This window comes from Actinoplanes rectilineatus (assembly GCF_000962825.1).
Lineage (GTDB): Bacteria > Actinomycetota > Actinomycetes > Mycobacteriales > Micromonosporaceae > Actinoplanes > Actinoplanes rectilineatus.
The window spans coordinates 1-57,671 of record NZ_JZKF01000007.1 but is presented as its reverse complement, the minus strand read 5'-3'; the positions used below and the strand labels follow the sequence as shown (position 1 = coordinate 57,671).

48 protein-coding genes (1 of these 48 running past the window's edge) are annotated in these 57,671 nt (G+C 71.7%); 29 read left to right on the top strand and 19 right to left on the bottom strand.

Annotated elements, in window-relative coordinates:
• Window positions 1-2,517, top strand: partial view of a toll/interleukin-1 receptor domain-containing protein gene (locus WH85_RS07755; protein WP_045741034.1) — the 3' portion only. It extends 516 nt beyond the left edge of the window; 2,517 of the gene's 3,033 nt are visible here — the last part of the coding sequence; its start codon lies beyond the left edge, outside the window; its stop codon occupies window positions 2,515-2,517.
• Between the two features lie 13 nt (window positions 2,518-2,530).
• Here WH85_RS07755 and WH85_RS07750 read toward each other — a convergent pair whose 3' ends face one another.
• The 5 genes from WH85_RS07750 to WH85_RS07730 are packed head-to-tail and all read right to left on the bottom strand — an operon-like array spanning window position 2,531 to window position 6,969.
• Complete coding sequence (locus WH85_RS07750; protein ID WP_045741033.1) at window positions 2,531-3,103, bottom strand: MSMEG_1061 family FMN-dependent PPOX-type flavoprotein; 573 nt, start codon at window positions 3,101-3,103, stop codon at window positions 2,531-2,533.
• On the bottom strand, window positions 3,100-3,909 hold the full coding sequence (locus WH85_RS07745) for an ABC transporter ATP-binding protein (protein WP_157410880.1): 810 nt from the start codon (window positions 3,907-3,909) through the stop codon (window positions 3,100-3,102). The genes WH85_RS07750 and WH85_RS07745 overlap by 4 nt, the downstream gene beginning before the upstream one ends.
• Entirely contained in the window at window positions 3,906-4,928 is a 1,023-nt protein-coding gene (locus tag WH85_RS07740) for a FecCD family ABC transporter permease (RefSeq protein WP_045741031.1), read from the bottom strand. Before WH85_RS07740 ends, WH85_RS07745 begins: the two co-directional genes overlap by 4 nt.
• A 44-nt stretch (window positions 4,929-4,972) precedes the next feature.
• Window positions 4,973-5,944: a FecCD family ABC transporter permease gene (locus tag WH85_RS07735; protein ID WP_245673850.1), complete on the bottom strand. Its 972-nt coding sequence runs from the start codon at window positions 5,942-5,944 to the stop codon at window positions 4,973-4,975.
• 29 nt (window positions 5,945-5,973) lie between these two features.
• The gene (locus tag WH85_RS07730) at window positions 5,974-6,969 is read right to left on the bottom strand and encodes an ABC transporter substrate-binding protein (protein ID WP_045741029.1); all 996 of its coding nucleotides are present in this window, start codon (window positions 6,967-6,969) and stop codon (window positions 5,974-5,976) included.
• A 300-nt stretch (window positions 6,970-7,269) separates the two neighbouring features.
• Here WH85_RS07730 and WH85_RS07725 point away from each other — a divergent pair, with 300 nt between their 5' ends.
• The 3 genes from WH85_RS07725 (at window position 7,270) to WH85_RS07715 (ending at window position 12,982) form a co-directional block, all read left to right on the top strand.
• A complete protein-coding gene (locus WH85_RS07725; RefSeq protein WP_052720237.1) occupies window positions 7,270-9,048 on the top strand; it encodes a serine/threonine protein kinase in 1,779 nt (592 codons plus the stop codon).
• 305 nt (window positions 9,049-9,353) lie between these two features.
• Window positions 9,354-11,957, top strand: a complete 2,604-nt coding sequence (locus WH85_RS53685) for a COR domain-containing protein (protein WP_169792421.1) — start codon at window positions 9,354-9,356, stop codon at window positions 11,955-11,957.
• A 44-nt stretch (window positions 11,958-12,001) separates the two neighbouring features.
• On the top strand, window positions 12,002-12,982 hold the full coding sequence (locus WH85_RS07715; protein WP_157410879.1) for a hypothetical protein: 981 nt from the start codon (window positions 12,002-12,004) through the stop codon (window positions 12,980-12,982).
• A gap of 16 nt (window positions 12,983-12,998) precedes the next feature.
• Here WH85_RS07715 and WH85_RS07710 read toward each other — a convergent pair whose 3' ends face one another.
• Both WH85_RS07710 and WH85_RS07705 read right to left on the bottom strand, forming a co-directional pair.
• Window positions 12,999-13,712 carry a hypothetical protein gene (locus WH85_RS07710; protein WP_045741026.1) on the bottom strand — a complete coding sequence of 238 codons (714 nt, stop codon included), beginning with the start codon at window positions 13,710-13,712 and terminating at the stop codon, window positions 12,999-13,001.
• Between the two features lie 11 nt (window positions 13,713-13,723).
• Complete coding sequence (locus tag WH85_RS07705) at window positions 13,724-14,494, bottom strand: hypothetical protein (protein ID WP_157410878.1); 771 nt, start codon at window positions 14,492-14,494, stop codon at window positions 13,724-13,726.
• Window positions 14,495-14,783: 289 nt separating this feature from the next.
• Here WH85_RS07705 and WH85_RS07700 point away from each other — a divergent pair, with 289 nt between their 5' ends.
• From WH85_RS07700 to WH85_RS07675, 6 genes are all read left to right on the top strand, one after another.
• Window positions 14,784-15,977, top strand: coding sequence for a hypothetical protein (locus tag WH85_RS07700; RefSeq protein ID WP_157410877.1), 1,194 nt, complete (start codon window positions 14,784-14,786; stop codon window positions 15,975-15,977).
• Between the two features lies 1 nt (window position 15,978).
• Window positions 15,979-16,596 carry a hypothetical protein gene (locus WH85_RS07695; RefSeq protein ID WP_045741023.1) on the top strand — a complete coding sequence of 206 codons (618 nt, stop codon included), beginning with the start codon at window positions 15,979-15,981 and terminating at the stop codon, window positions 16,594-16,596.
• Window positions 16,597-16,887: 291 nt separating this feature from the next.
• Window positions 16,888-17,457 carry a helix-turn-helix domain-containing protein gene (locus WH85_RS07690; RefSeq protein ID WP_045741022.1) on the top strand — a complete coding sequence of 190 codons (570 nt, stop codon included), beginning with the start codon at window positions 16,888-16,890 and terminating at the stop codon, window positions 17,455-17,457.
• Entirely contained in the window at window positions 17,454-18,656 is a 1,203-nt protein-coding gene (locus WH85_RS07685) for an MFS transporter (protein ID WP_045741021.1), read from the top strand. Before WH85_RS07690 ends, WH85_RS07685 begins: the two co-directional genes overlap by 4 nt.
• A gap of 465 nt (window positions 18,657-19,121) precedes the next feature.
• Window positions 19,122-19,841, top strand: a complete 720-nt coding sequence (locus WH85_RS07680; RefSeq protein WP_245673849.1) for an HAD family hydrolase — start codon at window positions 19,122-19,124, stop codon at window positions 19,839-19,841.
• Between the two features lie 168 nt (window positions 19,842-20,009).
• The gene (locus tag WH85_RS07675) at window positions 20,010-20,360 is read left to right on the top strand and encodes a hypothetical protein (protein ID WP_045741020.1); all 351 of its coding nucleotides are present in this window, start codon (window positions 20,010-20,012) and stop codon (window positions 20,358-20,360) included.
• Here the strand turns inward: WH85_RS07675 and WH85_RS07670 are convergent.
• The 3 genes from WH85_RS07670 to WH85_RS07660 are packed head-to-tail and all read right to left on the bottom strand — an operon-like array spanning window position 20,348 to window position 24,230.
• Window positions 20,348-21,259 (bottom strand): phosphotransferase, encoded by a 912-nt coding sequence (locus WH85_RS07670; RefSeq protein WP_052720236.1) that lies wholly within the window; start codon window positions 21,257-21,259, stop codon window positions 20,348-20,350. The genes WH85_RS07675 and WH85_RS07670 overlap by 13 nt on opposite strands.
• Window positions 21,256-22,341 carry a substrate-binding domain-containing protein gene (locus tag WH85_RS07665; RefSeq protein ID WP_052720235.1) on the bottom strand — a complete coding sequence of 362 codons (1,086 nt, stop codon included), beginning with the start codon at window positions 22,339-22,341 and terminating at the stop codon, window positions 21,256-21,258. The genes WH85_RS07670 and WH85_RS07665 overlap by 4 nt, the downstream gene beginning before the upstream one ends.
• Window positions 22,338-24,230, bottom strand: a complete 1,893-nt coding sequence (locus WH85_RS07660) for a heparinase II/III domain-containing protein (protein ID WP_052720234.1) — start codon at window positions 24,228-24,230, stop codon at window positions 22,338-22,340. Before WH85_RS07660 ends, WH85_RS07665 begins: the two co-directional genes overlap by 4 nt.
• 232 nt (window positions 24,231-24,462) lie before the next feature.
• Here WH85_RS07660 and WH85_RS07655 point away from each other — a divergent pair, with 232 nt between their 5' ends.
• The 11 genes from WH85_RS07655 (at window position 24,463) to WH85_RS07605 (ending at window position 37,909) form a co-directional block, all read left to right on the top strand.
• Entirely contained in the window at window positions 24,463-26,475 is a 2,013-nt protein-coding gene (locus WH85_RS07655) for a DUF2264 domain-containing protein (protein WP_045741019.1), read from the top strand.
• Window positions 26,475-27,776 carry an ABC transporter substrate-binding protein gene (locus WH85_RS07650; protein ID WP_045741018.1) on the top strand — a complete coding sequence of 434 codons (1,302 nt, stop codon included), beginning with the start codon at window positions 26,475-26,477 and terminating at the stop codon, window positions 27,774-27,776. The genes WH85_RS07655 and WH85_RS07650 overlap by 1 nt, the downstream gene beginning before the upstream one ends.
• Before the next feature lie 58 nt (window positions 27,777-27,834).
• Window positions 27,835-28,740, top strand: a complete 906-nt coding sequence (locus tag WH85_RS07645; protein ID WP_045741017.1) for a carbohydrate ABC transporter permease — start codon at window positions 27,835-27,837, stop codon at window positions 28,738-28,740.
• Window positions 28,740-29,585 (top strand): carbohydrate ABC transporter permease, encoded by an 846-nt coding sequence (locus tag WH85_RS07640; RefSeq protein WP_045741165.1) that lies wholly within the window; start codon window positions 28,740-28,742, stop codon window positions 29,583-29,585. The genes WH85_RS07645 and WH85_RS07640 overlap by 1 nt, the downstream gene beginning before the upstream one ends.
• A gap of 4 nt (window positions 29,586-29,589) precedes the next feature.
• Window positions 29,590-30,258 (top strand): hypothetical protein, encoded by a 669-nt coding sequence (locus WH85_RS07635; protein ID WP_045741016.1) that lies wholly within the window; start codon window positions 29,590-29,592, stop codon window positions 30,256-30,258.
• On the top strand, window positions 30,255-31,415 hold the full coding sequence (locus WH85_RS07630) for a glycoside hydrolase family 88 protein (protein ID WP_045741015.1): 1,161 nt from the start codon (window positions 30,255-30,257) through the stop codon (window positions 31,413-31,415). The genes WH85_RS07635 and WH85_RS07630 overlap by 4 nt, the downstream gene beginning before the upstream one ends.
• Complete coding sequence (gene kduD, locus WH85_RS07625) at window positions 31,412-32,176, top strand: 2-dehydro-3-deoxy-D-gluconate 5-dehydrogenase KduD (protein WP_211275305.1); 765 nt, start codon at window positions 31,412-31,414, stop codon at window positions 32,174-32,176. Before WH85_RS07630 ends, kduD begins: the two co-directional genes overlap by 4 nt.
• A gap of 100 nt (window positions 32,177-32,276) precedes the next feature.
• The gene (locus WH85_RS46780) at window positions 32,277-32,738 is read left to right on the top strand and encodes a DUF4937 domain-containing protein (protein ID WP_052720232.1); all 462 of its coding nucleotides are present in this window, start codon (window positions 32,277-32,279) and stop codon (window positions 32,736-32,738) included.
• A gap of 52 nt (window positions 32,739-32,790) precedes the next feature.
• Window positions 32,791-34,071, top strand: coding sequence for a hypothetical protein (locus WH85_RS07615; protein ID WP_157410874.1), 1,281 nt, complete (start codon window positions 32,791-32,793; stop codon window positions 34,069-34,071).
• 170 nt (window positions 34,072-34,241) lie between these two features.
• A complete protein-coding gene (locus tag WH85_RS07610) occupies window positions 34,242-37,271 on the top strand; it encodes a S8 family peptidase (protein WP_157410873.1) in 3,030 nt (1,009 codons plus the stop codon).
• Between the two features lie 95 nt (window positions 37,272-37,366).
• Window positions 37,367-37,909 carry an Atu4866 domain-containing protein gene (locus WH85_RS07605; RefSeq protein ID WP_052720230.1) on the top strand — a complete coding sequence of 181 codons (543 nt, stop codon included), beginning with the start codon at window positions 37,367-37,369 and terminating at the stop codon, window positions 37,907-37,909.
• On the opposite strand, the gene WH85_RS07600 is transcribed toward WH85_RS07605, so the two are convergent.
• From WH85_RS07600 to WH85_RS07590, 3 genes are all read right to left on the bottom strand, one after another.
• Window positions 37,888-38,202 (bottom strand): hypothetical protein, encoded by a 315-nt coding sequence (locus tag WH85_RS07600; protein ID WP_045741012.1) that lies wholly within the window; start codon window positions 38,200-38,202, stop codon window positions 37,888-37,890. The genes WH85_RS07605 and WH85_RS07600 overlap by 22 nt on opposite strands.
• Before the next feature lie 496 nt (window positions 38,203-38,698).
• The gene (locus WH85_RS07595) at window positions 38,699-39,352 is read right to left on the bottom strand and encodes an SDR family oxidoreductase (RefSeq protein ID WP_045741011.1); all 654 of its coding nucleotides are present in this window, start codon (window positions 39,350-39,352) and stop codon (window positions 38,699-38,701) included.
• Between the two features lie 24 nt (window positions 39,353-39,376).
• Window positions 39,377-40,135, bottom strand: a complete 759-nt coding sequence (locus tag WH85_RS07590) for a TetR/AcrR family transcriptional regulator (protein WP_045741010.1) — start codon at window positions 40,133-40,135, stop codon at window positions 39,377-39,379.
• 78 nt (window positions 40,136-40,213) lie between these two features.
• Here WH85_RS07590 and WH85_RS07585 point away from each other — a divergent pair, with 78 nt between their 5' ends.
• The 3 genes from WH85_RS07585 (at window position 40,214) to WH85_RS07575 (ending at window position 43,452) form a co-directional block, all read left to right on the top strand.
• Window positions 40,214-41,122 (top strand): ATP-binding cassette domain-containing protein, encoded by a 909-nt coding sequence (locus WH85_RS07585; RefSeq protein ID WP_281179046.1) that lies wholly within the window; start codon window positions 40,214-40,216, stop codon window positions 41,120-41,122.
• Window positions 41,119-41,898 carry an ABC transporter permease gene (locus WH85_RS07580; RefSeq protein ID WP_045741008.1) on the top strand — a complete coding sequence of 260 codons (780 nt, stop codon included), beginning with the start codon at window positions 41,119-41,121 and terminating at the stop codon, window positions 41,896-41,898. The genes WH85_RS07585 and WH85_RS07580 overlap by 4 nt, the downstream gene beginning before the upstream one ends.
• Window positions 41,899-42,318: 420 nt before the next feature.
• Complete coding sequence (locus WH85_RS07575) at window positions 42,319-43,452, top strand: alpha/beta hydrolase (protein WP_045741007.1); 1,134 nt, start codon at window positions 42,319-42,321, stop codon at window positions 43,450-43,452.
• Here the strand turns inward: WH85_RS07575 and WH85_RS07570 are convergent.
• From WH85_RS07570 to WH85_RS07555, 4 genes are all read right to left on the bottom strand, one after another.
• A complete protein-coding gene (locus WH85_RS07570) occupies window positions 43,406-44,587 on the bottom strand; it encodes a hypothetical protein (RefSeq protein WP_157410872.1) in 1,182 nt (393 codons plus the stop codon). The two genes, WH85_RS07575 and WH85_RS07570, sit on opposite strands and share 47 nt — an antisense overlap.
• 11 nt (window positions 44,588-44,598) lie before the next feature.
• On the bottom strand, window positions 44,599-45,003 hold the full coding sequence (locus tag WH85_RS07565) for an SgcJ/EcaC family oxidoreductase (RefSeq protein ID WP_045741161.1): 405 nt from the start codon (window positions 45,001-45,003) through the stop codon (window positions 44,599-44,601).
• A gap of 110 nt (window positions 45,004-45,113) precedes the next feature.
• Window positions 45,114-46,004 carry a helix-turn-helix domain-containing protein gene (locus WH85_RS07560; protein WP_045741005.1) on the bottom strand — a complete coding sequence of 297 codons (891 nt, stop codon included), beginning with the start codon at window positions 46,002-46,004 and terminating at the stop codon, window positions 45,114-45,116.
• Between the two features lie 9 nt (window positions 46,005-46,013).
• Window positions 46,014-47,426, bottom strand: coding sequence for an NAD(P)/FAD-dependent oxidoreductase (locus WH85_RS07555; RefSeq protein ID WP_045741004.1), 1,413 nt, complete (start codon window positions 47,424-47,426; stop codon window positions 46,014-46,016).
• A gap of 79 nt (window positions 47,427-47,505) precedes the next feature.
• On the opposite strand from WH85_RS07555, the gene WH85_RS07550 reads away from it, so the two are divergent.
• From WH85_RS07550 to WH85_RS07525, 5 genes are all read left to right on the top strand, one after another.
• The gene (locus tag WH85_RS07550; RefSeq protein ID WP_045741003.1) at window positions 47,506-48,213 is read left to right on the top strand and encodes a TetR/AcrR family transcriptional regulator; all 708 of its coding nucleotides are present in this window, start codon (window positions 47,506-47,508) and stop codon (window positions 48,211-48,213) included.
• Complete coding sequence (locus WH85_RS07545) at window positions 48,191-48,490, top strand: DUF1905 domain-containing protein (RefSeq protein WP_045741002.1); 300 nt, start codon at window positions 48,191-48,193, stop codon at window positions 48,488-48,490. The genes WH85_RS07550 and WH85_RS07545 overlap by 23 nt, the downstream gene beginning before the upstream one ends.
• Before the next feature lie 70 nt (window positions 48,491-48,560).
• A complete protein-coding gene (locus WH85_RS46775; protein ID WP_052720228.1) occupies window positions 48,561-51,503 on the top strand; it encodes a PAS domain S-box protein in 2,943 nt (980 codons plus the stop codon).
• Window positions 51,504-51,632: 129 nt separating this feature from the next.
• Entirely contained in the window at window positions 51,633-53,276 is a 1,644-nt protein-coding gene (locus tag WH85_RS07530) for a PP2C family protein-serine/threonine phosphatase (protein ID WP_157410871.1), read from the top strand.
• On the top strand, window positions 53,273-53,713 hold the full coding sequence (locus tag WH85_RS07525) for a response regulator (RefSeq protein WP_045741001.1): 441 nt from the start codon (window positions 53,273-53,275) through the stop codon (window positions 53,711-53,713). The genes WH85_RS07530 and WH85_RS07525 overlap by 4 nt, the downstream gene beginning before the upstream one ends.
• On the opposite strand, the gene WH85_RS07520 is transcribed toward WH85_RS07525, so the two are convergent.
• Together WH85_RS07520 and WH85_RS07515 are read right to left on the bottom strand one after the other, a co-directional pair.
• On the bottom strand, window positions 53,650-55,836 hold the full coding sequence (locus WH85_RS07520) for an ATP-binding protein (RefSeq protein WP_045741000.1): 2,187 nt from the start codon (window positions 55,834-55,836) through the stop codon (window positions 53,650-53,652). The genes WH85_RS07525 and WH85_RS07520 overlap by 64 nt on opposite strands.
• Window positions 55,837-55,844: 8 nt before the next feature.
• On the bottom strand, window positions 55,845-57,152 hold the full coding sequence (locus WH85_RS07515; protein WP_063775471.1) for an MFS transporter: 1,308 nt from the start codon (window positions 57,150-57,152) through the stop codon (window positions 55,845-55,847).
• Window positions 57,153-57,671: the final 519 nt, after the last annotated feature.

The window sequence follows — 57,671 nt, the reverse complement described above, 5'->3', positions numbered from 1 at the left end:
GACGTGGTCGCCGAGTTCGCCGCGCCGATCCAGGGGCGCAGCAAGGACAGCCTGATCGGCGAGCACCTGCGGCGGCGCGCCCGGGCACGCCGGACGGTCGTGGCGGTCGGCGCGGTGCTGTCGGTGCTGACGCTGCTGGCCGGCACGGCGGCGGTGGTCGCGGTCCGGCAGCGCGACGAGGCGATCGCCCAGTCCCGGGTCGCGGGGTCCCGGGCGCTCGCGGCGTTCGCCGGCACCTACCGGACGGCCCAGCCGGACCGGTCGCTGCTGCTGGCCGCGCACAGTCACCGGCTCGAGCCGACCCGGCAGTCCCGGGAGGCGCTACGCGATTCGCTGGTGGGGCGCGACGACCTGGTGGGCTATCTGCACCCCGGCGCGGTGCCGGTACGGGCGGCGGCGATCAGCCCCGACGGGCGGACGGCGGTGACCGTCACCGGGGACGACGACCTGCCCTTGGGCGATCCTGCTGTCGACGCCCGTTCCGCCGGCGGCGGACCGGCAAGTGCGCAGACCGTCCAGCGGTGGCGGGTGCCCGGCGGCGCCCCGGCCGGAGCGCCACTGGCCGGGGCCGGCCGGGACGTCACCGAGGTCGCGTTCAGCCCGGACGGCCGGATGCTCGCGCTGGGCGGCGAGGGTCTCGCCCTGACCCGGTCCGTCGCCACGACGGCACGACCGTTGGACACCGGCGGCCGGTCTGTCACGGCGCTGCGGTTCAGCGACGACAGCACGCTGCTCGCCGCCGCGCTCTGCCTCGTCTCGGAGGACGTGACGGAGACGACGGTCTGCGACACGGTCGGGATCTGGGACACCGCCACCGGTGAGCGGACCGGGCAGCTCCGGATCCGCAACGACGAGGTCATCAGCAGCGTCGCGATCGGTCCGGACCGGACGACCGTCGCGGTGGGCAGCCACTTCGGCGAGGTCTTCGTCCTGGGTGTCAGGGACGGATCGGTCCGGCGGGTCACCACGGACCGGACGCGGCACCCGGACGAGGTGGAGGACCTGACCTTCACGGCGGACGGCCGGACCCTGCGCACGGCCAGCGGCACCAGCACGCCCTATCCGGACGAGCCGACACCGGCGGCGTCGCCGGCCGTCCGCACCTGGCGGACCGGGACGTGGACACCGGCGGGGGCGCCCCGGGTGGTGCCGAACCAGAGCGACGGCGGCAACCTGCCGACTTCGGCCGTCCTGACACCGGGCGGCGGCACACTCGTCACGGTCGGCGACGACCGGGCGCTGCGGGCCTGGGGCGTGGCCGACGGCCGGGAGAGCCGGGTGTTCACCGGCCACCGGGCCGACATCACCGCCGTGTCGGTCGCCGCGGACGGCCGGACGATGCTCACCGCCGACGCCGACGGAAACGCCCTGGTGTGGCGGCTGCCGGGCGTGGCGACCGCGCTGCCGGAGACGCTGATCCGGCGGCCGGTGGGACGGGCGGCGGAGGCGATCGCGGTGGCGTACCGGCCGGACGGCGCGCGCCTGGCCGTCGGTGAGGTCGGTGCCGCCTCGGTGTGGGACCCGGACACCGGCGCCCGGGTCGCCGACTATCCGATGGATCTCGCCCGGGGCGTCTCGACGGTCGCCTACAGCCCGGACGGGCGGCTGCTGGCGGCCGGCGGCGTCGACGGGGAGAGCCTCACGACCGGCGCGCTGTCCAGCATCTGGGGAGTGTTGTCCCTGATCGACGTCGAAGCCGGTGGCCGGGTTCGCGCCACACTCCGGTACGGCACCTGGCTGCACGGCGCGGTGTTCACCCCGGACGGCCTGCTGGTCGTGGTCTTCTCCGAAGGGGAGGACGACGCCGGGGCCGGGGTCGGTGTCGTCGACCCGGTGACCGGCCGGGAGGTTCGGCGGTTCCCGGTCGGTCCGGAGACCAGCAGCATGGCGGTCAGCCGGGACGGCCGGGTGCTGGCCGTCGGCCAGATCGGCGCGGTCGAGCTCTGGAACCTCGCCGACGGCACCCGGCACGGCCCGGACATCACTCTGCCGCAGCAGGCCCGGGTGACGGCGCTCGCCTTCGGCCCCGGCGACCTGCTGGTGGCCGGGACCGACCGTTCGGACTGGGGCGAGGGCGGCACGGAGATCGTCGACGCGATCCACCTGCTCGACGCGGCGCGCGGGCGGGTGGCCGGCGAGCCGCTGCCCGGACCGTCCGGACGGGGCGTCACCTCGCTCGCCTTCGACGCGGACGGCACGACGCTGGTCTCCGGCAGCACGTGGGCCGACGGGGAGACCGGCGCCGACGTACAACTCTGGGACCTGACGACCCGGACCCTGACGATGGGACCGCTGCCTGGCCCGCGCTGGCAGGCGAACAGCCTCGCGACCCGGCCCGGAGCGCCCGGATTCCAGCTCGCGGTGGGACATCTCGACGGCGTCGCTCAGTGGCAGCTGGACGACGGCGCCTGGGTCGGGGCCGCCTGCCGGATCGCAGGGCGCGACCTCACCCCGGCCGAGTGGGCCGAGGCGGTCGGTGACGCGCTGCCCCTGCGCCGCATCTGTCCCCCGACATAGCAAGACATCGCTGTCAGGCCTCGGCGTGGGACGGGCGGAGGCGGCGCTGACCGGCGATCAGGTCGGCCGGGCTGGGGACGATCGCGGCCTCCGGCCATCCGGCCGGGTCCCAGAGCGACGAGCGCCGCAACGCCTGGCCGCAGTGGACGAACATCTCCTGCACCGCGACCGTGACGCCGATCGCGGTGCCCCGGACGCCGGCCGGGGCGAACGACGGGTCGCGCAACAGGGTCGCGACGCCGTTGAGCCGGACGCACTCGCGCATGCCGGGGACGATGAACAGCATGCCCACCCGCGGGTGCTGCAGGATGTTGCGGAAGCTGTCCAGGCGGCGGTTGCCGGGCCGGTCCACGAAGGCCACGGTTCGGTCGTCGAGGACCTGGACGCCGCCGGGGGTCTCGCCGCGCGGGGAGACGTCCATCGAGCCGTCGGCGCCGGTCGTCGCCAGGACGAAGAACGTGGACGCGGCCAGGAACCGTGCCGTCTCCTCGTCGATCACGGTGAGCGCCTTGTCGCGGATGTGCGGGTGCGGCGGTTCGACGAGTTCCCGCAGCTGCTCCTCGGTGGTGATCCGGATGTCCGTCACGTGTCCTCCCGGCCGGTGGCGTTGTGGTGGCGGCCGATCGGGACCACCATCGGTGTCGCGGAGACCGGATCCGCGACGATCCGGCACGGCATGCCGAACACCTCGGCGACCACCTCCTCGGTGAGGATCTCGGTGGGCACTCCGGCGGTGACGACGTGACCGGATTTCATCACGACGAGGTGGTCGGCGTACCGGCAGGCCAGGTTCAGGTCGTGCAGCACCGCGACGATCGTGGTGGCGTCCCGCCGGTTCAGGTCGGTGAGCAGGTCGAGGACCTCCACCTGGTGGCTCACGTCCAGGTAGGTCGTCGGTTCGTCGAGCAGGAGCACGCCGGTGCGCTGGGCGAGCGCCATGGCGATCCACACCCGCTGCCGCTGGCCGCCGGAGAGCTCGTCGACCGCCCGTGCGGTCAGGTCGAGTGTCCCGGTCGCGGTGAGGGCCTGGGTGACCGCCTCGTCGTCGGTGGCGTTCCAGCGGCGGAACAGGCCCTGGTGCGGGTGCCGTCCCCGGCCGACCAGGTCACCCACCGTGATGCCGTCCGGTGCGATCGGCCCCTGCGGGAGGATGCCGAGTTTCACGGCGATCTCCCGGCTCGGCGTGTCGTGCAGGGCACGGCCGTCCAGCAGCACCGACCCGGCCTGCGGCGACAGCAGCCGCGCCAGTCCACGCAGGAACGTCGACTTCCCGCAGGCGTTCGGCCCGACGATCATCGTGATCTCTCCGGTGGGCACGTCGAGGCTGAGGTCGTCCACGACCCGTCGCTCGCCGTAGCCGAGGCTGAGTTTCTCGGACCGTAACGTGGTCACTGGTGTCCCCTTCTGTTGGCGGTGGCGAGCAGCCACAGCAGATAGGGCGCCCCGACGACGCCGGTGATCACCCCGGCCGGGAACTGCACGTCGCCGAGCAGATGCGCCCCGATGAAGTCGGCGACCAGCAGCACGAGGGCGCCGACCAGTGCGGAGGCCGGCAGTGCGGGCCGTCCGCCGCCGACCAGCCGGGCCGCGATCGGTCCGGACACGAACGCCACGAACGCCACCGGCCCGGCCGCCGCGGTGGCCGCCCCGGCGAGCAGCACCCCGCCCAGCAGCAGGCCCAGTCGCGTCGCCTCGACGCGCCAGCCGAGTGCCCGCGCCAGGTCGTCGCCGAGTTGCAGGCCGTTCAGGGCACGACCCAGAACCAGGCACAGGGGTACGAGCACGAGCAGCTCCACCGCGAGCGGCTGGACGTGTCCCCACGTTCGTCCCGTGACGCTTCCGGTCAGCCAGAACAGGGCCTCCTGCGCCACCCGGACGTCCGCGCGGGTCATCAGGAACGACGTGACGCTGGACAGTCCGGCGCCGATCCCGATGCCGACCAGCACCAGCCGGTAACCGCCCACACCGGACCGCCACGAGAGCAGATAGATGACGGTCGCCGTGAGGATCGCCCCGGTGAGCGCGGCGACGCTGACGAGCAGGCCGCCCGCGCCGAACACGATCATCGCGGTGACCGCGGCGGTGCTCGCCCCGGCGCTGACCCCGATCACATCCGGACTGGCCAGTGGGTTGCGCACCAGCCGCTGGAAGATCGCCCCGGACAGTCCGAACGCCAACCCGACGAGCAGGGCGGTGAGCGCCCGGGGCAGCCGGACGGTGTGCACGATGTAGTCGACGGCCGGCAGCCCGGTCCCGGTCAGGGACTTGACGACGTCGGGGAGCGACACCTGGAACTCGCCGTAGGAGAGGGTCAGCAGGAACACGGCCAGCACGGCCGTACCCGTGGCAAGGGTCGCCGTGGTGGCCCGTCGCTGTTCCGCGCGGCGGTGTGCCGCGACCACGCCGGTCACCGCGGGGCTCCGTCGTGGGCGGGGGTGCGCCGCGTCCCCGCCGGTCACAATTCCGCCAGTCGTCGGCGGCGGGCCAGGGCGACGAACACCGGTGCGCCGATCACCGCGGTGACGATGCCGACCTGGACCTCGCCGGGGCGGGCGACGATCCGGCCGGCGACGTCGGCGGCCAGCAGCAGGATCGGGGCCAGGACCATGGCGTACGGCAGGAGCCACCGGTGGTCCGGCCCGGTGACGATCCGGGCGATGTGCGGGACGACCAGGCCGACGAAGCCGATCGGCCCGGCCATCGCGGTCGCCGCCCCGCAGAGCAGCACCACGGCGGTGGCGCACAGGATCCGCCCGGCGTGCACGTTCTGTCCCCAGGAGACGGCGACGTCGTCGCCCATTCCGAGCGCGTTGAGCACCCGGGCGCTGGCCATCGCGAGGACCGCCCCGGCGAGCAGGAACGGCAGGCCCTGCGCGGCGATCTCGGGGCCGCGCCCGGCCAGGGAGCCGACCTGCCAGAGCCGGAACTGCTCGAACGTGTCGGTGTCGGTGAGCAGTACGGCGGTCGTCGCCGAGCCGAGCGCCGCGGACAGGGCGGCGCCGGACAGGGCGATCTTCACCGGGGTCGCGCCGCCGGAGCCGAGCGAGCCGATCAGGTACACCAGGACGGCGGCCACGGCGGCGCCGGCGAAGCCGAACCACACGTACCCGATGAGGTCGGTGAGCCCGAAGACACTGATGCCGATCACCACGAACAGGGCGGCCCCGGCGTTGACGCCGAGGATGCCCGGGTCGGCGAGCGGGTTACGGGTGACGCCCTGCACGACGGCGCCGGCGAGGCCGAGGGCCGCACCGGCGAGGAGACCGACGAGGGTACGCGGAACGCGCACCTCGCTGACGATGAGGTGATCACGAAGGGCCGGGTCGTGGTGCGTCAGCGCCGCCCAGACGGTGCCGGGCGGCAGGCCGCGGGAGCCGACGGTGACACTGAGCACCGTGACTCCCGCGAGCACGAGCAGGAGCACCACGAACCCGGCGGTCCGTGTACGGCCGTTCGTCAACTGGCGACGGCGGCGGCGAAGAGCGGGACGGCCTTGTCGATCGCGTGCCGCAGACCGAGGACCGAGGCGCTGGCGAACGCGGTGGAGATGGTCTTGTCCTCGAGGTAGACCACGTGACCGGCCTTGACCGACGGGACGGCCTGGAACAGCTTGTCGTCGAGGAGGTCCTGCTTGGTCGTGCCGATCATGAAGACCACGTCGAGGTCCGCGTCGAGCAGGTCGAGCTGCTCGGCCGAGATCGGCACCGAGAAGTTCTCACCCCGGATCTTGTCGAGCGCCGGCGGGATGACGAAGCCGAGCTTCTGCATGAACTCGAACCGGTTGCTGTTGACGTAGGCGCCGTACGCGGTCTTGGTGCGGCTGACCAGCGCGGTGGTCTTGCCGGCGAACTGCGGGTTGGCCGCCGCGGCGTCGGTGAAGCGCTTGTCCAGATCGGTCTTGAGCGCCGCGGCCTCGGTGGTCCTGCCGAGCGCCTTGCCGACCAGGTCGAGCTGCTCCGACCAGGTGGTCAGGTACGACTCGCGGCCGGCCGGGATGCCGACGACCGGAACGCCGAGACCCTTGAGCAGGTCGTACCGGTCCTGCTTGCCGCTGGAGCGGGTGTCCAGGATCAGGTCGGGCTGCAGGGCGGCGATCTGCTCCATGTCGAGCTCGAGGGTGCCGAGGATCTTCGGTGCGGTCGTGTAGCGGCCCTGTGCCCACACGCCCTGGCCGTCGCCGCCGAAGGCCAGCCAGTCGGACGCGCCGACCGGTTGCACGCCGAGGGCGAGCGCGGTCTCGGCGTCGCTCCAGCCCAGGGCGACGACACGCTGCGGCTGCTTCTCGATGGTGACGTCGCCGAACGCGGTGGTGACCGTGACCGGGAACTGGGCGGCGGCGCTGCTGTCCGGGGCGGCGGTGTCCACCTCGGTGCCGGTGGTGGTGCAGCCGGCGACAGCCAGCAGGGCGGCGCCGAGGGAGACGGCGAGCCAGCGCCGACGGGACAAAGACATGGAAATCTCCAGTAGTTAGGTTAGCTATACCTAACCCCGGGTGTCCGTCGTCGCTCGGATCGGGCCGCGAGGGTGGGAAGCGCGTCACATTGTGAAAGACCGCTGGAGAGAGAACTCACACTGTCCACATCGTGGGTTCCGGCCCGCGCCGGAACCACGGCGGCCCCCGCGGGGGACCGGGATGAGCTGGGCCGTCGCCGCAGGCAGGCGATGATCGACAAGGGATTGACGTCGTGTGGACGTCAACGGGCCGGCGCGCGCCGCGTGTGCCCGGACGATCCGCGCCGATACCGTGCCGCAGTGCACGACAGGAACCCGCATCTGATCGCCGAACGTTACCGCCTGGTAGGCGCCTTGGGCCAGGGCGGCATGGGCCGTGTCTGGTCCGCCCGCGACGAGCTGCTCGGCCGCGACGTGGCGATCAAGGAACTGGCCCCGCAGCCCGGCCTCAGCGAGAACGAGGTCCGTACCCTGCGCGACCGGGTGATCCGGGAGGCCCGCGCCATCGCCCGCCTCGACGCGCCCAACGTGGTCCGGGTCTACGACGTGGTCTTCCACGGCGGCGAACCGTGGATCGTCATGGAGCTGGTGCCGTCCCGCTCGCTGTACGACCTGGTCCGCGCCGAAGGCCCGATGCCCCCGGAGCGGGTGGCCCGGGTCGGGCTCGGGGTGCTCGCCGCGCTGCGGGCCGCGCACCGGGCCGGCCTGCTGCACCGGGACGTGAAACCGGCGAACGTGCTGATCGCCCACGACGGCCGGGTGGTACTGACCGACTTCGGTCTGGCCACCGCGGCCGGCGACTCCAGCATGACCAGCACCGGCGTCGTCCTCGGGTCGCCGTCCTACCTGGCCCCGGAACGCGCCCTGGACCAGGAGACCGGTCCGGCCGCCGACCTGTGGTCGCTCGGGGCGACGCTGTACGCGGCGGTCGAGGGCAAACCGCCGTACGCGAAGTCGTCACCGATGGCCACCCTCGCGGCCCTGGCCACCGAGTTGCCGCCGCCGCCGGCCCGCGCCGGTGCCCTGCGCCCGGCGCTGATCGGGCTGCTGCAGCGCGATCCGCGGCACCGGGCCGACGCGGAGACCGCCGAACGCCTGCTGCAGGCGGCACTGGGGGCGGGCGCCGCCGGATCGCTGCCCGGCTTCCAGGGGCCGACGTTCGCCGAACCCGGCGCCGCAGTGACCCCGGCCCCCGCGCGCCCGATCCCGCTGGGTGAGAGTCCGAAACCGCCCGCCCCCGTCGATCCGCTCTCCGCGCCCTCGATGTCCCTGCCGGTGGCGGGGCGGCCGCCGGCGCCCCGCACCCGTCCGCAGGCCGATCCGGACGCGACCCCGCCCGCGATCACCCCGGAACCGCCGCCCGGCAGACGCCGCAACCTCAGCCGTCGCAGCCTGGTGATCCTGCTCGCCGCAGCCCTGGTCGGCGGCGGCGTGGCCGCTCAGCCCGCGATCACCGAGGCGCTGTCCGGCCCGGACGCGGACGTGCCCGCCGGTGGTGCCACCTGGGTGGTGTCGGCTCCCGGGCCGGCCGGAGCGCCGGTCGCCACCGCCGACCCGACGGGCCGTCCGTCACGTACCGCAGCGGGCGGTGCCAGACCCGGACGGCCGGTCACCGCGCCGCCCCCGTCCGGGACCACACCGAAGGCGTCCGTCACGACCACCGCCAAGGCGTCGGGGAAGCCGGCCGCGGCCACGACGACCACCACGGCGGCGTCCTCCGGGCGGGTGGTCCGCAGCATCGGCACCGGCACCTGCCTGCACGCCCCGGCCGTCACCGGCCGCCTCGAACTCTGGTCCTGCACCGGCTCCACGGCCCAGAGGTTCACCCATCCCGCCGACGGGACCATGCGGGTACGCGGCAAGTGCGCGCAGATCTCCAGTACGTCCGACGGCACCGTCCTGCAACTGGCCACCTGCACCGGCGGGATCAGTCAGCAGTGGGACTACAACAGCTCCGACGACCTGGTGAACCTCTGGGCGATCAAATGTGTGGACGTGCCGGACGCGAGCACGGCGGACGGCGTACCCGCGCAGATCTGGGAGTGCACCGGCGCCGACCACCAGAAGTGGACGTACTGACGCCGGAGCCTCGGCGGCGGCGAGAGCCGGGGTCGGTGGGGCGCCCCGTCGCCGGTGGTGAACACCCCACCGGCGACGCCCGCCCGCGAATGCCGAATACCGGGCGTTCGCCGTATGTCCCCGGAACGGGTGTCCCCGCGATACCGGCGCTCGTTGCCTGTTCTGTCCGGTGAATTCCGTGCGTAGGATGACGCGTCAAAACCCGTGCGGCCATCCGATATTAATTCCGGAGTTCCGACATCGACACCATCATGTACCGACTTCACGAATCATTGCAGACCGCCCGGCGGACCGGGGAATTCGTGATGGAGGGTCAGGCCATCGGCGAATTCCCGCCGGAGATACTCAAGATTCGCCGCCTGCACACGGTGAAAATGGTCAACTGCGGCGTCGGATCCGTCCCGGATTGGATCGTGGAACTCGGCATCGAGACGCTGGACCTGGCCAACAATCCCCTTCCTGGGTTCCCCCGGCTGGTCCTGGAGATGCCGCGACTGCGTCACCTGGGCCTGTCCGGTGTTCCGCTGGGTGTCCTCCCCGACGACATCCGCCGGCTCGCCGTGCTGGAGAGCCTCGTGGTCTCCGACTGCCAGCTGGAGGACCTTCCCTACACGTTGCGTGACCTCGCGAACCTGACCGCGCTCGACGTCGGGTTCAACGCGCTCGGTGCCGCGGCCCGGCTTCATCTGCCGAAGAGTCTGGAGCATCTGGTCGCACCGGGGACCAACCTGAAAGTGGTTCCGCAGTCGGTACGACGGCTGACCGGGCTCCGCACGATCGATGTGAGTCATGCCGGCACCTACAGCGCCGGATTCGATCCGCAGTCCCACCATCGGCGGCCGGATCTCCACCGGCTCACCCGGCTGTCCGGATCGGCGGTCATGCCGGGCCGCGGAGAGATCGGAAGAATCCCGGACTGGCTCTTCGATCTTCCGCTGATCGAATGGATCGACTTCTCCGGGCAGCGGATCGCCGATCTTCCCGAGGGTGTCGGAAAGCTGACCGGACTCCGTGGATTGTTGATCTCCGGGAATCGGTTGACGAGACTGCCGCGAAGTGTTTTCGAGATTCCGTCGCTGGTGTCGCTGAACGCGGCGGGAAATCGGATCGACAGCATCGCGGTCGATCCGGGCAGGCTTGCCGGGATGTCCTATCTGGGGCTGGCCGGCAACCGGCTGACGATTCCGCCGGAGATCCTGTCCCGGCCGGCCAGCCCGGACCACATCGGCGAATACCTCGCCCGGACCCGGCAGGACCAGCGCCCGCTGAACGAGGCCAAGCTGCTCGTGGTCGGGGAGGGCTCGGTCGGCAAGAGCTCACTGATCCGGCGGCTGACCCGCGGCGACTACGACCCGGACGAGCGCAAGACCGAGGGCATCGACGTGACCCGCTGGGACCTCCAAGCCGAGCCGTCCGCGATCGCGGTGAACCTGTGGGACTTCGGCGGCCAGGAGATCATGCACGCCACCCACCAGTTCTTCCTCACCCGGCGCAGTGTCTACCTGCTGGTGGTGGACGCGCGGCAGAGCGAGGAGCAGAACCGGATCGAGTACTGGCTGAAGCTCATCCAGGGCCTGTCGGAACGGTCGCCGGTGATCCTGGTCGGCAACAAGTGCGAGAAGTTCGGGCTGGACGTCGACAAGCCCGGTCTGCGGCGCAAGTACCCCAACATCGTGGACATCGTGGAGACGTCGTGTGCCGCCGGCGTCGGCATCGACGAGCTGGGGGCGTCGCTGAGCCGGGCGATCGGCGACCTGAAACACGTGCGGGACCTGCTGCCCGCCTCCTTCTTCGACGTCAAACAGCACCTGGAGAAGCTCGACGACGACTACCTGCCGTTCAGTGAGTACCAGGAGCTGTGCCGGCGGCACGGGGTGAACACGGCGGAGTCGCAGGAGGTGCTCGTCGAGTTCCTGCACGACCTCGGCACGGTCCTCTGCTTCCGCAACGACAACCGGCTCCGGGACACCAACATCCTCAATCCGAGCTGGGTCACCGGCGGGGTCTACCACCTGCTCAACTCGCACCGGGCCGCCCAGGCGCGCGGGCTGCTCTCCTGGGCGGACATCGACGCCGTCCTCGGCGAGGGGGACTACTGGCCGGACAAGCGGCCGTTCATCATCGCGATGATGAAGAAGTTCGAGCTCTGCTACGAGTCGGACGAGGTTTTCCTGATCCCGGACCTGCTGACCAAGGAGGAGCCGGACACCGGTTCCTGGGCGGGCTCCCTGCACTTCACCGTCCGGTACGGGATCCTGCCGACCAGTGTGATCGGCCGGCTGATCGTCCGGCTGCACCACCTGATCAGCAGGTCGACGGTCTGGCGTACCGGCGTGGTGCTCGCGATGGACAACAACCGGGCGCTGATCCGGGTCGACCACGAGGACGCGGTGCTCACCATCAAGGTGTCCGGCCCGGAGAACGGCCGCCGGGGCCTGCTCACCGCGATCCGGGCCGAGCTGCGCAAGATCGAGCAGACGTTGCCGGGGCTGGCCGGGGACGAGCAGGTGCCGGTGCCGGAGCATCCCGGCGTGTGGGTGCCGTACCACCACCTGCTGAACCTGGAGGCGGCCGGACGGGAGGCGGTGATCCCGCAGGGACTGATCGTCGAGTTCCCGATCGGGCGCCTGCTCGACGGCGTGGAACGTAAGGCGGACCGGGACCTGGTGCACTCCGGGGCGGACGTCCGGACGCTCGAACTACGGCTGGGCGACGACGACGGCAGCGGGGACGCGGGCCGGTTCGGCCTCTTCCGGCATCCGACGTTCAACGGGGCGGTCGCCCTGATCTCGGTGCTCCTCACCGTCGTCGGCCTGGTGTTCGGATATCTCTCCTACCGCGGTGACGAGCAGGAGCGCCATCGGCCGGACAGCGTGCCCGCCACGTCACGGGGCACCGGCCGGGGCTGAGGGGACCGCCGGAACTGTCGTACCCCTTTGGAATGATCTTCGACATGGACACGGCACAGGTGGCGGCGGCGCTCGCCGAACGGGATTTCGGGAAGTGGACGCGGGCGGATCTCGAGCGGGTCGTGACCGAGTCCGGGTGGCGGATCACCGGCGAGAAGGGGCAGTGGCCCGGTCTCCTCGTCGACACGGCAGGCCCGGCCACCGTCCACATCGAGCTGGCCGGCGAGCACGAGCGGTGGTATGGCTACCAGGACGGCAAGAGCGCCCGGGTGACGCAGACCGTGCCGGACGCCGAGATCGAGGCGCTGCACCGGTCGGTGATGGACGCGCTGATCGCCGTCGTCGGTGAGCCCTCGCTGGTCGGCGGCCCAGGTGCCTGGGCGTCGTGGCGGCTCCCGGAGGTGCGGATCAAGGTGTCCCGTGAGCGGTGGGGCCGCCGGGAGCGTGGCGAGAGCCGCGTGCTGGTCGACGTGCTGCCCCGCGACGCGTCGGAGACCGAGGAATACAAGAGGTTCGAGTACGACGAGTGGTACGAGCCGGACGACCTGTGGAACCTCGACCCGGACACCACGTCGCCGCAGTCCCGCACCCTGCTCGGCACGATGGTGTACGACCTGAAGGAGGTCCACACCTGGGAGGACTTCGACAAGGCGCTGCGGGAGCTGTTCGCCTCGTTCGGCGCCGACGTGCCCACCCACTCCCGCTACATCCCGTCGCTGATCTGGGCGGTGTCCCCGCCGGGCGAGAGTGAGAATTTCGTGCAGGGCCGGTTCGCCGCGGACGAGGTCCACCTGGAGGTCTGGGGCGAGTCCACGATCACCACCACGGCCGGAAACGGCATCCCCGGCATCACCCTGCCGCCCGGCTCTGCCGGCGGGCACCAGGTCGCCGATCTGGCGCTGGCCGCGATCCGCGGCTGGGGCCTGAGGTCGCCCGGTCAGCTCACCCACCGGGCCTGGGTGACCACGAAGAACAGCCGGTTGACCGCGCACGGTTTCCGGATTCCGGGGCGCCGAGCCGGCTGACCGGAGGGAGACGGTCTTACCGGTCGGCCGGGACGCATGTCGCGGGGACGGCCTCCGCGTAGGGCAGATTCACCATGATCTGGACCGACGGCACCCGGATGCTCTCCTGGTCGGCGACGTCGTAGAACACCGTGATGCCGCCGGACTGTCCCAGATAGAGCAGGCACCCGCTCATCTCCGGCAGGCCGGGACGCGACGGCGCGGTCCAGGTGACCGTTGCCGGGCTGGCCTGGACGGCCAGCACCGGGATCCGGACGAACCGCAGCAGGTAGATGTTGCGGACCGCGGAGCCGTGCCGGGCCTCGGTGCCGAACAGCCAGGCGAGCACGGGAAGCAGGGCCAGCACGACGATCAGTGCGGCGAGGGCGCAGCGTCGCGCCAGGCGGGTGAGGGCCGCCCGGCTCGGCGCGGCGAGGGCCGCCCGCCAGCGGCCTCCGGCGGTGTGGCGCAGGGCGGTGGCGCCGAGGGCGGTCGCCATCAGGACCGTGGTGAGCAGCAGCACCAGCTCCACGGTGCCGGCCAACTGGCTGGACAGAACTTCCAGGTAGCCGTACCCGACCTCCTCCGGGGTGGCCCGCAGCGGCTGGTAGAAGAAGACGTAGGCGAGGCGCAGCGTCCCGAACAGGACGGCGCCGACGACGCCGAGCAGCGGCACCGCGTACTTGATCAGCCCGTCGAGGAGCGTGACCCGCGGCTCCGGCGAGGGCGCCTCGGGAGAGGGCCGCGGCACCGTCCGGCGGCTCAATAGTCGCCCCCGATCCCGGCGCAGAGGTCTTGGAAACACTCGTTCGGATTGTTCGGGTCGATCGGCTCGAGCAGCAGCATGTAGCCCTCGGGGGCCGGGGAGAACGGCACGCTCCAGCGGACGATGCCCTCGCCGAAACGATCGGCGATCACCGGCGGCAGATCCTCGATCAGGCGCAGCCGCTCACCCTGGCGGTTGCTGTAGACGCTCGCCAGGATGGGGGCGCCGGGGCGGTACCCGACCGCCGTAGCGGTCACCGTGCTGCCGAACAGCAGGTTCTCGGTGAAGATCGCATGGGGACGGGAGGCGGGCCGCACCACGATGCGACCGGTGCCGGTGGGGGAATGCGGGGCCGTCACCCGGAACCGGTAGGTGCCGGGCCGGGGCAGGACGGTGGCGACGTCCTCGGTCTCCCAGGACCAGGTCCAGACGTTCCCGTGGCGCCGGCCCGGCCACTCGGTGCTGCCGCCGTCGGGGGTGGGCAGGTGCAACCGGGGTTCGTCGCCCGGCGCGAACCCGGTGAAGCAGAACTGGAGCGACGCGAGACGTTCCACCCGGATCGTCGGAGCGGCCTTGCCGACCGGCACCGGGTCGTCGCAGGTGCTGGAGGGCAGGGCGACACCGAACCACCGCCACAGCCAGCTGGGGCGGTGCCGCCCGGGCTCCGGGGACGCCGGGGCGGCCAGGGCGGGGACCCCGGCGGCCACGGCCAGCATCGGCGCCACGACCAGGGCGAGGACTCGGCGGCTGGACAAACGAACGGGCATGCGTCTCTGACTTCCCCTCGGTGGCGGCCGTGGCGGCGCGCGGTGCGACCAGCATGGGGAGCGCGAACCGGGTCCCGCGGCCGGACGCGGCGACATCCGTCCGACCGGGTGATCATCCGGTCGGGTGGCACGGGGCCGGGTCGAGGACGGACACGGGACGGTGCTTTCCGCGTACCGGAAATGAAGGACGGCAATCCCTCTGAAGGGCGACGAAACCGGGGGTTTTCCGGCCTTAAGGTCGAGGTGGCGGGATCGCCGGGGGTCTTCTTCGAGGCGTCGGAGGCTGCTCATGAGCGTGGATACGAGGGTGCGGAGCCGGCTGGACGTGGAGCTGGAGTTCGCCGGGGGGAGCGACGGGGTCGCGCGCCGGGTGTTCCGCCTGGACGGTGGGCGGATGATCGTGGCGCTGCCGTCGCCGGTGGTGACCAACCGGTCCGGGCGCCCGGTGGTGGTCGACGGGGTCGAGGTGGTGCCGGCGATGCCGGATCCCGGCGGGCACGCCCACCGGATGGCGATGAACTGGTTGCCCGCGCTGCCGCCCGGCGGCCTGGATCTGGCATCCGGTGGCCGCTTCCTGGCGCCGCGGCGGCAGATGCCCGGGTGGGCACTCCCGGGTGGGCGGATCGGGTTCCGCTGGACGATCTCGCTGGCCGAGCGTCTGCCGGACGGGAGCCTGCGGCGGATCGCGCCGCTGCGCCGCACCTGCCTGATCGAGACGGTGGTGGTGAAGGCGCTGGACGCGGGGGAGAGCACCGAGGATCCCGGACGGCGGCCGGCGTTCAGTTCGTCGGAGATCTGCGACGGCTGGCTGGTCGTGGACGGCGGCAACCGGCCGGCGGCGGCCCGGCTCTCCGGAGAGAGCGTGTCGTTCCGGCTGGCGACCGCGGCCGGGTCGCGGGTGGTCGACTGTTTCGTCGATCAGCCCGCCGGTGGCCTGCGGGAACGCTGCGACATGCTGTCCGGGCTGCGGGCCCGGGGCGGACTGCCGGCCGAGGTGGTGGTGCCCCGCTGGTACGACCGCGGCCTCACCCTCGACGACGAACGGCACCTGCCGGTGCTGGTGCACTCCGAGCTGCCCGGCCCGACCCTCGCCGACCGGCTGAACCGTCTCGGCCCGGCCGAACTGGAGGAGTTGCTGGCCCGCTGGATCACCCTGCGCGACGACCTCGAGGAGCGTTTCGGTCTGCGGCACGCCGGGCCCGATCCGCGCCTGGTGCACCTGCCCGAGTCCGGGGTCGGCGAGGTCAGCGTCACCGGCTGGGAGCGCCCGCCGGGTGACGCCCCGCCCGACGACCTGGAACGCACCCTCCGCGAGCGACTGCGAGAGATCACCCCGCCGCCGGTGCCGTCGCCGTTGCCGTCGCCACCGCCGCCGCCGTCGCCGCCCACCCCGGCCGAGCGCCGCCGGTACCGGAAGGTCGCGTTGCTGATGTCGCTCGTGCTGGCCGGCTGCCTGTCCGGCCTGATCATGATGTGGACCTAGGATGAGTTCGCTACGGGTGATCGTCGTGCTGTTCGCGGCCATGATGGTGGTCTGTCTGGGGTCGGTCGTCACCGCCGTGATGCGGGTGGAGGCGGCCCGTCGCACCGAGAGCCGGACCGACGCGTTGCGGGACCGGCTGTCACGGACCGAGCAGGCGCTGCGGGCGGCCCGGGAGCAGACCGTGGACGTCTCCGCGGCGAGCATCCCCGCCGCGTTGAGCACGGCCGGCAAGGACACCTTCGAGCTGGCGATCGCCGAGTGCGAGAACTTTCAGGACTGCGCCGGTTTCAGCACCGCGACGGTACGCCTGACCGGCTGCGACGGCATCCCGGTCTGTGTCGGCGTGGACGGCTGGACCGGCCGGGTCCCGGCGCCGATGGTGCTGACCGGCGAGACGTGGACGGCCGAGGGCGAGCTGCCCCGGGGCGAGCTGATCTGCGACGACGCCGCAGCCCGGGGCACCTGGCGGTTCACCGCGTCGGTCCTGGACGCCCGCTACAGCATCGCTGGTGGCTGGCAGCCGCGCCGGCTCGCGGCCGACCTGGTGATCGGCAGTCCGGCCGTCGAGGGGTGCGGTGACACGACGCTGCGGTGGACGCGGGAGGTGATCCTGGGATGAGGTCGTGGCCCGGTACATCGCCTGGTCGGCGCGACCTGGGTCAGCACGTCGTCGCCGGCGTCGGCCTGGGCGCCGGCCGCCCGCCCCGGTGACGAAGTGGTCGTCACCGGCCCGGACCGCCGGGTCGGTGACCCGGATCCGCCGGCACCTCACCGGTGAGCGGGGGGATCGGCAAGGACCGGATCGCCTTCCCCGGCTGCTGGAAACGGGGCGGTGCCCTCGTGTCATGAACCCGTCATCCATGGCTCTCACTATTGCATAACATCGTATGCATTAAATATTCTGCGCTGCATGACCGAGCACATGCCCGAAGTGGACGCCCTGCGCGCCCTGGCCCACCCGATGCGCATGCGGATCCTCGGATCCCTGCGCATCGACGGTCCGGCCACGTCCGCGCTGCTGGCCCGCCGTCTCGGCACCGACAGCGGCCAGACCAGCCACCACCTGCGCCTGCTCAACAAACACGGCTTCGTCGAGGACGCGCCCGAACTGGGCCGCGGCGCCCGCGGCCGGGAACGCTGGTGGAAGGCGTCCCAGGAGACCACCTCCTGGCCCGACGACCCGGACGAGCTGGGCCCCGGCAGCGCGGACGTGATCCGCGCGCTGAACCGGGCGGCCCGCCGGGTCTGGGACGACGTGGTCGAGACCTACCGCGACCAGGCAGCCCGCGGCGAGTGGAGCGCCGAGTGGCAGGCCGCCGGTGGTTTCGGTGACACGGCGATCCGGACCACCCCTTCACGATTGGCCGAACTGCGCACTGCCATGCGGGAGCTGATCGACTCCTACGAGGTCGAGCCGGCACCGGACACCGAGACCGTGGTCGTGATGGTGCAGGCCTACCCCTACCGGCCCGTCCAATGAGCACCAGCCTGTGGCGCAACCGGGACTTCAACCTGCTCTGGGGCGGCCAGGTCCTCTCCGCGTTCGGCAGCGCCGTCTCGGCCCTGGCGTTCCCGCTGCTGGTCCTGGCGTTGACCGGCTCGCCGCTGCAGGCCGGGGCGGTCGGCACGATCGCCGCGGTCACCGCCCTGCTCTGCCGCCTCCCGGTGGGCCTGCTCGTCGACCGGGTCAACCGCCGCCGCGCCATGCTGCTCGTCGACCTGACCCGGCTGCTGGCCTTCGCCGCCCTCGGCCTGGCCGTGCTCACCGGCTCCGCCGGGCTCCCCGCGATCATCCTGGTCGCGGTGCTGGACGCGGCGGGTAGCACCCTGTTCAGCACCGCCGAACACGCCGCCCTGCGCAGCATCGTTCCGGCGGCCCAACTGCCGGACGCGGTGGCCCGCAACGAGGCCCGCGGCTTCGCGGTCGGACTGGTCGGCCCGTCCGCCGGTGGTCTGCTGTTCGGCCTCGGTCACGCCGTGCCGTTCCTCGGCAACGCCCTGACCTACCTGGGCTCCCTGATCAGCGTCGCGCTGATCCGCCGTCCGCTCCAGGAGGAGCGCTCACAGACGCCCGGCGGTTTGACGACCGGTCTCCGCTTCGTCTTCGGCGACCCGTTCCTGCGCGCGGTCCTGGTCATCGCCGCCCCGCTGAACTTCGCAATCACCGGCATCCTCTTCACCATCGTGATCGCCCTCCAGCAGCGCGGCGTCGCCCCCGCGGTGATCGGCCTGACCGAGACGATGATCGGCGTCGGCGGCCTGATCGGAGCGATCGCAGCCCCGACGCTGCAACGCCGGCTGGGCCTCGGACCGCTGGTCCGGACGATCTGCTGGGCGGCGGCAGGGCTGTTCCTGCTCAGCGCCCTGCTGACCGGAAGCATCGCCGCGGCGGTCCCGGTGGCGGTGATGATGGTGCTGGCGCCGGCCTGCAACGCGGCCCTCTTCGGGTACCAGGCCGCGATCACCCCCGACCACCTGCAGGGCCGCGTCATCAGCGTGATCTTCCTGTTCGCGACGTCGGCCGCGGCGGTCGCCCCGCTGCTGGCGGGCGTGCTGACGAGCACCTGGAACGCCACGGCGGCCACCGTGCTCTTCGCCGTGGCGGTGATGGTCTCCGCGGTGGCCGCCACGGTGAGCCGGGGCATCCGCACGCTGACCCCGGCCCCCGCCCTCACCTAGGGTTGGTGTCCACCCACGGTGACCGGGTCGACGGCCGTTCCCAGTGCGGCTCCTGGTCGTCGACCGGCCCGCGATGATTGAGACACCTTTCGTGCCCAGGGTGGCGGCAGCGAGGCGACACGATCTCACTGAGGCTCAGTGGGCGGTGCTGGAACCCGCGGTGTCTGCGGATCCACGGCGAGGTCGTCCGCCGCGACGGCCGAAACGGCAGATCATCGATGGCGCCCGGCCCAGGCGTCTCGTCAAACCGGAGCGACCCGTCTGGGCCGCCGTCCGGCAGGGGCTGCTCACCCTCGTCGAGGCGATGACACCGAGCCCGGCCGGGGGCTGACGCCTGGTGGCTGACGCCTGGTGGCTGACGCCTGGTCGGCGATCGCGTCGGTACCCCCGCCGACCACCAGCACGGTAGGTCCGGTTCCAATGGTGACTCCGCAGGATTCCGCACCGGAGACAAGGGAGAGGCCTGTGATCCACCACACCGAGGGCGTGCCCGCCGGCACCGAGTTGTTCGATCGGGCGTTCCGCACATGGCGACCGGACGCGGTGGTCTTCGACTGCGACGGCCTGTTGATGGACACCGAACCGTGCTGGACGGTCGCGGAAACCGCGATCTTCGCGCGCCGCGGCCTGCCGTTCGGCCCGGAGCAGAAGGCACTGGTCATCGGCAAGTCCGTCGCGGACGCCGGTGCGGCGATGGCGACGGCGTTCGGCGAGACCGGCAACGCCGCGAACCTGGCCGAGGAACTGTACTCGTTGGTGGTGGAGATCGTAGGGTCCACCGCGGAGGCCATGACCGGTGCGCACGCCATCGTCGACCTGGCGGCCAGGGCGGTGCCGGTCGCGGTGGCCAGCAACTCGCCGCGCCGGCTGCTCGACGTGGCGCTCGCCCGTGGTGGCTTCACCGACGCCTTCGCGGTCAGTGTCGCCGCCGACGAGGTGACCTCACCCAAGCCGGCGCCTGACCTCTACCTCGTCGCCTGTGAACGGCTTGGTGTCCTGCCGGATCGGGCACTGGCGTTCGAGGATTCGATCACCGGTCTCAGGTCCGCGCGAGCCGCGGCTGTCCCGGTGATCGGAGTGCCGACCCTCGCCCATCAGGAGTTGCCCGCCGATGTGGTCGTCAGCTCGCTGACGGACCCCGGCCTCAACGAGTGGATCAAGGGCTGGCTCGGTGAGTCGCCCTGATGCCGGTAGGCGGGAAAGCACACCGACGTGCCGTCCGGCCTGTCGGGTCCGATCCGGTACGGGGCTGAGACTGGAGGTCGCAAGCCCGCCCGGCCGCAGGAGGCTCCCTTGAACCGTGTCGCCCGAGTCCTGATCGTCCTAGCCGTCGCCGCTACGGGGCTCATCGGAATGGCTGACACCGCGAGCGCCGAAGACAAGAGCGTCGGCGGTAAACGGGACATCCGCCAGGCACGCGCGGCCGCGTTCGCCGGCAGCTGGGTCTGTTCGAAGGGGCAGACCATCGTGGAGATCGAGTCGACGACGCGCAAGGCCGAGTTCGTCCGCTACCGGGTGTACGCGGGCCGCAAAGTAGCCGCCGAAACCCTCGAGGTGCCGAAGCGCGGCGCCGCCACCTACAGCGTGTGCCTGCCCGCGAAACCGTCGACGATCCGGGTCGAGGTCATCGCCTACACCATCGACGAGGAACGCCTGGACAGCCGACGGTTGGAGGCGCAGAACTCGCCGCTCTACCCCGGATAGACGGCGGTCAGGTCGCCGTCGTACAGCCGGGCGCAGAAGTCGTTCATCCGGGACGCGGTCGGAGCGTGCCGGGCGACGATGTCGGCCACCTGCTCCGGCACGCCCGCGGGGAGGCGGCCGTCGCGGATGAACCGGTTGCGGGCCAGGGGAGCGGCCGGCGCCCCGCACACCGTGGTGACCAGCCAGTTCACCAGCCGCATCGAAGCATAGTCGGCGTCGTGACCACCGTGAGAGGCGACGAAGTCGCGTTCCGGGCCGGACAGGTCGAAGTCCGGTGAGGTGGCGAGTCCGAAGTCGACCAGGTAGAGCCGGTCGTCGTCGGCCCGGATGTTGCCGAAGTGGGCGTCCAGGTGCAGCAGCCGGCGCTCCCGGAGGGAGTCCACCAGCGCGAACAGCTGGCGTTCGACGGCGGCGGCGTTGGTGACCGGGTCGCTCAGCCATCGGGGCAGCCCGTCGGGGAGGTATTCGGAGAACAGCACCAGGCTCGCCGTGGCGGCCGCCAGCGCCTCGAGCCGGGCCCGGATCGCCGGGTCGCCGCCGAACTGGGCGACCACCGCGTCGATGTCGCGGTGTTCGGCGGCGACCGGCGGGCGGCCGGGCAGCACCCGCCAGTGGTGGAGCCGCGGGGAAAGGGCCAGTTCACGCCACGCGTTGAAGGTCGGGGCGGGCAGGCGGTACATGCCGTACTGGTGGCGGGCCGGCAGGTCGAACAGGTTCGCCGTGTCGTGCGGGTGCGCCAGTTCCCGGTCGGTGATCGGGATCCGTTTGACGAACACCGGCACGCCGTCGACGTCGAGTGTCGACGAGCCGCCGCCCACCCCGGCGCCGTGCTCCGATGCGGTCCGGAGCAGCACCGACAGTTCGGCGTCTCCGTAACGGGAGAGGCGGGCGGCGATCACCGCGGTGGTGTGACCGAGTCGCGCAGGTGCAGGGACGGGCTGATCACGACCCGGTGGGTGGGGCGTCCCGGGTCGGCGAGGCGGTCGGCGGCCAGGCGTACCGCGGCCCGGCCGATCGAGCGGCGGGGCGGGCGGACCGCTGTCAGCGCCGGGCTGAACAGTCCGGCCACCTCGTCGTCGTAGGCGATCACCGACAGGTCGCCGGGGACCGACAGGTGGCGCTCCTCGCAGCGCTGGACCAGCGCTATCGCCTCCGCGTCGGCGTGCACCAGCAGGGCCGTGGTGCCGCTGGCCAGGGCCTGGTCCAGGGCGCGGTCCAGGGCGGCCTTGCAGTCCGGCGACTTCGCGTCCGGGACCAGGGCGTCCACGGTGTCCGTGATGTCGAGACCGCACTCCTCGGCGGCCTCGCGCCAGCCGCGCCGGACGTGCGGGCGGGTCGGGCTGGGGGCGGCCAGTATCACGCCGACCTTGCGGTGGCCCAGCGAGGCGAGGTGGCGGACGGCCATCGCCGCGCCCAGCGCGTGGTCGGTCACCACGGACTCCAGGACCGCGTGGTGCGGGCCGGCGGTCGCGGTGCGTTCCAGCAGCACCACCGGCAGGCCGGTGGAGACCAGCCACTCGATGGTGTCGCCGCTGGTCGGGGCGTCCATCCGGGGTGCCACCACCAGCGCGCTCACACCCTGGTCGACGAGGCGGGCCAGTTGAGGCCGGTCGTCCTGGGTGTCGTAGGAGGAGCCGCGCAGCACGATCCGCATGTCCAGCTCGCGGGCCGCCTCCTCGGCGCCCCGGGCGACGTGCGGATAGTAGTAGTCGAGCGACGGCACCAGCATCCCGATCGCGATGCCGGCGGCCGGTGACGACAGCGGCGTCTCCTCGGCGTCGGGCAGGGCGACGCCGCCGTGCACCCGCCGGACCAGGCCTTCGGACGCCATCTGGGCGATGTCGCGGCGGATCGTCACGGCGGCGGCGCCGAGCGCGTCGGTCAGGTCGGAGATGCGCAGCACGCCGTCGCGCTGCAGGGCCTCGAGCAGGCGGGCTCGGCGCGCGACCTGCAGAGGGCCGCGCTTGTCGGGGTTGCTCACCGCTGCTCCTTCAGAGTCAGTTCGAGAGTACCGATCGGCCCGAGCCCGCTGACGTCGATGTCCAGCCGGGTGAGACGTGCGCCCCACACGTCGCTCAGCATCGGGTCGTCGAGCGTGCGGGGGAGCAGCGCGGCGCTGGTCCCGGCCGGATCCCAGCTGATCAGAAGAGTGCCCGCGCCGTCGAGCGCGGTCACTTCGGCACGGCCCGGTGCCAGGGTGACCGCACCGGCGAGGACCAGGTGGATCACGCTGCCGGTCAGGGACGGATCGAGATCCCAGCTGTCGCGAAGAGTGACCGTCTCGGGGGAGCGGGAAAGACGGGCCGTCCGGAGCCAGCGGTGAATCCCCGCCGCCGGGTAGGCGTCCTTCACGTTCAAGACCATTTCATGGTACGAGCCACACCTCTCACTGGCTGCCTCCGAGGCGGCGAACCCGCGACCGTGCCCTTGCGCGACGCCCCCGATCGACACCGTGCTGTGCCACGTGCTCTGCATGGTCCAGATCTCGTAGCGGCGGGGACCGAACGTCTGCGCGGTGTACGTGGGCCGCCCCGGATCGACGACCACCGGCACGCCGCCCAGGGCCACCACGACACTGCCCACGTCGTTGTGGTTGTGGTGCTCGCCGTTGTGCCCGCCCTTGACCGCGAGGGCCAGACGGCCGGCCCGGGCGAGCATCACCTGCGTGGACGCAAACCACATGTCCGCGGGCGGGGTGGGCGATGGTGGTGTCGCGGCGAGCCAGGCCGGCGAGGTCAGCGCCTGGAGCAGCCGCCCGAACCCTTGACGCTCGTCCGCCACCGGCGACGAATGGTCACGATGGACGGCCGCGTGCGCCGTCGCCGCCGGGTCCCCGATCCGCAGCGCCATCCGGTGCAGGGCCGCCCACGGCTGTTCCCGGGGTGGCCGGGCCGGTCCGTCGGCGTGGTTGAGATACCAGTCCCCGCCCAGGTGCATCCGGTGCGGAAACGCGACGACCGCCGCGAACGTGGACCACGGGACGTCCGCCCCGGACGCGTCGGCCAGCAGCTCCGCGGCTTCCAGCAGGCGGCACGCGCCGTTCCACCAGTACGCGTACCCCTCGTCGATCGCCCCGTCCGCGGGCAGCGAGGCCACGTAGCGGTCGAGTCCTTCGACGATCAGGTCCACCAGTGCGGCCCGCCGGCCCGGGGACGCCACCAGCTGCAGGGCTCCGGTCAGGACGTTGCCGTGGATCCACGGGTTCCAGTTGTGCACGTCGCCGTCGAGTCCGAGCCAGTGCCAGTCGCGGCGCTGCTCGAACGGCGTGAACACCCGCCGGTCGGCCTCGAGCCGGATCCGGGCCCGTAGCCCCGGCACGTACGCGTCGAGCTGCTCGCCGAGCAGGTGGTCGAGCCAGGCGAGCTGTCCGGCGACCTCGCCGGCGCCGAGGTCGAGGAACGGGTCGTCGGCCGTCGGCAGCATCGAGCCGTGCCGCGTGTACGTGTCGTCGTGTGCCGGCCAGCACCAGGTGCTCTGCTCGCAGAGCAGGACGACGCCGTCGGTGACCTCGTCCAGCCACTCGGGTTCGCGCGTCACCGCCGCCATGATCGCGGCCCGGGTGAGGCGGTCCTGCCGGTCGTAGATCGCCTGTTCGTAGACGGCCCGGTCGCCGTCCCGGAAGTACCGGGCGAACAGGTGGCCGAGCGGGGCGGCCCAGGGCGTGCCCCGGGAGGCGAGGGCCCGGTCCCTGATCCGGGACAGTGTCGCCGGGTCCACGACGGACGGATCCCACACGTCACGGTCGGTGGCCGTCGGGACGGGCAGGCTCGCCCCGGGTGGGGCCAGGGTGCGGCCGGTGGCGAGCCACGCCGTGGACAACGGGCCGTGCATGCTGCGGTCACCTCCGGTGGCGATCGTTTGTGATCGCATTAGATCACTTTTAACCGCCTGTTGACATCGGATCGACGCCGGAAAGAGTCCACTGCGTCCGAATGTCAGGCCAGTCGAGGATATCAATGCAGCTCAGGGACGTACGCGATCATTTTTGGCGCTCTGCGAGCGAACTTCTCATTGACATGGTCGTTTGTGAGCGTTTTACTTCCCGGAAACCGAGCCGTTCACCTCGTCGACATCACCGCCCGGCCCCCTCGGAGCGTGACGCGTGTTCCCCTCGACCCCCGTCCCCAGCGACCCCCACCGATGGGACCGTGCCGCCTGGCTCGGCCTCACCGACCACCTGATCGCCTCCGCCCGCCCGTACGCGTCACCCGGCAACGCCCTGATCACGTTGCCCGGCGCCGAGGGCGGATACGGCCGTGCCGTCGACGGTCTGGAGGGCTTCGCCCGCACGTTCCTGCTCGCCGGCTTCCGTCTCGCCGGGGAGAAGGGCGCCGGCCTCGACGAACTGGCCGACTTCTACGCCCGCGGCGTCGCCACCGGCACCGACCCGCACGCCCCGGACCGCTGGGTCCGTCTCGACGAGCACTCCCAGGCCAAGGTCGAGGCGGCCTCGATCGCCCTGATCCTGGACATGACCCGCCCGTGGATCTGGGACCGGCTCGACGCGGGCGCTCAGGAGCGGGTGGTCGACTACCTGGCGCACGCCGTCGGCGACGCCACCTACCCGCGGATCAACTGGGTGTGGTTCCGCCTGGTCGTGCAGACGTTCCTGCGTTCGGTGGGCGGCCCTCACGAACTGTCCGAGATGGCCGATGACCTGGCCACCCACGACTCGTTCCGGCGCGCCGACGGCTGGCTGGCCGACGGCGCGCACCGGGCGTACGACCACTACGCCGGCTGGGCCCTGCACCTCTACCCGGTGCTCTGGTCCCGGATGGCCGGCGCCGCCGACCTGGCCGAGCCCCGGCGCGCGGACGACGTGGCGCGCCTGGACCGGTACCTCACCGACGCGATCGCCCTGGTCGGCGCGGACGGCTCGCCACTGCTGCAGGGCCGCAGCCTGATCTACCGGTTCGCCGCGGCCGCCCCGTTCTGGGCCGGCGTGCTCGCCGAGGTCCCGTCGCTGACCCCCGGACAGTTACGGCATGCGGCGACCGGCGTGGTCCGGCACTTCACCGAACGCGGCGCCCCGGACGAGCGGGGACTGCTCACCCTCGGCTGGCACGCGCCGTGGCCGCGGCTGGCCCAGTCGTACTCCGGTCCCGGCTCGCCGTACTGGGCCGGCAAAGGCCTGCTCGGGGTGTCCCTGCCCGCCGACCATCCGGTGTGGAGCGCGCCGGAGGAGCCGCTGCCGGTGGAGTCCGGTGACGTGCTGCGCGCGGTCCGGGCGCCCGGCTGGCTGATCTCCGGCACCCGGTCCGACGGGATCGTCCGGGTGATCAACCACGGCACCGACCACTCGGTGACGGACGCGCCGGTCGCCGACTCCCCGCTGTACGCCCGTCTCGGCTACTCCACGGCCACCGTGCCGACCCTGGATGAGGACGGCTACCTGAACCCGGTCGACCAGTCGGTGACCCTCGTCGACGAGCACGGACGCCGGTCGCACCGCTCGGGTCTGCGTACCCTGAGAATCGGCCTGGAAGGGCCGGCGACGGCCCGGATCGGCATCGCCGGATCGACCGCGCGCACCCACTGGCTCGACCCGGGCGCACCCGGGAAGGACCACGGCGGAGGCCGGCCCGGCACCCTCGAACCGGCCGGCCGGATCACGGTGTACTCCCTGGTCCGCGGCCCGTGGGAGATCCGCCTGGTCCGCGTCGACGACGTCTCCGAGCGCGCCGTCGGCCTGCGGATCAGCGGCTGGCCCCTCCCCACCCCCACCAGTGTGTTGACTTCGGGCGGCTACGGCGCCGCAAGTCAACACACCCCGACCGGCGTGTGGATTTCGGGCGGCTACGACGCCGCAAGTCAACACACAGGTTCGGGGCTTGCTCCGTTGGCCGGGCTGCCTGCTACCCCGGGCGTCAGCACGCACGACGATGCCGGACCGCTCGGCCGGTCGACCCAGGTGCCGTGGCTGGACTACCCGGTCCCGGACGCCGGCGAATGGATCGCCGTGCTCCTCGAACTCTCCCGCGGCGACGGCGTCAGCCCGCCGGGCGGTCGTGCGGAGATCAGCGCCACCGATGACGGGTGGCAGGTCGGGGCCGTCTGGCCCGACGGCCTGACCACCCACACCTCCATAAATGAATCAAGAGTGAAGGAGTACTGATGAAACGCTCGATCGCGGCCGTCCTCGGCGCGGCCACGGCGCTCTCCTTGGTCCTGTCCGGCTGCGGCGGCGGAGGCGACGACGCCGACGAGACCGGTCCCCTCACGCTCAGCCTGGCCGGCTGGAGCCTCTCCACCACCCCGGAGTTCAAGACCCTCGCCGACGGTTTCCACACCGCGAACCCGGACATCACCGTCGAACTCAAGGAGTACGACGCCACCAACTACGACACCCAGATGATCGCCGACCTGGCCGCCGGCAAGGCCCCCGACGTGTACGTGCAGAAGAACCTCAAGAACTTCTACACCTACCAGGACGGCAAGCAGCTCCTCGACGTCTCCGACATCGCGGGATCGCTGGGCGCGAATGTGGGCGGGCTCAGCGCGTACCAGGTGGACGGCAAGACCTGGGCGATCCCGTACCGGCAGGACTCCTGGGTGCTGTACTACAACAAGGCGCTGTTCGACAAGGCCGGCGTCAAGCAGCCGGACGGCTCGTGGACCTGGGACGACTACGCGGCCGCGGCCAAGGAGCTGACCACCAAGCTCAAGGGCGCCGGCGACAAGGCGCTCGGGACGTACCAGCACACCTGGCAGTCCACCGTGCAGAGCTTCGCGCTCGCGCAGACCGCCGGGGCGAGCCTGGAGAGCGGCGACTTCTCCTACCTGAAGCCGTACTACGAGCGGTCGCTGGACCTGCAGAACGCGGGCGCGCAGGTCAAGCTGGGTGACGCCACCACCAACAGCCTCACCTACCAGGCCCAGTTCGGCAAGCAGCAGTCCGCGATGCTGGTGATGGGCTCCTGGTACATGGCGACGCTGCGCAGCCAGCAGACCAGCGGTGACGCCGACAAGTTCGAGTGGGGCATCGCCCCGGCGCCGCAGCAGACCAAGGCCACCACCGGCACGGCGGCCGTCCCGGTCACCTTCGCCGACCCGACCGGTCTGGGCATCAACCCCAAGGTCAGCGACCGCAAGGCCGAGGCCGCCAAGAAGTTCCTCGCGTACGCCGCCGGCGTCGACGCCGCGAAGTCCCTGGCCGGCATCGGCATCACCCCGGCCGACAGCGCCGCGGTCACCGACACGTTCTTCCAGCTGGACGGCATCCCGCAGGACGACCTGTCCAAGTTCGCCTTCGCCACCCACGACACCAAGCCGGAGAACCCGGTGGGCAAGTACACGGCCGGCCTGCAGAACGTCCTCAACGACCTGCACACCGCCGTCCTGTCCGGTGCCACGCCGATCGACCAGGCGATCACCGAGGCCCAGGACCGTGCCAAGAACGAGGTCCTGAGCAAGTGACCCCCGCCCGGCCCGGCGTGCACGAGCGCCGGGCCGGCCGGTACGACAGGGAGCGACGATGACGACGATGCCCGTGGCCCGCCGCCGACGCGGCCGGGTGATGGTGCGCAACACCGTGGTGGGGCTGAGTTTCCTGCTGCCGAACTTCACCGGCTTCCTGCTGCTGACGCTGGTCCCGGTGATCCTGCTCTTCTACTACGCCTTCACCGACTGGAGCGTCTTCGGCGGTGCCGAGTGGAGCGGCCTGGACAACTTCGAGCGGATGCTCGGCGACTCCAGTTTCTGGACGGCGCTGACCAACACGCTCTACTACGCGGCGTTCCACATCCCGCTGACCCTGGCGGTCTCGCTCGGGCTGGCGATGCTGCTCAACCGCAGGCTGCGCGGGGTGGCGTTCTTCCGGACGGTGGCGTTCTTCCCGTACATCACGTCGATCGTGGCGATCGCCCAGGTGTGGAACATGCTGTTCAGCCCGACGTACGGGCCGATCAACGAGTTGCTGCGGTTCGTCGGCGTCGAGAACCCGCCCGGCTGGACGACCTCGGCGGACGCTTCGATGCCGGCGGTGATCCTGGTCGGCACCTGGCGCGACATGGGCTACTACATGCTGCTGTTCCTGGCCGGCCTGCAGACCATCCCCGGCCAGCTGTACGAGGCCGCCAAGGTCGACGGCGCGAACGCCTGGCAGCGCTTCCGGGCGGTCACCCTGCCCGGCCTGCGCCCTACCACCTTCTTCATCACCGTGCTGCTCACCATCGGCAGCTTCAAGGTCTTCGACCTGATCCTGGTGATGACCGACGGCGGACCGGGCCAGTCCACGCTGGTGCTGTCGCAGTACATCTACAAGAAGGGCTTCGAGGAGAACGAGTTCGGCTACGCGTCGGCGGTCTCCATCGTGCTGTTCGCCATCTGCTTCCTCGTGACGATCGTGCAGTTCCTCGTCAACAAGCGCCGGAGCGAGTGATGACCACCCTGAAACCCCGCCGGAAGGCGCCCGGCCCGCTGCGGATCCTCGGGTACGTGGCACTGGCCGTCGCCGCGGTCGCCGTGCTGCTGCCGTTCTACTGGATGCTGTCGTCGTCGCTGAAGAGCAACAACGACGTGTTCAGCATCCCGATCCAGTGGCTGCCGGCCGAGCCGGTGTGGCGCAACTACCTCGACATCTGGACCAGGTCGGACATCACCACGTGGATCGGCAACACCGTGCTGCTGTCCGCGATCGTCACCACGCTGCAGGTGCTGACCGGCAGCTTCGCGGCGTACGGCTTCTCGAAGATCACCTTCCCGGGCCGGGACGTGCTGTTCCTGGCCTACATCGGCACGCTGGCCGTGCCGTGGCAGTCCTACATGATCCCGCAGTTCATCATGATGTCGAAGCTGCAGCTCACCGACACCCTGTGGTCGATCGTCGCGCTGCAGGCGTTCGGTGCGCTCGGCGTCTTCATGATGAAGCAGTTCTACGAGTCGATCCCGGACGAGCTGGTCGACGCGGCCCGCATCGACGGGATGAGCGAGTACGGCATCTGGCGCCGGATCATGCTGCCGCTCTCGGTGCCGGCGCTGGCCAGCCTCACCCTGATCACCCTGGTCAACACCTGGAACGACTACCTGGGACCGCTGCTCTACCTGCGCAGCCCCGACCTGTGGACCCTGCAGATCGGCCTGAAGTCGTTCATCAACGAGTACAACGCCGAGCACGCCCTGATCATGACGGGCTCGGTGCTGTCGGTCCTGCCGATCGTGGTGATCTTCCTGGCCGGCCAGCGGTACTTCGTCGAGGGCATCGCCACCACCGGGCTCAAGGGGTGAGCTGATGCGACTACGGATGCGGCACGAGACGATCAGCACGATCTTCGACACCGTGTACGCCGGCCTGATGACCAACGCGCTGCTGGTGCTGGCCTGCCTGCCGGTGGTGGCGCTGCTGATCACCACCGATCCGGGGCGCTCCTGGCCGCTGCTGGTGCTCGCCGCCCCCCTGTGCGCGCCGGCGTTGTGTGCGGCCTTCACGGTGCTGTCGGCCTTCACCGCGGAGAGGTCGAGTGCTGTGGTGCGTACCTTCATCACGGGGTGGAGAGCGACCGCCAAGCCGGCGCTCGCCGCCGGAGGCCTGACCACCGCGGGGTTGGTCGTCCTGGGCGTGGACGCGGTCTGGGCCTGGGGACGGCCGGTCGGTGCGGTCGTGCTGCCGCTGATCGTGGTCATGATGACGCTGCTCGCGGCGACCGGACTGCTCACCCTGGTGGTGATCGCCGAACGCCCGGCCGTGCGGCTGCGCGACGCGGCGGCGGTGGCCGTGCACCTGGCCGTGCGCCGCTGGTACCTGACGGCGTTCTCGCTGCTGGTCGTGGCGCTGTTCTGGTCGTTGCTGGCGGCCCGGCCCGCGCTCGCCCTGGGCGTGGCCGCCTCACCATTGCTCTACGTGATCTGGGCCAACGGCAGGTTCAGCATCGCTCCACTGCTCCAAGGAAGGACAGCATGACGGCGATCGATGTCCGTCCCGGCCCCGAGACCGGTTCCGCGGTGACCGCCGCGCTGCGCACCATCAGCGCGAACATCACCGAGTTCGGCGACCGGTTCCCGGGGGACACCACCACACGGGACCGCTACACGTTGCGGCCCGCCGCAGGCGACCTTCCCGAGGGTTCCAACGTGGGCTGGACGACGGCCTTCTGGCCGGGCATGTACTGGCTGGCCTACGACCTGACCGGGGACCGGACCTACCGCGACGCGGCGGCGGCTTTCCTTCCCGGGTACGCGGAGAGGATCGCCCAGCGGATCGACGTGGAGACCCACGACCTGGGCTTCCTCTACACGCTCTCGTGTGTGGCGGCGTACAAGCGGACCGGGGACAAGGATGCCCGCGACGCGGCGATCGCGGCCGCCGACCACCTGCTGCGGCGGGTGCTGCCGTCGGCCGGGATCATCCAGGCCTGGGGCGACCTGACCGACAGCCGGCAGCGCGGGCGCACCATCATCGACAGCCTGATGAACACGCCGCTGCTCTTCTGGGCCGGTAAGGTGACCGGCGATCCCAAGTACGCGGCGGCCGCGCGACGGCACACGGCGCAACTGCGGGACAACATCCTGCGCGACGACGACACCACGTTCCACACGTTCTACTGGGACCAGGAGACCGGGCGACCGCTGCGCGGCGAGACCGAACAGGGCAGCGCCGACGACTCCTGCTGGGCCCGCGGGCAGGCGTGGGGGATCTACGGGTTCACGCTGAACCACCGGCACACCGGCGACCCGACCCTGCTCGCCGCGGCGGTCCGGTGCGCGGACTACTTCCTGGCACACCTGCCCGCGGACTCGGTGGCGTACTGGGACCTGGTCTACGGCGACGGTGACGGCCAGGAACGGGACAGTTCGGCGGCGGCCATCGCGGTCAACGGACTGCTGGCCCTGGCCGACGCGGGCGCACCCCGGGCCGACCGGTACCGGGCGGCGGCGCTGCGGATCCTGCGGTCACTGATCGACGGTTACACCGACGAGTCCTCCAACGCCCTGCTGCTGCACGGCGTCTACGACAAGCCGAAGTCCGTGGGAGTCGACGAGGGCACGCTCTGGGGCGACTACTTCTACCTCGAAGCGTTGACCCGGGTGACCCAGCCGAACTGGAAGGACCACTGGTGATCCTGGACAGCTTCCGCCTCGACGGGCGGGTCGCCGCGGTCACCGGCGGCAACCGGGGCCTCGGCCAGGCGAGCGCGCTGGCCCTCGCCGAAGCCGGAGCCGACGTGGCGCTGATCGGGCGTACCGCACCGGAGTCGACCCTGGAACAGATCGCGGCGCTGGGCCGCCGTGCCACCTTCGTCCCCTGCGACCTGGGCGAGGCGTCCCCGACCGACCTGCACGCCGCCGTCCAGTCGGTGATCGACGGCCACGGGCGGCTCGACATCCTGGTCAACAACGCGGGCACCATCCGGCGCGCCCCGGCCGCCGACGTCACCCCGGACGACTGGGACGACGTGCTGACCGTCAACCTGGACGCGGTGTTCCACCTGTCCCAGGCAGCCGGCCGGCACATGCTCGACCAGGGCTCCGGAAAGATCATCATGATCGCGTCGATGCTGTCGTACCAGGGCGGCATCCGGGTTCCGGCCTACACGGCGGCCAAACACGCCGTCGTCGGCATCACGAAAGCCCTGGCCAACGAGTGGGCAGCCGCCGGCGTGAACGTGAACGCGATCGCCCCCGGATACATGGCCACCGACAACACGGCGGCGCTGCGGGCCGATCCATCACGCGCGCCCGGCATCCTGGACCGCATCCCGGCCGCCCGCTGGGGGACACCCGACGACCTGAAGGGTGCCGTGGCCTTCCTGGCCTCGGACGCGTCGTCCTACCTGCATGGCACGGTCCTGCCGGTCGACGGCGGCTGGCTCGCCCGCTGACCGCTCTGTGGTGAGTTGCGGCGCTATCGTGCACCGCAACCCACCACAGTGGTCGACGGTGTGGTGAGATCGTTCTTTCACCACGCCGTGGGGGTGTCGTTTGCTGGTCAAATGGTTCCGGTGCCGGGTCGTCGACATGACGGCCTTCAACGCCGGCCAGCGCCGGTGGTCGGCCGTGCAGGACGTCCCCGGTTTCGTCTCCCAGGTCGGCGGGCGCAGCCTGCGCTACCCGGGCCTGGTCCACATCCTGGCCTGCTGGGACGGCGAGACCGTCTACCGCGACTTCATGCGCGGCGGCCACGACACGCTCGCCGACGCCCAGGCCGGCACCTACCGTGACGTGCACTCCCGCCTGTTCGCCCTGCGCGGCGGCATCCCCGACCCGTCCGCCGCGCACGCCTTCGCGGTGTCCGCGGGAAGCACGCTGGAGGTGACCTTCCTGCCGTCGGTGCTCTCCGCCCCCGACGACCCGGCCGCCGACCTCGTGGAGATCGACCCCGACTGGACGGTGATCGCCCCGTTCGAGCCGGTGTCCGAGATCCGATCCGGCTCCGGCCGATGATTCACCCGATACGGAGCTTATTGCCGGCGAATTTCGCGTCTAATCTCGGCGCATGCCCGGGACGTTGCCAGTCGGCCCCCTCGAGACGATGACGATCGCCGGAACCCCGGCGCCCTCCTATGTGATCCCGTTCGACAAGAACGGCGCCTCACTCGCGCCGCTCACCGAGAACGGACTGATCGCCGCGGCCGGGAATGCCACCGACGTCTACGTCTTCGCGCACGGCTGGAACAACGACTGGGCCACCGCCCTCGCCTTCTACCGCGATTTCATGACCGTCTACAGCCGCGTCGCGACCCGGGCCGCCGCCACCCGGTCCGATGCGAAACCACTGTTCGCCGGGGTGTTCTGGCCCAGCATCGTGATGCCGGAGAGCACCGGGCCGCAACTTGCCGCCCTGGGCGATGTGGGGGACACCCAGACACTGGCCGAGGATCTGCTCGATCCCGGCGACCGCCAGGAATTCTATGCGCTGGCGCAGCGTCCCGGCCTCGACGTGTTGCAGGCACGACGATTCGCCGCGCTCCTGCGGCCCCTTTACCGGAACCCGGACACCGACCTGGACGACGATTCCGGGAAACCGGGTGTCGACGACATTCTTGCGCTGTGGACGATTCTCGCCGAAAGCGAAGCCGGGCCGGACCGCGCCGGCCAGGGCGGGCCTGTTGCCGCAGGCCTGCCCGCCTTCCTCGATCCGCGCACCATCGTCCGGCTGGCGACCGTGCTGCTGATGAAGGACCGGGCCGGGGTGGTGGGCGCGCACGGCGTGCACCGTCTGCTCACCGGGTTGCTGCAGCGGACCTCGGCGCGGGTCCATCTGCTGGGTCACTCGTACGGCTGCCGGGTCGCCCTGTCCGCGGTGTGTGGCGCCCCGCTGCCCCGCCCGGTCCGGTCGTTGCTGCTGCTGCAGCCCGCCCTGTCCTACCTGGCGTTCGCCGGGAAGGTGCCGGAGTCCGGGCGTCCCGGCGGTTACCGCCCGGCGTTGTCGCGCACCGAGCTGCCCGTCATGGTCACCTGGACCCGCCGTGACCTGCCGTTGCGGCGGCTGTTCCAGTTCGCGGTGCGGCGCGCCTCCGACGTCGGCGACCAGAACATCGGCTTGTCCGGCCTGGACGAGCCGTCGAGTCGTTTCGCCGCGATGGGCGGCTGGGGGCCGCATCCGGCCCCGGACGTGGCGAACCAGCTGATCCGCCGTCCCGCCGACGGCCGCTACGACCTCGGGCCGGGCAGTCCGCGGGTGATCGCCCTGGAGAGCGACGCGGTGATCGGCGGGCACAGCGACATCCGGCAGGACGCCACGGCCTGGATCCTGCACAACCTGGTGACGGCCTGACCTTTCCGCCGGACGCCGGCGCGTGAGCATCCGGAAAGTACGCGTAAACAGCGCATTCGGTTACCAGTTGATGTCCGGCCGTTACGGGGTCACGACGGCTCTCCCCTGAAGATCGATGTTCCTCATAGCGTTCGCCCCCGGGAGTGGTGGGCGAGCGAGAGGAAACACGAGTGCGACGATCGATAGCGGTGCCGGCGGTGCTGCTCATGATGGCCGCGGCCGGGCTGACCGTACTACCGGGTGCCTCGGCCGCGGAACAGGCGGGGCCGGCCGTCGCGCGGTACCTGGTGCAACTGTCCGGGGAACCGCTGGCCACCTACGACGGCGGGGTGCCGGGGATTCCCGCCACCCGGCCGGGCGAGGGCGCCAGGCTCGACGGGCGGACCGCGGCGGCCGGCGAATACCGGGCCTACCTGGGGGAGCAGCGGGCGACGGTGTTGCGGGCGTCCGGGGTCACCGCGGGCGCCACCATGGACACCGCGTTCAACGGGTTCGCCGCCGAGCTGACCGCGGCGGACGTGAGCCGGCTGCGCGCCACCGATGGGGTCGCCGCCGTGCTGCCGGACCGGCGGGTCACCATCCACACCTCCAACACGTCGTCCTATCTGGGGCTCTCCGGGCGTACCGGATTGTGGAAGACCGGGAAGAACACCGGTGAGGGTGTCGTCATCGGGGTGATCGACACCGGGTACTGGCCGGAGAGCCCCAGTTTCGCCGCGCTGCCCGAACCCCGGCCGGACCGCAGGATCATCGACGCGAAGTGGCACGGAGTCTGCGACTTCGGTGACGAGAAGCCGCTGTGCAACAACAAGGTGATCGGCGCCCGCTGGTACGACAACGACGGCATGGGCGACCTCTACGACGGGGAGTTCCATTCCCCGCGGGACAGCAACGGGCACGGCACCCACACCGCGAGCACCGCCGCGGGCCTCAGTGGGGTGCCCGCGAAGCTCGACGGACTGGACCTGGGCCGGATCACCGGGATGGCACCGGGCGCGCGGCTCGCGATCTACAAGGCGCTCTGGTCCGACGGGGCCGGTGGCGCCTACGGCAGCGGCGCCGACCTGGTGAACGCGATCGACGACGCGGTGTCCGACGGCGTGGACGTGATCAACTATTCGGTGGGTGACGGCAGCGAGGTCTTCAACGCGATCGACGAGGCGTTCTTCAACGCCGCGGCGGCCGGTGTCTTCGTCTCGGCCAGCGCGGGCAACTCCGGGCCGGACGACAGTACGGTCGACAACACCCTGCCGTGGGTGACCACGGTGGCCGCGACCGAACAGGACCACCGCTTCCTCAAGAACATCACGCTCGGCAACGGCATGAAGCTGTCCGGCGTGGGGCTGGGCGCGGGCACGAAACGGGTGTCGCTGATCGACGCCGCCGATGCGGTCGCTGACGACGCGGACGGTGGGACGCGGCTGGACGCGCCTTACTGCCTGCCGGACCGCCTCGACCCGGCCAAGGTCAGGGGTAGGGTCGTGCTCTGCGCGCGCGGTGACAACGGCCGCGTGGCCAAGGGCGAGGTGCTCGCCGCCCTCGGCGCCGCCGGGATGATCCTCTACCAGCCGGTGTGGGACCCGAACGGATTGATGGCCGACCGGCACGTGCTGCCCGCCGTGCACGTCGACGTCGACACGGGAACGGCGCTTCGCGCGTACGCGAAAGAAGAGAACCCGACGGTGACCCTGGGCACCGGCCGGTGGACCGCGGTGACCTGGCCCGCCGTGGGCGGCTTCTCCTCCGCCGGGCCGTCCCTGCTGACCGGCGCCGACCTGCTCAAACCCGACCTGGCCGCGCCGGGGGTGGACGTGGTGGCCGCGGTGTCCCCGGCCGAGAGCGGTGACACCGTCGCGTTGATGTCCGGCACCTCGATGGCGGCGCCGCACATCGCCGGCATCGCCGCCCTGGTCCGGAGCGCGCACCCGGGCTGGACCCCCGACATGGTCAAGTCGGCGTTGATGACGTCGGCGAGCGCTGTCACCAACCGCGGCGGCACGATCCAGAAGGCGGGCGAGGACGCGAACGCGCTCGACTACGGTGCCGGCGAGGTCCGTCCTTCCGGTGCGCTCGACCCGGGCCTGGTGTTCGGCAACGACGCCGGCGACTGGATGGACTTCCTGTGCGGCGTCGCCGCCGACCCGGCCGGCCACGTCGGACTCGACGGCCTGGCCGCCTGCGAGGGGCACGCCACGATCGCCGCGGCCGACCTCAACTATCCGTCGGTGTCGTTCGGGACCATGCTCGGCACCCGGACCACCACCCGCACGGTCACCAACGTCGGGAGGAAGACCAGCCGGTACACCGTGGACATCGACGCGCCGGACGGCTATCGCGTGACTGTCAACCCGAAGACCCTGACGATCAGGCCGGGGGCGAGCGCCACCGTCACGATCACGGTGAGTCATGCCGGCGGTGCCTTCGACACCTGGGTCGAAGGCGGCCTGACCTGGCGGGACACTCAAGGCCACCGGGTTCGGATTCCCTTGATGGTGCGTAACACCGAGATCGAGGCACCCTACGACGTGAACACGACCGCCACCTCCGGTACGCAGACGGTCAGTGTGCGGGCCGGCTGGCAGGGCACCCTGGTCGCGAAGGCGTCCGGGCTGACCGCGGGCACGACCGCCGCCGGGACGATCGTGGGCGACAGCAGCGACCACGTCTGGGACGAGACCGACCTCGCCAACCTGCCGAGCCCGCTGCCCGGGTCGATGCTGACGGCCCCGATCCATGTGCCGGACGGTTCCGCCGGCTCCCAGGTCCGGATCGCCGCGCAGTACGGCGACTGCCTGGCCCCGGCCGCGGAGCAGGCGACGCCGTGCGGTTACTACCTGCCCTGGTTCTTCGAGGCCACCACCGGTGAACGGGTCGGTGTGGGCGCCTTCAGCCGGGACGGCACGGCGATGTTCGACCTGCCGGACGGTGGCGGCGACTACGTGATGGTCATCGACCAGCATCAACTGCGGGACGGGGCGGGCCAGGACTTCACCTGGACGGTCTACACACCGGGTGCCCCGGGTACCGGCTCCGGGACGCTGAGCGTCAGCCCGGACCGGGTCGCCCTGGCCGCCGGATCCACGGTCGACCTGACCGTGACCTGGGCGGACGCCGAGCCGGGCCGCCGTCACCAAGGGGTGATCGAGGTCGGCGACGGGACGACCGTCCACCGTCGGATCCGGGTCAACGTGCTCGGCTGAGGCAGGCGGCGTCAGCCGGGGAGTGATCCGCCCTGGCTGACGCCGCCGGTTCGGCGCAGGGTGGGTGGTGTCGCACGAACCATCGGGAGTACGCCGTGAGCACACTGTTCGCCAACACCACCATCTACACGCCGCAGCCGGTCCGCGGCGATCTGCTGGTCGGCGGGACGAGGATCGTCGCCGTCGGACCGGACCTGGACGGCCGAGGTGCCAAGACCGTGGACGGCACCGGCCGGAGCGTCGTGCCGCTCACCGGTCCGCTCACACCGGGCAGCCCGGCCACGTTCGCCCTGGTCCCGGCGATCAGCGGGCCGTTCGAACGCTCCCTCTGGTGGCCGTCTCCGGAGATCACCGTCTTCGACGAGGGCGAACGGGTGACGTCGTTCCTGCCCGGCCCGCCGCCGTCGGACTCGCCGCTGCTCGGCACCTGGATCGACGCCACCGGGTTCATCCACCAGCACCTGACCGCCGACGGCCGGTACGACGAGACCCGGGGCGGGCGGCCGCACGCGTACCAGGGAAGCTTCTGGATGGTCGGCGACCACATCGTGTACCGCGACGACCTGGGTTTCTGGGCCTACGGGCGGTTCGACGGCGAGACGCTGCACCATGCCGGTTACACGTTCGCCCGGAAGTAGTCGAGGCCGTCCTGCCAGCGCCGGCGCCGTTCGTCCAGGGTCTGCTCCCACCACGGGGTGCCGCGTTCGCCGAGGGCCACCTTCGCGATCTGCACCCGGGCGCGGGCGGGTGCCGGGTCCTGCCCGGACCGGGTGGCGGCCCCGACGTCCCGGCGTGCGGCCATCAGCGCCTTTCGCAGGGTGGCGGCCGCTTCTTCTCCGATCTCCGGGTCGGTGGCCCGCCAGCGGCGGCCGGACACGACGATGAAGTGCCCGTCCGGGGTGTGTTCCGGGGGTGTCCGTGTCACCGGCATCGCGCGCACCCTCTCCACCGTCCGACTGCTCCGGGGCGGGGATACCCCCGGTGCCGGCGTTCATGCCGGTGCGGGGTCGTGGGCTGCGGAAACAGGGCGGACTGAGGAGTCCGCCACGCGGATCCCGTGACGGACCGATGGGTCCGGCGCTCTGCGGAGGGGACCGATCAGTCCAGCGAAGGGGACCGGTCGGTCCCGCGGAGGGACCGGTCAGTCCGCGTTGCCGACGTCGTCGGTGATGCCGTCAGCGTCGACTGGAATCGATCTCTGACGGAGGGCGGGCGGTGGATCGCGGCGAGAAGACACCGGGAGCGAAGCCGGCCGGCGACGGGAGGACGAAGGCCGAGACTCCGAGACACCGGGCCGGGGCGTCGCCGCTGCCGTCCCGCGGGCCCGGAGAATCCCACAGCGCATTGACACACCCCCGATCCCGAAAACCGATGAGTCGATGATATCCCCAGCTCAACGGTCTTGTGGGGTGCTTAGCCGAGCCCCGTCACGGCGTGGAGCGGACCGCCTCGGCGATCGGGGTGGCGCCGTTGTTGAACGCGATGGCCTGACGGGCGGTGGCCGGATCGCCGAGCACGTTGGCGATGACGGCGGCGACATCGGCGCGGCTCACGGATCCGGCGGTGGCACCCTGGCTGGCGGTCTCGATGCGGCCGGTGGCCGGGTCGTCGGTGAGGCGGCTCGGGCGCAGGATCGTCCAGTCCAGCGAGGTCGCCTCCAGGTAGGTGTCGGCGGTGGCTTTCGCGTCCGCGTACGCGAAGAAGGCATTCTCGGGGTCCACGCCGTGCTCCGGACCGGCGCCGAAGTAGGAGACCATCACGAAGCGCTGGATCTTCGCCTCGGTGGCGGCGTCCATCGCGCGGATCGCGGCGTCCCGGTCGACGGCGTAGGTGCGGGCCGGGTTGCCGCCGCCGGCCCCCGCCGACCAGACGATCGCGTCATGCCCGGCGAGCAGCTCGGCGAGATCGTCCACGCCGAGGTGCTCGACGTCGGCGACCGTGGCGGTCGCACCGGTCGCGCCCACCTCCGCCTGGTGGTCCGGGTTGCGGATGACCGCGGTCACCTGGTGTCCGGCCTCGACGAGCAGCGGGTGCAGCAGCAAGGCCACCTTTCCGTGCCCGCCCACCACAAGAATCCTCATTGCCGCCACGTTACCCGGAAAGTCCTATCCTGCGGTGCTTGTGGCGAGCATTGCCTCGACGCCGTCGAGTATCCGGTCCAGACCGAATCGGAAGGTGCGATCAGGATCGGCCACCGCGTTGTACTCCTGTCCGGCTGCGGTGCCGACCCGGCCGGAGATCGGGTAGCGGCCCTCGGGCATCACCCGCTCGAGGACGGGCGCGTTGGCCGCCCACCACTGCGCGTCGGAGATGCCGGACGTCTCGGCGGTGCGCCGGGCGTCGATCGACATCCGTGCCGCGCCCGCGGTGAACGCCGCGATCGTGGTGACGATCTGGTCCATCGCGATGTCGCTGAGGCCGGCGCCCTCGACGGCGGCGAGCTGCCATTCGTAGCGGTCCGAGATGTTCGGCCCGATCCACGGCCGGCTGTCGCCGATCTGCAGCAGCCACGGGTGGCGGTGGAACTCGTCCCAGAGTTGCCGGGCGACGCCGGTCAGGCGTTCCCGGACGTCGCCTGAGTGCGGGGTCAGCTCCGGCTCGCCCATCACCTCGTCGACCATCAGGCCGATCAGTTCGCCGCGACCGGGCACGTAGGTGTAGATCGACATCAGCTTGAGCCCGAGGCGTTCGGCGACTTTGCGCATGGAGAACGCGGGCAGGCCCTCCTCGTCGGCGACCGCGATCGCCGCCCGGATCACCTCGTCGACGCTGACCCGCTGTTTCGGTCCGCGCCGGCCCTGCGGTGTGCCCAGGGTGCGGCGCCAGAGCAGTTCCAGCGTCCGGTCGGTGTCCGTTCTCTCCACGTGCAGATCTTACCCCGTTGGGTGTACGGTGTTCCGCGCAGCCATTTTCCGTGAGGTATACGGAGTTTAGGAGTCGCGGTGCACACCTTGATTGCCCAGGGACTACGGAAGAGGTACGGCGACCTGCACGCCCTCGACGGCTTCGACCTGACCGTGGACGCCGGCGTGATCCACGGACTCCTCGGTCCCAACGGGGCCGGCAAGACCACCGCCGTCAAGGCGCTGGCCACCCTGATCGACGTCGACGAGGGGGCCGCCACCGTCGCCGGCCACGACGTGCGCACCCGGTCCGCCCAGGTCCGCCGCCAGATCGGCCTGATCGGCCAGCACGCCGCGGTCGACGAGATCCTCGGCGGCCGGCAGAACCTGGTGATGTTCGGCCGGCTCTACGGCCTCGCCAAGACGGCGGCCCGCGCCCGCGCCGACGAACTGCTGGACACTTTCGGACTGCTGGACGCTGCGGACCGCGCGGTCTCCACGTACAGCGGAGGAATGCGCCGCCGCCTGGACATCGCGGCCGGACTGATCCTGACGCCGGCCGTGCTCTTTCTCGACGAGCCGACGACGGGGCTCGACCCGCGCGCCCGCAACGAGGTCTGGCGCACCATCCGGGAGACCGCCGCCCGCGGCACTACCGTGCTGCTGACGACGCAGTACCTGGATGAGGCCGACCAGCTTGCCGCCGAGATCTCGGTGATGAACCACGGCAGAATCATCGCCACGGGTGCGCCGGACGACCTGAAACGCCGGATCGGCGGGGACCGGGTGATCGTCACCGTGCCACCGCGGGACTCCCTGCCGGCGGTGGCCGCGAAGTTGTCCTGCACCGTTGATGAGGACACCCGGACGGTGACCGTCGAAGCGCCCCTGCGAACGGTCGTCCGGGCACTCGACGAGCTGGGCGTGGAGCCGGACGACCTGGTGCTGCGGCGTCCCACCCTCGACGAGGTGTTCCTGACCCTGACCGAGAAGGAGCAGATCCGTTGACCACCCTGCGGGCCGGCTGGATCATCACGCAACGCGACCTCGCCCATTGGGTACGCCAACCGTGGGGCCCGATCTTCGGACTGCTGTTCTCGATCATGCTGTTGTTGGTGTTCGGTTTCCTCTTCGGCGGGGCGATCCAGGTCCCCGGAGGCGGGGACTACATCGCGTTCCTGCTGCCCGGGATGCTGGCGCTGAGCATGATGTTCGGCGTCGAGGCGACCGCCACGGCGATGGGTGCGGACGCGCGCAAAGGCATCACCGACCGCTTCCGGTCCATGCCGATCGGCAACGCGGCGGTGGCGCTGGGCCGGGTCGGCGCGGACATGACGACCTCGGCGGCGGAGCTGTCCGTGCTGCTGGCGGGTGGTCTGCTGATCGGCTGGCGGATCACGTCGGACCCGGGGCCGGCGGCGCTGGCCGTACTCCTGCTGCTGCTCCTGCGGTTTGCGGTGCTCTGGATCGGCATCTTCCTCGGGCTGACGTTCCGCGGTGACGGGGCGACCGCGGCGGTGCAGGTTCTGGTCTGGCCCATCGGTTTCCTGTCCACGGCGATAGTGTCGGCGGAGACGATGCCCGGCTGGCTGGGCGCGCTGGCCTCCTGGAACCCGCTGTCCGCGACCGCGACGGCCACCCGCGACCTGTTCGGCAACCCGAGCGGCGTGACCGGCGGCATCCTGGCCGACCACGCGCTCCTGATGGCGTTCCTCTGGCCGCTGGTGATCACCGCTGTCTTCATGCCCCTGTCCGCCCGCGCCTACCGCCGCCTCCGAACCTGATCCCCGTCTCCGACCGAAAGCCTCGCCTTCCGTTCCCCGTCGCGGGTCGGGGTGGCCGTCACCCGGAGCGTTGATCGGGTGCGCTGGCCTGCCGCTTCGGGTAGGTCCCCGTTCCCCATCGCGGTTTCGGGTACGCCCGCGACCGCGGCGTCCAGATCCGTGTCCCCCCGACCCGTCGTTCCGGGACGCCGTCGTGGACGGCGCGAACGCCGTGATCATGCTGGATCGCGAGCAGCTCAACGGGCGCGGCCTGCGGCCGGTTTCAAGGACGAGGCGATGGCGCGGCACCTGGACGTCACCACCCGCACGAGTCGCCGGAGGACGTGCGGCTCTACACCGTCAAGAGCGGGGGATAGCACTACCGGGTCAGGGGAGTCTGCACCCCTGACCCGGCGGGGCCGGGCCGGAACAGTGAACGGCATGAGCCTCAAGACACTGGGAGCCGCGATCGTCGGCGCCGTCCTGCTGACCGGGCCGATCCACGCGGTCGCCTCGGCCAGCACGCGCGGCGCCCTGATCGATGTCGCGCCGGTGGCCGCCATGGACACCGCGCAGGTGAAGCAATACCTGACCGCTTTCGGACTCGACACCGCGGCGGTTCGCTACGGCGTGGACGCGAAGCGGATCCTCTACCGGACGGTCGACCCGGACGGCGAGCCGATCGAGGCGAGCGCGCTCGTCGTCCTGCCCCGCAGCGGGGACCGGGCGCCGCGCCAGGTGACCTGGTTGCACGGGACGACGGCCTACCGAGGTTCGGTCGCCTCGGTCGCCGACGGCAACGACCGGGCGGCGGCACTGTTCTTCGCCACGGCCGGGTTCCTGACCACCGCCCCGGACTATCTCGGTCTGGGTGCCGGGCCGGGATTTCATCCGTACGCGCACACGCCGTCCACCGTCACCGCCGCGGTCGACGCGCTGCGGGCCGCCCGGCAGCTGGCCGTCCGGTCCGGTCTGCGCCCCGATCCGCGGGTCGGAGTGACCGGGCATTCGCAGGGCGGTCTCGCGGCGATGGCCCTCGGCGCTGAGCTGCAACGCCGCGGCGACCTGGGCGGGCTGGCCCCGATCGCCGGGCCGATGCGGCCGAGTGTGCTGGTGGCGGACGCGCTGGACGGGCGGATCGCGAACGGGGTGGCCTATCTGGCGTACTGGACGGTGGCCTGGAACCGCCTCTACCACTGGTACGACGCGCCGGCCGAGGTGTTCCGGGACCCGTCGGTGCCGGAGCTGTTCGACGGCGAGCACCCGCACGAGGAGATCTTCGTGAACCTGCCGGGGACGGTGGGGGAGCTGTTCACCCCGGCCTGGCTCGAGCGCCTGCGGCAGCCGGTTCCGGAGCTGCTCGCCGCCGACCGGTACTGCGACTGGCGTCCGGGCGTACCCGTGACGCTCTATGCCGCCTCCGGGGACCGGGACGTGCCGATCGCTAACTCGGCGTGGTGCCGGGACCGTCTCGGCGGGGCGGCTCGGCTGATCGATCTCGGACCGGAGACCGATCATGCGGAGACTCCTAGGCTCGCCCTGCCCAGGATCCTCGCCACCTTCGCCCGAGGATGACGACGACCGGTGTGAGCAGCAGCAGGAGGACGAAGACCCGGCGCGGCGACAGGTGGAGCCCGGCGAGAGGCGACCAGCCCCGCAGCAGCACGTCGGCCGGCTCCAGGGCCTGGGCGGACGCCCGGATCAGCACGGTACGGTCGCCGTCCGGCAGCAGGCGCACCAGGTTCGTCGAGGTCACCGGTGCCAGATCGACCTCCCCGTCTCGCCAGGGGGAGGCGGGGGAGCCGGTGAGGTATTCGACCAGGACCGGGTCGTCGGTGTCCCGCCACCAGCCGACGGCCCGCACCGCGTAGGCGCCGTCCACCCGGTGGGCCGGGCCGGTCGCCCGGCCGGTGTCGATCGCGACGGCCTGCACGGTCCAGCCCGCCGCGGACCCGGTGGGGGACAGAACCAGTAGGCCGCGGCCGTCCGGGGTCCAGGCGCCTCGTCCGGCCAGCCTGCTCCCGGCCGGGATCGGCACCTCACCGGCAGGGGCGCCGTCGAGGCCGACGATCCGGATCCGGTCGCCGTCCTGGACGGCGATCCGGGTGCTGTCCGGGGAGAACGCGACCGCCCACCCCCGGGCCGGCCAGCGGCCCCACGCGACGGCGGTGATCTCGTGCCGCCGTTCCTTCGTGTCGACGATCTGCAGCGTCCGGGCCGGCCGGTCCACCGCGGTGGCGTCGAGGTTCGTCAGGACGGCCAGGTGCCGGCCGTCCGGCGACCAGGCCTGCGGTGCGTACGACAGATCGTCGTCCGGTCCCTCGGCGCCGACGTCGGCGGGGTTGTCGCTGATGTCCTGGGAATAGTAACTCTGCGTCATATGCGTGCCGTCCGGGGACAGTACGGTGTCGATGCCGGCCGTCCCGTATCCCCACACCGAGCGGTTCGTGTCACCTGCCGGACCGGCCAGTCCGAGATACTGGCCGTGTGCCGTGGTGCGCCAGGTGTCGTCCGAGGTCACGACGGTCGTCCGGCCGGCCGCCGGGCGCTTCGGGTCCTTCCAGTCGGCCGGCGGCAGGGACCCGGGGACGGCGAGGACGGCCGGCGCGTCGAGCGTCGCACCGGCCGCCGCGGCATCGCCAACCGGCGTCGATCCGCCCAGCCCGCCGCAGGTCAACAGGCAGATGATCATGAACACGGGTCTGCGCATGCCGAGGGATCCTAGAGCGTCTCCAGGGCCGCCATCGCCTGCAGGGTCAGCAGCCGGGCGTTCTCCAGCGCGACCACCTCCCAGCGGTCCGCCCGCCACAGCACCACGAACAGCTGCATGGAGAACCGCGTCGCCGGCGGCTCCTGCTCGCCCGGCATCAGGATGCCGACCCGGCTGTGGACCACGCCGACGCCCGGGCTCACCTCCTCGGCGACCACCACCTCGCCCTTGACCAGCTGCGAACCCTTCATCGCCGTGCCCAGCAGCACCTTGTGCTGCTCCACCGCCTCGGTGCGGCTGCGGTAGACGGTCCCCTCCAGTTCGGCGAAGACGACGTCCTCCGCGAAGTCGGCGAAGAAGCCCTCGACATCCCCCCGGTTCCAGGCCTCGTACATGCGCAGCGGGATGGTGCTCATCGACGCGACGTTCTGTTCCACTGTTCTGCCCTCTCGATGTCTCCTGAGGTTCCGATCCTCGCCGGGCCGAGAGGGAGAAGCCGTGACGATCCGTGCCAACCGGCTGGACATCAGCGCCCGGATGTCAGGGTCGAGGGGTTGTAGCCGTACGTCGCCGTGAACAGCCGGCTGAAGTGGGCCGGGTCGGCGAAACCCCACCGGGCCGCCACCGCCGCGACGCCGTGCCCGGCGGCCAGGTCGGCGCGGCACCGTTCCAGCCGGCGCCGGCGGATCAGGGCCGCCACGGTCAGCGGTTCGCCCTCGAAGAGCCGGTGCAGGCGGCGCAGCGAGATGTGGTGCGCGGCGGCGACCGCCGCCGGGCAGAGGCCCCGGTCACTGAGACGGGCCTCGACGAAACCGGTGATCCGGTTGCGCAGGACGTCGTCGGGGGCCGGCCGGACGTCGCGCAGCGGGGCGGCCAGGGCGACGGCGATCAGCGCGATCACGGCATCGGCGGACCGGGCCGCCTCGTCGTCGCGGAACCCCGTCACCGAGCGGGCCATGTCCCGGGCGAGGGCGCCTACCAGGGCCGCCGGACCGTGATCGCCGCGGATGCGTACCCCGGCGAGACGATCGACGTCCGCTGCGGCGAGCCGCAGCGTGGTCCGCGGCACCATCATCGTCACGCTCGTGGTGTCGGTGGTGGCGAAACTGACCGGGCGGGCCGGGTCGAGCAGCATCAGATCGCCCGGCCCGAGTACCGCCGTGCCGTTGGAATGCTCGGCCCGGACGTAGCCGCGGGTCACCAGCTCGAGCTGCCACATGCCGGCGTCGGCGTCCCGGGCGGACCGCGCGGTCCGGAAGCACTCGCCCTCCGGGGTGACGAGTTCGGCGAGCCGCAGCGGCCCGAGGTCGCGGACCACGATCCCGGCCCGGAACCCGTCCCCGGCGTGGCGCTTGCCGATCAGCGGTGGCAGCCCGCTGCGGGAGAGCTCGTCGAGGAAGGCGTCGGCACCACTCATACCGCCACTTTAGGAGTCGAAGGAGAAGCCGAAGAGGCTGGCGGTTCGCAGGAGAAGCCCGTCACGGCCGCTGCGGTCGGCGCGGGCTATCGCCCGGCGGATGACCTGGACCGCCGGGTACGCGAGCGGCTCCGGCGGGATCCGCAGCGGCCGGCGGGTGGCCATCCGCAGCCGGGCCCGCGGGGTGTCCGCGCCGGCCAGCAGGTCCAGCATCACGGTGCCGGCGAACCGGGTCGCCGCCACACCGAGACCGGTGAAACCGCTGCTGTACGCGACCTTCCCGCCCATCGCCACGCCCTGGAACGCGGCCAGCTGCGTCGACATGTCGATCATGCCGCCCCAGCTGTGGGTGAAACGGACGTCGCCGAGTTGCGGGAAGGTGCGCAGGAAGTGGTCGGCGAGACGGGCGAAGGTCTCCGGGCGCTGGTCGAACTCGGGCCGGACGCCGCCGCCACGGTGGTAGACGGCGTCGTACCCGCCCCAGAGGATCCGGTTGTCGGCGGTCTTGCGGTAGTAGTGGAACTGCCGGGACCAGTCGGAGATGCCGAACCCGCCGTGCCAGCCGATGTCGTCGATCTGGGCTTCGGTGAGCGGTTCGGTCATCAGGACGTAGTCGTAGATCGGCAGGGTCAGCATCCGGTTGCGCCGCAGCAACGACGGGAAGCCGTTGGTGGCCAGCACGACCTGCCGGGCCCGGACGGTGCCCATCCCGGTGGTGGCACGGACCGCACCGCCCTCGTCGGCGAGCCGGGTCACCGGGGTGTGCTCGAAGACGCGGACGCCCAGCCGCAGGCAGGCCGCCCGGAGTCCCCAGGCCAGTTTGGCCGGGTGGACCAGGGCCGCGCCGGTCTCCCGGAACGCGCCGGCGCGGTACAGCGGGGAGCGGACCAGCCCGGCCAGTTCGTCCCGGTCTAGGAAACGCCCGGGTGCCGCGCGCAGGTCGGCGATCTGGTGGTGTTCGGTGGCGACGTCCAGCGCGCCGCCCTCGTGGAACTCGGCGTCGATCCCGTGCCGGTCGAGCGCGGTCCGGAACTCGGTGAAGTTCTCCTCGGCCAGGGCTTCGAGGACGGCCAGGTCGACGGCGAAGTTGCGCAGCCCGTTCTCCGGTCCGTGCGTGAGGCTGGCCTCGACGAATCCGCCGTTGCGCCCGCTCGCCGCCCAGCCGATCTCGTTGCTCTCGACCAGGACCACGTCGCGCCCGGGATCGTTCTCCTTGGCCTGCAGGGCGCTCCACAGACCGCAGTAGCCGCCGCCGATGATCAGCAGGTCCGCGTCGGTGCCGCCGATCAGGGCGGGTTGCGGGGCGGGACGGCCGGGGTCCTCGAGCCAGAACGGTGTGCGGGCCGCGCCGGCGAGTGCCGTGCGGATCCGCGACTCCTCGGTCCTGATGTCGAGGTCGTAGGCCGGTCTGTCCGCCTGCATGCTGATCCTCCCTGGTCAGAGCCCCAGGAAACCGTCCGGCTATTCTTATGTCAATGCGTTGACATAAGGAGCCGATCAGATGGCGACCTCACGACCCACCGGAAACCGGGTACGCCGGCGGCCGACGCGCAGCGGCGTGGTCCTCGAACCGGACATGATCATCGATGCGGCGCTGCGGCTGATCGAGGCGCCCGGCGGCAACGCGCTCACCGTCCGGCGTCTCGGTGTCGAACTCGGAGCCGACCCCAGCACGGTCTACCGCTACTTCCGGGATCTCGACGCCCTGCTCATCGCGATCGCAGATAGATTGATCAGTGACTCGATGGCCGGTTTTGAACCCGGGGAGGACTGGGCGGAGTCGCTGCGCGAGATGGGTGAACGGGTGCACGCCTCGATGCTCGCCCACCCGCGGCTGGCCCCGCTGCGGGCCAGCCGGTTCACCGCCGGACCGAACGAGATGCGCGCCGACGACATCGGCATCGGCCTGCTGCTCCGGGCCGGGTTCCCGGCCGGCGAGGCGGTCCGGCACTGGAGCGACTACATCGACGCGGTGCTGGCCCTGGCCGCGATGGACGCCGCCGAGACGACCCCGCGGCAGGAGCAGTCCGACGTCGAGGCGCTCACCCGGGCGTACGCATCGGTGTCCGAAAATGATTATCCCAACCTGGCAGCGGTACGGGACGAGCTGGCGCAGGTCACGAAGTCGGCGTTCCCGGGCGTGATGGCCAAGATGATCGATGCGTTGCGGGCCCTAAGCTTGTCCGGTGCGCGTGGACTTCGAGGCTGAGTTGTGGTTGTGGGAGTCCCGGAGCGACAGCTGGACGTTCGTCTCGCTGCCGGCCGACGAGTCCGAGGAGATCAAGGAGCTGGTCGGCGGTCTGCGCCGCGGCTTCGGCTCCGTCCGGGTCCGGGTGACGATCGGCGCCACCACCTGGCGCACCTCGATCTTCCCGGACGCGAAACGCGGCGCCTACGTCCTGCCCGTCAAACGCGACGTGCGCCGGTCCGAGGCGCTCGGCGTCGGCGACCGGGCCGCGGTGACCGTCGAGCTGATCGACATCTGACCAGTGCTTGACCCGGCGCTCCGGCTGCCGATCAGCCCCGAAACGGGGGCGACCGGGGGAGCTGGTTCCAGTGGGCGGCAACGAACGGGCCAGGCTGGCCGAGCTGCACGAGTACGGACTCCTGGACCTGCCGGCCGGTGACGAGTTGGAGGCGCTGGTCCGGCTGGCGGCGGCCGCGGTCGGTGTCCCGTACGGCACCCTGAACCTGATCGACGAGAACCGGCAGTGCCAGCTGACCACGGTGGGTTTCGACGGTGGGGACTCGGCCCGGTCCGACTCGATGTGCGCGGTCCACTTCCAGGACGGCGAGCCGGTGTGTCTGGCCGACGCCCGCGAGCACCCCGGGTACGCCACCAACCCCTGGGTGACCGGCATCCTGGGCGACGTCCGGTTCTACCTCTCCGTCCCGTTGGTCACCCCGGGTGGGCACGCGCTCGGCACCCTCTGCCTGTTCGACACCGAGCCGGGCGAGGCCGGCGCCGAGCGGGTGGCCCGCGCGGTGGACGCGGCCGGGGTGGTGGTCGCCCAGTTCGAGCGCCGCCGCCAGGCCCGGATCAACGCGGAACTGGCCGCGGAGGCCGACCGGCAGCGGGAACGGTTCGCCGTGGCGGTCCGGGAGCTGGAGGTCCGGGCCGAGTTCATCGGCGCGGTGCTGGAGACGATCGACGTCGGCATCGTGGCGGCGGACCGGACCGGCCACCTGACCCTGTTCAACCGGGCGTCGCGGGACTTCCACGGGCTGGACGCCGATCCGGAGCTGCACCCGGACCTGCACGCCCAGCGGTACGGCCTGTTCCACGCCGACGGCGTCACCCCGCTCGGCCCGGCGGACGTGCCGCTGGCCCGGGCTCTGCACGACGGCAAGGTCACCGACGCCGAGATGGTGATCGCCCCCGAGCACGGTCCGGCGATCCGGGTGCTGGTGTCCGGCCGGGCCCTGGTCGGCTCGGACGGCGGGGTGCTGGGCGCCGTGGTGGTGCAACGCGACATCACCCGGGAGCGGCAGGTGCAGACCGCGGTGCAGGCGGCGCAGCAGCGCGAGACGGAACGCCTCCGCGCGACGATCACGGCGCAGCGGGAGCTGACCGCGGCGGCGACCGACCGGGAGCGCGTGGTGCGGCTGGTGGTGGACCGGACGGCCGCGGCGCTGCCGGGCAGTACCGAGGTCATCGTCTCGCTGCTCGACGACGACGGTGTGCTGCGGGTGGCCGCGGCGACGCCGGAGGTGACGTTCCTGGTCGGCCGGGAACTGGACCCGGGCACGTCGCTGACCGGCACCGCGATGTCCACCGGCGTCACCCGCCGCTGCGGGGACGTCGAGGCCGAGCCGGGCGCCGACCGGGACACCTGCCGGGCGATCGGGATCGCCGCGCTGATGGTCGCGCCGCTGTTCGCCGGCGGGTCGGTGATCGGTGCGGTGACCGTCGGCGCGGACCACCGGCACGCGTTCGACGAGAACGACGAGCAGCAGCTCACCCTGCTCGCCGATGCGTGCAGCGGGGCCCTGCGGCACGCCGGTGACGCCGACCGGCAGGCGCAGCTGATGGCCCAGATCGCCGAACGGGCCCAGCTGCTCGACCTCACCCAGGACGCGGTGATCGTGCGATCCCTCCAGGGCCGGATCCAGTACTGGAATCCGGCCGCGGAACGGGTCTACGGCTGGTCGGCGCAGGTCGCGGCGGGCCACGACGTGGACCGTCTGCTGGCCACCACCTGGCTGGGCGGCGCCGACCGGGAGAGCGTCACCGGCATCCTGCTGGAGCAGGGCGAGTGGGAAGGCGAACTGGAGCACCGGCGGGCGGACGGCCGGAGGGTGACCATTCTCAGCCGTCAGGCGCTGCAACGGGACGCGGCGGGACGTCCGGCCGGGGTGCTCTCCATCAACACCGACATCTCCGCCCGGCGGACGGCCGAGCTGGCGCTGTCCGCCAGTGAGGAGCGGTTCCGGTCGCAGTTCACGTACTCGACGGTGGGCCAGATGATCCGCGGCCTGGACGACACGATCGAGGACGTCAACCCGGCGTTCGCGGCGATGCTCGGGTACGCCCGGGAGCAGCTGATCGGCACGACAGCCGACCGGGTGTACGACCCGGCCGTCAGCGAGTCCCGGCACGCCGCGCTGGCCGCCATGTTCGCCGGGGAGAGCGACGCGGTCAGCGCGGAGGGCCATCTGGTCCGGGCCGACGGCACGCTGCTCGACGTGCACATGAACATCTCCGCGGTACGCGACTCGGGCGGCCAGCCGGAGCGGTTCATCGGCGTGTACCAGGACATCACCGACCGGCGGACGGCCGAGGCCGAGCGGGACGCCGCGATGGGTTCGCTGGCCGCCAAGAACGCCCAGCTGGAGGAGGCCAACCAGCTCAAGCTGGACCTGATCGGGATGCTCGGGCACGAGATCGGCAACCCGCTGTGCGCGATCATCGGCAACACCGAGACCGCCCTGGACAACTGGGACGACCTGCCACCGGCCCGGCAGCGCCGGCTGGTCGAGGTGGTCGACCGCAACGCGCACCGCCTGGACGCCATCGTGCGGGAGGTGCTCGCGCTGGTGGCCCTGGACGCCGGGAAGCTGACCGCGCACCCGGAGCCGACCCCGGTCCGGGAGCGGTTGCTCGCCGCCGTCGCGGCGAGCGGGGACGAGCCGGTGCTCTCCGGCGCGGACGGGGTGGCGGCGCTGGTGCAGCCGGGCCACCTGGATCAGATCATCACCAATCTGCTGTCCAACGCCGCCAAGTACGGCGGTGGGGCGACCGCCGTCGACGTGCGCCGGGACGGCCGGACGGTGCTGATCGGTGTGACGGACGAGGGGGCCGGGGTACCGGAGGGGTTCCGGCCGCAGCTGTTCGAGCGGTTCGCCCGTAGCGGGGCGACCGCGGGCCGGGTGAGGGGGACGGGACTGGGCCTGTACATCGTGCGGGAGCTGGCCCGGGCGAACCGTGGTGATGTCACGTACCGGCCACGGCCGGGCGGCGGTTCGGTCTTCACCCTTGCTCTTCCGGCTGTCCCCTGAGGGAAAAGGTCCTGCTCAGTGCCGGTTTGGTGTTCGTTACAATGAAGGGTCCGGGTTTGTTGCTGTAGTGCAAGCATCTCGGGGATACTGCACCCGGGTGACAGGAGGACGACGACGGTGGAGGCCGCGGTGGAGTGGGCAGCACGGCTGCATCACCTGTGGCGTTCGGTCACCTCGATCACGGTTCGTGACGAGCTGGCCGCCCTGGTCCTACCGCCCCTGCAGGCGCTGCCCGGAGTGGTCGCCGTCTGGGGGCTGCGGCACGGCCCCGGCCTCACCGTCATCGAGCACCGGTGGTCCGGCCACGAGCCGGACCCCGCCCAGATCGAGGTGTCCCGGGCCCTGTCCGCCGATGCCGGCGAACAACCCCGGGTGATCCCACTCGACGGCACCCCGCTCGCGGGCGTGGCCGACCAGGCCGTGGTGTCCCGCTTCGACGTCGCCGGTGACCCCGCCGGCACCTTCCTCGTGCTGACCGCACCGGGCGCCGACACCGGCCGGATCACCACCTGCCTCGCCCAGGTCGTCGAGGTCACCCGCGAGGCGGTCCGCGCCATCGTGGTACGCCGTGGCGAACAGCTCCAGCAGACCCGCGACGCCCTGCTCGCCGAGGCGTCCCTGCAGATGGACGCGGTCCTCGACACCGCCCAGACGATGCGCCGGGTGCCCCGGATGGCGGTGCCGGCCATCGCCGAGGGCTGCCTGGTCTACGTGGTCGAGGACGGCAAGCCGGTGATGCGCAGCGCCGTGCACGTCGACATGCGCCGCCTCTCCGCCCTGCTCGGCGACCCGGCCGTCGCCGACCGGCTGATCGCGCTGGCCGACCGGACGATCCGCGGCGGCGGAACCGAACCCGGTGACGCCGAGGCCCTCGACGCGCGGATCGTCGAACCGCAGGTCCTGCGTACCCGAGGGCGGGTGATCGGGGTCCTGATCTTCGTCTTCGACCGGGCCGACAGCCAGGTTCCACCGGCGTCCTTCCTGCGCGACCTGGCGTCGCGGGCCGCGCTCGCGATCGACAACAGCACGCTCTACGAGGAGCGCCGCCGCGAGGTGGTGACCATGCAGCAGCACCTGCTGCCGACCCGCCTGCCGGTGATCCCCGGTCTGCGGATCGCCGCCTCCTACACCGTCGGCGACCAGATCCTCGAGGTCGGCGGCGACTTCTACGACGTCGTCACCGCCGGGAACGGCGCCGCCGCGGCAGTGATCGGCGACGTCTGCGGCCGGGGCGTCGACGCCGCCGCGCTCACCGGGATGGCCCGGCACACCCTGGCCGCGCTGCTGCAGGAGGACGCCCCGCCGGTCCGGGCCATGCACCGGCTCAACACCCGGCTGCGCCTCGACGGCTCGTGGCGGTTCGTCACCGCCGGCGTCGCCCTGCTGCGCCCCGGACCGGACGGCGTCGCGGTGGACTGGACCTCCGCCGGCCACCCCGCGCCGGTGGTGATGCGCCGCGGCGGCCCGGCCGAACGCGGCACCGGCGGGGGCGTGCCGCTCGGGGTGCTCGCCGAGCCGCGGACCGGCCGGTCCCGCGTGCTGCTCGGTCCCGGGGATACGCTGGTGATCTTCACGGACGGGTTGACCGAGAGCCGGGACGCCGACGGCTGCATGTTCGAGGAGCAGGCGCTCGGGGAAACCCTCGAGCGTCTCCGGGACGCCCCGGTGGAGAACCTGGTCGACGAACTCAGCCGAGCCTCGGCCGCGTTCGGCGGCACCCTCCCCGACGACGTCGCGGTGCTGGCGATACGCGCGGGGGAGCAACCGGAGTGAACGACGATCTGATCTTCGTGGTGGAGGACACCGACGAGGACGTGGAAGCCATCGACCGGGCGATCAGCCGGTCCCACCCCGACGTGCAGGTGGAGTTCTTCCGCTCCGGCACGGAGGTCCAGCCCCGCCTCGCCGACGGCACCCCGCACCCGCGCCTGCTGCTGCTCGACCTGAACATGCCGGGCGAGAGCGGCCTGGACGTGGTCCGCTGGATCCGGGCCCGCCGCGACCTCGACGGCCTCACCGTCGTGGTGTTCACCTCGTCGGAGGACCAGGCCGAAGCGGACGCCTGCTACGCGGCCGGCGCCGACTCGTACATCTACAAGCCGCTCAACTTCGCCCTGTTCCAGAGCGTGCTGGCGCAGACCCTGAACTACTGGGGGAAGGTCGCCCGCACGGTCGTGCCGCCACCCGGGGACTCCTCCGCCCACACCTGACCGCCGTGCCGCTCCACGATGCGGCGCACGATCGCCAGGCCCGCGCCCGACCCCGGCGCCGCCGCCGGGTGCAGCCTGCGGAACAACTGGAACGCCTGCTCCCGCAGGTGCGGTGGCATGCCGATGCCGTTGTCGCGTACGAAGAACGAAGCCTCATCGACGCCCACCGCAACCGTGCGGCGACCCTCCGGCCGGGCGTACTTCGCGGCGTTGACCAAAAGATTAACCAGCACCTGGTCGAACAGCACCGGATCGGCCACCACCACCGTCCCCGGCTCCGGCAGCACCACCTCGACGTCGTGCTCACCCAGCCGCGGCCCGGCCACCTCCAGGGCACCGGCCACCGCCGCCCGCAACTCCACCGGCTGCCGGTGCAGGTCGGTACGCCCGATCCGCGAGTAGTACAACAACGCGTTGAGCAGCTCGTCCATCCGGGTGGCCAGCCGCTGGATCGACTCCAGCCGCCGCACGGTCACCGAATCCATCCCGTCCGCCGCGTCCTCGGCGATGAACGTGGCCGTGTTCGCGATCCCGCGCAACGGCTCCTTCAGATCGTGGGCGGCCGCGTGCGCGAACGAATCCAGATCGACGTTGCTGCGGCTCAACTCGACGTTGAGCGCGGACAACTGCCGGGCATGCGCCAAGGCGATCCCGGTCAGCGCCCGCCCCAACTCCACCGCCATCGCCAGGTCGGTCGCCGACCACGGCCTGCAACGTCCCCGGGTCGACGCCAGGAACACCGCCGTCGACCCGCGCGGAGTCAGCCGCCGCCCGTGCGGGCCCAGCGACACCGGCTCGGCCGGGTCGGTGGCCCAGCGCCGGGACACGGTGCGCTCACGGCGTACCCACACCACGCAGTCCCCGTCCACGCCGGTAGGCAGCACCAGCACCCCCTTGACCGGGTGGCCGGCGAGGTCCGGCAGGTCCTCGCCGAGCCGGTCGCTGTGCCACACCGCACCGGCCGCCGGAACCGGCAGACGCTCCAGCAGACCCGGCAGATCCGGCAGGTCGCCGTGCGCCACCACCGTGCCGGCGATCCGCACCACCACCCCGTCGCAGTCGATCACCCCGGCGAGCCCGGCCGGGTCCGCCGGCCACGGGCCGAAACCCTCCATCAGCCGGGCGATGGCGGTCCGCGACTGCTCCCGGGCGGCGGTCTCGTCGCGTTCCCGCAACGCCGCCAGGTGCAGCGACAGGGCCACACCGAAGAACTCACACGCCGCCCGGACCTGCGGATTCAAGGTGTTCGGCGTGGTGCCGTGACAGGCGATCAGCCCCCACAGCCGGCCGCCGGACAGCAGCGACACCGACATCGACGACGTCACCCCGATGTTGCGAAGATATTCCAGGTGGAACGGGGACACCGTCCGCAACACCGACATCGACAGATCCAGCGGCGGATCGGCCGGCGGCACCAGCCGGGCCGTCGGATCGTCCACGTCGGCGATCACCCGGATCCAGTTCCGCTCGTACAGGCGGCGGGCCTGCGGCGGGATGTCGGTCGCCGGGAACCACAGGCCCAGCCACGGCTCCGCGCCCTCGGCCACATCCTCGGCGATCACCTCACCGGGCCCCTCGAGAGACTCGAAGCGGTAGGCGACCACCCGGTCGTACCCGGTCAGCGCCCGGACCTCGGTCACCGCGGCCCGGCAGGCCGCCACCACCGTCGTGGCCTGCTGCAACCGCATCAGCGCCTGCCGCACCAGGGAGTAGAACGCCGGGAACTCGGCCGCTGGGCTCCCCGGCTCGAACTCCAGCACCAGCATCCCGTCGGACCGGAACACCGTCGCGTCGAACCGGCGGCCCGCGATCTCCACCGGCATCATCGCGGTCTGCCCGGTGTCCGCCTCGGCCAGCCCGGTCAACGCGGCCACCTGGGCGCTGCCGAGCAGCCGCTCGACCGGTGTGCCGAGCAGCCCCGGGAAACCGAGCACCGCCCCGGCGTTCTCGCTGACCACCGCGATCACACCGTCGCGGGCGGCGACCAGCGCCCCGTACGACTGCACGCCACCGAGCCGGTGGATCGGCTCCCGCACGCAGGCGGTCAGGTCGAAGGCCGCCCCGACCTCACGTTCGGCGGCCGCTTCCCGCTCGTACAGCCAGCCCGGCACACGATCATCCACGCCGCACCCTAACCCGTGCCGCCGGCCAGCCCGAGCGTGGCCGCGCCTCGCTCCAGCCGGCCGCCGTCCCGCGGGGTCGGTGGCCGCGGTGGCGTGGGGCCGGCGGTGACGGTGCGCTCGGCGCTGTCCGGGTCGTCGGGATCCCACCGCACCCCCTTGCCCGGGTAGGCGACCGCGACGAAGTACACCGCCCCGCAGATCGTCAACGCGGCGGTCAGCCCGGCGGCCAGCAGAGCGGCGCCGGCGATGCCGCCGACGGGGATGCCCGCCCACGCGTACGCCGTGATCAACGTCCGCACCCGCCCGCGCAACCCGGGCGGGATCCGCTCGAACTGCACCGCCTCGATGATCGGGTTGGCCGCCCCCGACCCCAGACCGGCGATGGCGAACACCAGCAGCACCTGCTCCGGCGGCAGATCCAGGGCGAGCGCGACGAACCGCGACACCCCGGCCACCAGGAACCCGGTGAGGTACACGGCCCGCCGGTTCAGCCGGTCCCCGATCCCGGCGGTGATCAGCGCGGTCAGCACGGCGGCCGCCGCGAACACCCCGATCGCCAGCCCCGCGTAGGCCGGACTGTGCCCCCGGCTGTGCGCCCACACCGGCAGCAGAATCGTCAGGAACGCCTGGTCCAGAAAGTTCGTGATCACGAACATCACGGTCAGGGCCCGCAACGACCGCTCCTGGTGCAGGTGCGCGGCACCCTGCCGCAGCCGCTGGAAATAGTTGCCGTCCGACTCCGGCGGCGCCGGATCGGTGCGGATCATCGAAGAGATCAGCGAGGCGGAGGCGAGCAGCGCCGCGGTCAGCCACAGCGTGTGCGGCGCCCCGTAGGAGGCGATCAGCAGCCCCGCCAGCGCCGGGCCACCCGCGGTGGCGGCCCGTTCGACCGCGGTGGCCAGCCCGGTCCCGCGTTCCAGCGGTTGTCCGGCTGCTGCCGTGGCCGTCGGCAGCAGGATCGACTTCGCGGCGTTGGCGGGCCCGTCGGCCGAACCGACGATCGCCATCACCACCATCAACATCCACATCGGGGCGCTACCGGCCGCGGCGAGCAACACCATGGCCACCGCGGAGATCATGTCCCCGGCGATGGCCACCCGGCGCGGCCCGATCCGGTCCATCAGCGGACCGGTCGCGATCTGCATCCCCACGTACGGCAGGGTCTGGCAGAGCGCGACCAGGCCGGTCTGCGCGGGGCTGCCGGTGCTGGTCAGCACCAGCCAGGGCACCGCGATGAGCAGCATCCGGGCAGCGCTGAGCGCGCACGCCTGTGCGCCGAGCACGGCGACGAGCGCGCTGCTGGACCGGGTCACCACCCGCCGGTCCCGAGAGAGGCGGTCGGTAGCAGTCTGGTGATATCACGACTACACATCCGACTCATCATCTTCGATTTTCCCGTACGGGTGACACGGGATCACCCGACCGTGTTCCTTGTTGCTGGTAGGAGCCCTGAATTTTGTTAAAATGTCGCCGCGGCGAGATCATTTGCGTTCTATTTCTTGTACGAGCCACACCTTCCTCGGCAATCGGGCCGTCCCGTCGTGGCCCGGTCGCCTGCTCCCGCCCCACGCGCCCACGTGCCGCGGCGTCCGCCCGCTCAACTTTTCGTGTGCGGGAGGCGACGGCACCCCATCCCGTGATCGGGTGCCGTCACCCTCTCAAGTGGGTAGCCAGCCGTCCCCAGCCCCATGATCGGGGTCCTTTGCCGCCCGGCGTTTCCGCTGCGGCAGGTGGCCGCACCCGCTCCCGTGATCGGGCGCGTTCGCTGTCTCGTGGTGGGGCGGTAGCACCCGCTCCCGTGATCGGGCGCGTTCGCTGTCTCGTGGTGGGGCGGT

Bases quoted from the DNA above. Each gene is read 5' to 3' on its own strand.
- WH85_RS53685 (WP_169792421.1), top strand. From the start codon at position 9,354: ATGGAGGGTCAGGCCATCGGCGAATTCCCGCCGGAGATACTCAAGATT.
- WH85_RS07660 (WP_052720234.1), bottom strand. From the start codon at position 24,230: ATGCGATCACAAACGATCGCCACCGGAGGTGACCGCAGCATGCACGGC.
- WH85_RS07640 (WP_045741165.1), top strand. From the start codon at position 28,740: ATGACCACCCTGAAACCCCGCCGGAAGGCGCCCGGCCCGCTGCGGATC.
- WH85_RS07645 (WP_045741017.1), top strand. From the start codon at position 27,835: ATGACGACGATGCCCGTGGCCCGCCGCCGACGCGGCCGGGTGATGGTG.
- WH85_RS07570 (WP_157410872.1), bottom strand. From the start codon at position 44,587: ATGCGCAGACCCGTGTTCATGATCATCTGCCTGTTGACCTGCGGCGGG.
- WH85_RS07635 (WP_045741016.1), top strand. From the start codon at position 29,590: ATGCGACTACGGATGCGGCACGAGACGATCAGCACGATCTTCGACACC.
- WH85_RS07560 (WP_045741005.1), bottom strand. From the start codon at position 46,004: ATGAGTGGTGCCGACGCCTTCCTCGACGAGCTCTCCCGCAGCGGGCTG.
- WH85_RS07575 (WP_045741007.1), top strand. From the start codon at position 42,319: ATGAGCCTCAAGACACTGGGAGCCGCGATCGTCGGCGCCGTCCTGCTG.
- WH85_RS07555 (WP_045741004.1), bottom strand. From the start codon at position 47,426: ATGCAGGCGGACAGACCGGCCTACGACCTCGACATCAGGACCGAGGAG.
- WH85_RS07695 (WP_045741023.1), top strand. From the start codon at position 15,979: ATGAGTTCGCTACGGGTGATCGTCGTGCTGTTCGCGGCCATGATGGTG.
- WH85_RS07595 (WP_045741011.1), bottom strand. From the start codon at position 39,352: ATGAGGATTCTTGTGGTGGGCGGGCACGGAAAGGTGGCCTTGCTGCTG.
- WH85_RS07700 (WP_157410877.1), top strand. From the start codon at position 14,784: ATGAGCGTGGATACGAGGGTGCGGAGCCGGCTGGACGTGGAGCTGGAG.
- WH85_RS07675 (WP_045741020.1), top strand. From the start codon at position 20,010: ATGGCTGACACCGCGAGCGCCGAAGACAAGAGCGTCGGCGGTAAACGG.
- WH85_RS07730 (WP_045741029.1), bottom strand. From the start codon at position 6,969: ATGTCTTTGTCCCGTCGGCGCTGGCTCGCCGTCTCCCTCGGCGCCGCC.
- WH85_RS07550 (WP_045741003.1), top strand. From the start codon at position 47,506: ATGGCGACCTCACGACCCACCGGAAACCGGGTACGCCGGCGGCCGACG.
- WH85_RS07615 (WP_157410874.1), top strand. From the start codon at position 32,791: ATGCCCGGGACGTTGCCAGTCGGCCCCCTCGAGACGATGACGATCGCC.
- WH85_RS07650 (WP_045741018.1), top strand. From the start codon at position 26,475: ATGAAACGCTCGATCGCGGCCGTCCTCGGCGCGGCCACGGCGCTCTCC.
- WH85_RS07685 (WP_045741021.1), top strand. From the start codon at position 17,454: ATGAGCACCAGCCTGTGGCGCAACCGGGACTTCAACCTGCTCTGGGGC.
- WH85_RS07630 (WP_045741015.1), top strand. From the start codon at position 30,255: ATGACGGCGATCGATGTCCGTCCCGGCCCCGAGACCGGTTCCGCGGTG.
- WH85_RS07690 (WP_045741022.1), top strand. From the start codon at position 16,888: ATGACCGAGCACATGCCCGAAGTGGACGCCCTGCGCGCCCTGGCCCAC.
- WH85_RS07600 (WP_045741012.1), bottom strand. From the start codon at position 38,202: ATGCCGGTGACACGGACACCCCCGGAACACACCCCGGACGGGCACTTC.
- WH85_RS07705 (WP_157410878.1), bottom strand. From the start codon at position 14,494: ATGCCCGTTCGTTTGTCCAGCCGCCGAGTCCTCGCCCTGGTCGTGGCG.
- WH85_RS07565 (WP_045741161.1), bottom strand. From the start codon at position 45,003: ATGAGCACCATCCCGCTGCGCATGTACGAGGCCTGGAACCGGGGGGAT.
- WH85_RS07715 (WP_157410879.1), top strand. From the start codon at position 12,002: ATGGACACGGCACAGGTGGCGGCGGCGCTCGCCGAACGGGATTTCGGG.